This is a genomic window from Collinsella sp. LCP19S3_A7 (assembly GCF_052121995.1).
In the GTDB taxonomy this organism is placed as follows: domain Bacteria; phylum Actinomycetota; class Coriobacteriia; order Coriobacteriales; family Coriobacteriaceae; genus Collinsella.
Genome location: NZ_JBQKDE010000011.1, coordinates 1 through 57,671, shown reverse-complemented (window position 1 = coordinate 57,671; position 57,671 = coordinate 1). Strand labels below are relative to the sequence as shown.

General features: G+C 58.0%; 47 protein-coding genes, 5 tRNA genes, 1 rRNA gene and 2 pseudogenes. 34 read left to right on the top strand and 21 right to left on the bottom strand.

Annotated features, from left to right (window positions below; genetic code table 11):
* Positions 1 to 126 precede the first annotated feature (126 nt).
* The gene (locus ACTQV3_RS06385) at positions 127 to 1,272 is read left to right on the top strand and encodes a hypothetical protein (RefSeq protein ID WP_441068225.1); all 1,146 of its coding nucleotides are present in this window, start codon (positions 127 to 129) and stop codon (positions 1,270 to 1,272) included.
* A gap of 104 nt (positions 1,273 to 1,376) precedes the next feature.
* Here the strand turns inward: ACTQV3_RS06385 and typA are convergent, their stop codons facing one another.
* The 10 genes from typA to ACTQV3_RS06335 form a co-directional block, all read right to left on the bottom strand.
* Positions 1,377 to 3,215: a translational GTPase TypA gene (gene typA, locus ACTQV3_RS06380; protein WP_154516764.1), complete on the bottom strand. Its 1,839-nt coding sequence runs from the start codon at positions 3,213 to 3,215 to the stop codon at positions 1,377 to 1,379.
* Positions 3,216 to 3,333: 118 nt separating this feature from the next.
* Complete coding sequence (locus ACTQV3_RS06375) at positions 3,334 to 3,783, bottom strand: hypothetical protein (protein ID WP_154516767.1); 450 nt, start codon at positions 3,781 to 3,783, stop codon at positions 3,334 to 3,336.
* A gap of 30 nt (positions 3,784 to 3,813) precedes the next feature.
* Positions 3,814 to 4,170 carry a hypothetical protein gene (locus ACTQV3_RS06370; RefSeq protein ID WP_441568617.1) on the bottom strand — a complete coding sequence of 119 codons (357 nt, stop codon included), beginning with the start codon at positions 4,168 to 4,170 and terminating at the stop codon, positions 3,814 to 3,816.
* 33 nt (positions 4,171 to 4,203) lie between these two features.
* Entirely contained in the window at positions 4,204 to 4,704 is a 501-nt protein-coding gene (locus ACTQV3_RS06365) for a bifunctional nuclease family protein (RefSeq protein ID WP_441068222.1), read from the bottom strand.
* A 153-nt stretch (positions 4,705 to 4,857) separates the two neighbouring features.
* Positions 4,858 to 4,934: transfer RNA gene (locus ACTQV3_RS06360), tRNA-Ile, on the bottom strand.
* Positions 4,935 to 4,938: 4 nt separating this feature from the next.
* Positions 4,939 to 5,014, bottom strand: a tRNA-Ala gene (locus ACTQV3_RS06355).
* A 67-nt stretch (positions 5,015 to 5,081) separates the two neighbouring features.
* Positions 5,082 to 5,158: transfer RNA gene (locus tag ACTQV3_RS06350), tRNA-Ile, on the bottom strand.
* Positions 5,159 to 5,314: 156 nt separating this feature from the next.
* Positions 5,315 to 5,824 carry a hypothetical protein gene (locus tag ACTQV3_RS06345; protein ID WP_441068220.1) on the bottom strand — a complete coding sequence of 170 codons (510 nt, stop codon included), beginning with the start codon at positions 5,822 to 5,824 and terminating at the stop codon, positions 5,315 to 5,317.
* Positions 5,825 to 5,839: 15 nt separating this feature from the next.
* Positions 5,840 to 10,792 carry a MucBP domain-containing protein gene (locus tag ACTQV3_RS06340; RefSeq protein ID WP_441568615.1) on the bottom strand — a complete coding sequence of 1,651 codons (4,953 nt, stop codon included), beginning with the start codon at positions 10,790 to 10,792 and terminating at the stop codon, positions 5,840 to 5,842.
* 33 nt (positions 10,793 to 10,825) lie between these two features.
* Positions 10,826 to 11,974, bottom strand: a complete 1,149-nt coding sequence (locus ACTQV3_RS06335; protein ID WP_441568613.1) for a hypothetical protein — start codon at positions 11,972 to 11,974, stop codon at positions 10,826 to 10,828.
* 721 nt (positions 11,975 to 12,695) lie between these two features.
* Between ACTQV3_RS06335 and ACTQV3_RS06330 the strand changes: the two genes are divergently transcribed.
* The 9 genes and pseudogenes from ACTQV3_RS06330 (at position 12,696) to ACTQV3_RS06290 (ending at position 16,870) form a co-directional block, all read left to right on the top strand.
* A complete protein-coding gene (locus ACTQV3_RS06330) occupies positions 12,696 to 12,896 on the top strand; it encodes a hypothetical protein (RefSeq protein ID WP_441068216.1) in 201 nt (66 codons plus the stop codon).
* Between the two features lie 3 nt (positions 12,897 to 12,899).
* A pseudogene (locus tag ACTQV3_RS06325) lies at positions 12,900 to 13,100 on the top strand (transglutaminase-like domain-containing protein); the annotation flags it as partial.
* Positions 13,070 to 13,321 (top strand): annotated as a pseudogene (locus tag ACTQV3_RS06320) (type II secretion system F family protein); the annotation flags it as partial. The pseudogenes ACTQV3_RS06325 and ACTQV3_RS06320, both read left to right, overlap by 31 nt.
* Positions 13,322 to 13,390: 69 nt before the next feature.
* Positions 13,391 to 13,978, top strand: a complete 588-nt coding sequence (locus tag ACTQV3_RS06315; RefSeq protein ID WP_441068294.1) for a type II secretion system F family protein — start codon at positions 13,391 to 13,393, stop codon at positions 13,976 to 13,978.
* 21 nt (positions 13,979 to 13,999) lie between these two features.
* On the top strand, positions 14,000 to 14,326 hold the full coding sequence (locus ACTQV3_RS06310; protein WP_441068214.1) for a hypothetical protein: 327 nt from the start codon (positions 14,000 to 14,002) through the stop codon (positions 14,324 to 14,326).
* Complete coding sequence (locus tag ACTQV3_RS06305) at positions 14,323 to 14,862, top strand: DUF4860 domain-containing protein (protein WP_441068212.1); 540 nt, start codon at positions 14,323 to 14,325, stop codon at positions 14,860 to 14,862. The genes ACTQV3_RS06310 and ACTQV3_RS06305 overlap by 4 nt, the downstream gene beginning before the upstream one ends.
* Before the next feature lies 1 nt (position 14,863).
* Positions 14,864 to 15,259 carry a hypothetical protein gene (locus tag ACTQV3_RS06300; RefSeq protein WP_441068210.1) on the top strand — a complete coding sequence of 132 codons (396 nt, stop codon included), beginning with the start codon at positions 14,864 to 14,866 and terminating at the stop codon, positions 15,257 to 15,259.
* A 13-nt stretch (positions 15,260 to 15,272) separates the two neighbouring features.
* Positions 15,273 to 15,776 (top strand): hypothetical protein, encoded by a 504-nt coding sequence (locus ACTQV3_RS06295; RefSeq protein ID WP_441068208.1) that lies wholly within the window; start codon positions 15,273 to 15,275, stop codon positions 15,774 to 15,776.
* A 20-nt stretch (positions 15,777 to 15,796) separates the two neighbouring features.
* Positions 15,797 to 16,870, top strand: a complete 1,074-nt coding sequence (locus tag ACTQV3_RS06290; RefSeq protein ID WP_441068206.1) for a type IV pilus twitching motility protein PilT — start codon at positions 15,797 to 15,799, stop codon at positions 16,868 to 16,870.
* 158 nt (positions 16,871 to 17,028) lie between these two features.
* Here ACTQV3_RS06290 and gyrA read toward each other — a convergent pair whose 3' ends face one another.
* The 7 genes from gyrA to ACTQV3_RS06255 all read right to left on the bottom strand — a co-directional run bounded on the left by gyrA (position 17,029) and on the right by ACTQV3_RS06255 (position 28,152).
* The gene (gyrA, locus tag ACTQV3_RS06285; protein ID WP_441068292.1) at positions 17,029 to 19,728 is read right to left on the bottom strand and encodes a DNA gyrase subunit A; all 2,700 of its coding nucleotides are present in this window, start codon (positions 19,726 to 19,728) and stop codon (positions 17,029 to 17,031) included.
* 185 nt (positions 19,729 to 19,913) lie between these two features.
* Positions 19,914 to 21,944 carry a DNA topoisomerase (ATP-hydrolyzing) subunit B gene (gyrB, locus tag ACTQV3_RS06280; protein ID WP_441068204.1) on the bottom strand — a complete coding sequence of 677 codons (2,031 nt, stop codon included), beginning with the start codon at positions 21,942 to 21,944 and terminating at the stop codon, positions 19,914 to 19,916.
* A 104-nt stretch (positions 21,945 to 22,048) separates the two neighbouring features.
* Complete coding sequence (locus ACTQV3_RS06275; protein WP_441068202.1) at positions 22,049 to 22,612, bottom strand: DciA family protein; 564 nt, start codon at positions 22,610 to 22,612, stop codon at positions 22,049 to 22,051.
* A complete protein-coding gene (gene recF / locus ACTQV3_RS06270; RefSeq protein WP_441068200.1) occupies positions 22,599 to 23,705 on the bottom strand; it encodes a DNA replication/repair protein RecF in 1,107 nt (368 codons plus the stop codon). Before recF ends, ACTQV3_RS06275 begins: the two co-directional genes overlap by 14 nt.
* Positions 23,706 to 23,714: 9 nt before the next feature.
* Entirely contained in the window at positions 23,715 to 24,818 is a 1,104-nt protein-coding gene (dnaN, locus tag ACTQV3_RS06265) for a DNA polymerase III subunit beta (protein ID WP_427729028.1), read from the bottom strand.
* 238 nt (positions 24,819 to 25,056) lie between these two features.
* On the bottom strand, positions 25,057 to 26,760 hold the full coding sequence (locus ACTQV3_RS06260) for a DnaA ATPase domain-containing protein (RefSeq protein WP_441068198.1): 1,704 nt from the start codon (positions 26,758 to 26,760) through the stop codon (positions 25,057 to 25,059).
* Between the two features lie 15 nt (positions 26,761 to 26,775).
* Complete coding sequence (locus ACTQV3_RS06255; protein ID WP_441068196.1) at positions 26,776 to 28,152, bottom strand: ATP-binding protein; 1,377 nt, start codon at positions 28,150 to 28,152, stop codon at positions 26,776 to 26,778.
* Positions 28,153 to 28,497: 345 nt separating this feature from the next.
* Here ACTQV3_RS06255 and rpmH point away from each other — a divergent pair, with 345 nt between their 5' ends.
* From rpmH to ACTQV3_RS06210, 9 genes are all read left to right on the top strand, one after another.
* The gene (rpmH, locus tag ACTQV3_RS06250) at positions 28,498 to 28,632 is read left to right on the top strand and encodes a 50S ribosomal protein L34 (protein WP_019127408.1); all 135 of its coding nucleotides are present in this window, start codon (positions 28,498 to 28,500) and stop codon (positions 28,630 to 28,632) included.
* 20 nt (positions 28,633 to 28,652) lie between these two features.
* On the top strand, positions 28,653 to 28,991 hold the full coding sequence (gene rnpA / locus ACTQV3_RS06245; RefSeq protein ID WP_154516785.1) for a ribonuclease P protein component: 339 nt from the start codon (positions 28,653 to 28,655) through the stop codon (positions 28,989 to 28,991).
* Positions 28,988 to 29,212, top strand: coding sequence for a membrane protein insertion efficiency factor YidD (gene yidD / locus ACTQV3_RS06240; protein ID WP_441068194.1), 225 nt, complete (start codon positions 28,988 to 28,990; stop codon positions 29,210 to 29,212). The genes rnpA and yidD overlap by 4 nt, the downstream gene beginning before the upstream one ends.
* A gap of 29 nt (positions 29,213 to 29,241) precedes the next feature.
* Positions 29,242 to 30,012, top strand: coding sequence for a YidC/Oxa1 family membrane protein insertase (locus ACTQV3_RS06235; protein WP_441068192.1), 771 nt, complete (start codon positions 29,242 to 29,244; stop codon positions 30,010 to 30,012).
* A 44-nt stretch (positions 30,013 to 30,056) separates the two neighbouring features.
* Positions 30,057 to 30,626: a Jag family protein gene (locus tag ACTQV3_RS06230; RefSeq protein WP_154516793.1), complete on the top strand. Its 570-nt coding sequence runs from the start codon at positions 30,057 to 30,059 to the stop codon at positions 30,624 to 30,626.
* A gap of 96 nt (positions 30,627 to 30,722) precedes the next feature.
* A complete protein-coding gene (gene rsmG / locus ACTQV3_RS06225; protein ID WP_441068190.1) occupies positions 30,723 to 31,460 on the top strand; it encodes a 16S rRNA (guanine(527)-N(7))-methyltransferase RsmG in 738 nt (245 codons plus the stop codon).
* Between the two features lie 130 nt (positions 31,461 to 31,590).
* Positions 31,591 to 32,391, top strand: a complete 801-nt coding sequence (locus tag ACTQV3_RS06220) for a ParA family protein (RefSeq protein WP_441068188.1) — start codon at positions 31,591 to 31,593, stop codon at positions 32,389 to 32,391.
* Complete coding sequence (locus ACTQV3_RS06215) at positions 32,384 to 33,289, top strand: ParB/RepB/Spo0J family partition protein (protein WP_441068186.1); 906 nt, start codon at positions 32,384 to 32,386, stop codon at positions 33,287 to 33,289. Before ACTQV3_RS06220 ends, ACTQV3_RS06215 begins: the two co-directional genes overlap by 8 nt.
* Complete coding sequence (locus ACTQV3_RS06210) at positions 33,279 to 33,533, top strand: hypothetical protein (RefSeq protein ID WP_441068184.1); 255 nt, start codon at positions 33,279 to 33,281, stop codon at positions 33,531 to 33,533. Before ACTQV3_RS06215 ends, ACTQV3_RS06210 begins: the two co-directional genes overlap by 11 nt.
* A 191-nt stretch (positions 33,534 to 33,724) precedes the next feature.
* Here the strand turns inward: ACTQV3_RS06210 and rlmN are convergent, their stop codons facing one another.
* Positions 33,725 to 34,777: a 23S rRNA (adenine(2503)-C(2))-methyltransferase RlmN gene (rlmN, locus tag ACTQV3_RS06205; RefSeq protein WP_154516799.1), complete on the bottom strand. Its 1,053-nt coding sequence runs from the start codon at positions 34,775 to 34,777 to the stop codon at positions 33,725 to 33,727.
* Positions 34,778 to 34,862: 85 nt separating this feature from the next.
* Here rlmN and ACTQV3_RS06200 point away from each other — a divergent pair, with 85 nt between their 5' ends.
* On the top strand, positions 34,863 to 35,828 hold the full coding sequence (locus ACTQV3_RS06200) for a D-alanine--D-alanine ligase family protein (RefSeq protein ID WP_441068182.1): 966 nt from the start codon (positions 34,863 to 34,865) through the stop codon (positions 35,826 to 35,828).
* Positions 35,822 to 38,716, top strand: coding sequence for a helicase C-terminal domain-containing protein (locus ACTQV3_RS06195; protein ID WP_441068180.1), 2,895 nt, complete (start codon positions 35,822 to 35,824; stop codon positions 38,714 to 38,716). The genes ACTQV3_RS06200 and ACTQV3_RS06195 overlap by 7 nt, the downstream gene beginning before the upstream one ends.
* Here the strand turns inward: ACTQV3_RS06195 and ACTQV3_RS06190 are convergent.
* Both ACTQV3_RS06190 and ACTQV3_RS06185 read right to left on the bottom strand, forming a co-directional pair.
* Entirely contained in the window at positions 38,713 to 39,630 is a 918-nt protein-coding gene (locus tag ACTQV3_RS06190) for a helix-turn-helix transcriptional regulator (RefSeq protein ID WP_441068178.1), read from the bottom strand. The genes ACTQV3_RS06195 and ACTQV3_RS06190 overlap by 4 nt on opposite strands.
* On the bottom strand, positions 39,617 to 40,639 hold the full coding sequence (locus tag ACTQV3_RS06185; RefSeq protein WP_441536013.1) for a helix-turn-helix transcriptional regulator: 1,023 nt from the start codon (positions 40,637 to 40,639) through the stop codon (positions 39,617 to 39,619). The genes ACTQV3_RS06190 and ACTQV3_RS06185 overlap by 14 nt, the downstream gene beginning before the upstream one ends.
* A gap of 198 nt (positions 40,640 to 40,837) precedes the next feature.
* Here ACTQV3_RS06185 and ACTQV3_RS06180 point away from each other — a divergent pair, with 198 nt between their 5' ends.
* Together ACTQV3_RS06180 and ACTQV3_RS06175 are read left to right on the top strand one after the other, a co-directional pair.
* Entirely contained in the window at positions 40,838 to 43,948 is a 3,111-nt protein-coding gene (locus tag ACTQV3_RS06180; RefSeq protein ID WP_441068176.1) for a hypothetical protein, read from the top strand.
* 20 nt (positions 43,949 to 43,968) lie between these two features.
* A complete protein-coding gene (locus tag ACTQV3_RS06175) occupies positions 43,969 to 44,187 on the top strand; it encodes a hypothetical protein (protein ID WP_441068174.1) in 219 nt (72 codons plus the stop codon).
* A gap of 62 nt (positions 44,188 to 44,249) precedes the next feature.
* On the opposite strand, the gene ACTQV3_RS06170 is transcribed toward ACTQV3_RS06175, so the two are convergent.
* Positions 44,250 to 47,681 carry a SpaA isopeptide-forming pilin-related protein gene (locus ACTQV3_RS06170; RefSeq protein WP_441068172.1) on the bottom strand — a complete coding sequence of 1,144 codons (3,432 nt, stop codon included), beginning with the start codon at positions 47,679 to 47,681 and terminating at the stop codon, positions 44,250 to 44,252.
* Between the two features lie 298 nt (positions 47,682 to 47,979).
* Here ACTQV3_RS06170 and ACTQV3_RS06165 point away from each other — a divergent pair.
* From ACTQV3_RS06165 to ACTQV3_RS06115, 11 genes are all read left to right on the top strand, one after another.
* Positions 47,980 to 48,054, top strand: a tRNA-Gly gene (locus ACTQV3_RS06165).
* A gap of 191 nt (positions 48,055 to 48,245) precedes the next feature.
* On the top strand, positions 48,246 to 49,592 hold the full coding sequence (gene purB, locus ACTQV3_RS06160; RefSeq protein WP_154516820.1) for an adenylosuccinate lyase: 1,347 nt from the start codon (positions 48,246 to 48,248) through the stop codon (positions 49,590 to 49,592).
* Between the two features lie 129 nt (positions 49,593 to 49,721).
* Entirely contained in the window at positions 49,722 to 49,985 is a 264-nt protein-coding gene (locus ACTQV3_RS06155; RefSeq protein ID WP_441068170.1) for a TIGR03905 family TSCPD domain-containing protein, read from the top strand.
* A 47-nt stretch (positions 49,986 to 50,032) separates the two neighbouring features.
* Positions 50,033 to 51,196 carry a hypothetical protein gene (locus ACTQV3_RS06150; protein ID WP_441068290.1) on the top strand — a complete coding sequence of 388 codons (1,164 nt, stop codon included), beginning with the start codon at positions 50,033 to 50,035 and terminating at the stop codon, positions 51,194 to 51,196.
* 152 nt (positions 51,197 to 51,348) lie between these two features.
* A complete protein-coding gene (locus tag ACTQV3_RS06145; RefSeq protein ID WP_006236208.1) occupies positions 51,349 to 52,071 on the top strand; it encodes a response regulator transcription factor in 723 nt (240 codons plus the stop codon).
* Between the two features lie 11 nt (positions 52,072 to 52,082).
* Positions 52,083 to 53,648, top strand: coding sequence for a sensor histidine kinase (locus ACTQV3_RS06140; protein ID WP_154516828.1), 1,566 nt, complete (start codon positions 52,083 to 52,085; stop codon positions 53,646 to 53,648).
* A gap of 118 nt (positions 53,649 to 53,766) precedes the next feature.
* Complete coding sequence (locus tag ACTQV3_RS06135) at positions 53,767 to 54,645, top strand: phosphoribosylaminoimidazolesuccinocarboxamide synthase (protein WP_154516897.1); 879 nt, start codon at positions 53,767 to 53,769, stop codon at positions 54,643 to 54,645.
* Positions 54,646 to 55,221, top strand: a complete 576-nt coding sequence (locus ACTQV3_RS06130; RefSeq protein WP_441068168.1) for a hypothetical protein — start codon at positions 54,646 to 54,648, stop codon at positions 55,219 to 55,221. It begins immediately after the preceding gene.
* Positions 55,222 to 55,314: 93 nt separating this feature from the next.
* Positions 55,315 to 56,595, top strand: a complete 1,281-nt coding sequence (locus ACTQV3_RS06125) for an aminopeptidase (protein WP_441068166.1) — start codon at positions 55,315 to 55,317, stop codon at positions 56,593 to 56,595.
* A gap of 28 nt (positions 56,596 to 56,623) precedes the next feature.
* A tRNA-Lys gene (locus tag ACTQV3_RS06120) sits at positions 56,624 to 56,699 on the top strand.
* Positions 56,700 to 57,476: 777 nt separating this feature from the next.
* Positions 57,477 to 57,671, top strand: a 16S ribosomal RNA gene (locus ACTQV3_RS06115); the annotation flags it as partial.

Here is a 57,671-nt window from a genome sequence, read left to right as displayed (position 1 = left end):
ATATCCCGCGACGCCTTACGTAGGCAATTGCCCATGCAGAATACTGCAACCGCGAGTTTCTTTTAGAGCGAAGGCGTAATGGGTACCATATTGGGCGTATGCAAATCACCAAGCAAAGGATTCACCATGCCTCACAACCAACCCGCGGCGGCGCAACGTCACAACATGCGCGGACACCTCATTATGGCCTTCGCGCTTATCGCGCTGGCGTTTACCGCGCTGCCTTCCATGGCATTCGCCGGCACCGACACCGCGGGCAATGTTTTCGTGTCCGACGGGGATTCCAGTCCATCCGGCGTCGGGGGCGATCTGTACTGGGCCGGTCAAAGCCTTAGCCTGGACGACGCGTCCATCGACCGCGATATCATCGCCGCCGGCGAAAGCCTGTCGATTCGCGACTGCACCGTAGGCGGCGCCGTTCGCCTGGCGGCGCGCACCATCGATATCGCCAAGACCACCATTGATGGAAGCGTGACAGTTGCCGCTCAGCACGTCGTACTTAACTCCGGCAGTACCGCCAATTGCTTCTATGCCGCAGGTGAGACGGTTGCCCTGCGCGGCTCCGCCAAGTCGGCAGTGCTCGCGGGCAGTACGGTAACCATCGACGGCACTGTCGATGGCGATGTTGAGGTCTGGGCCGACAAGCTGGTGCTCGGCAAAAACGCCAACATCACCGGCACCGTAAACGCTCATGTCTCACAGGATCCCGAACGCGCCGACGGCGCCAAAGTGGGAGCCCTCAAGATCGACCGCACCGAGAACGAGGACACCTCCACCATCAACGACGTCATCGGCGGCATCGTTGCCGCAGCTCTTTCCACCTGCTTTGTCGCGATTCTCCTTGAGCTCGTCTTTCCGCGTGCAACAGCCAGCGCGGCCGGCATGCTTCACCAGCACCCCGTCCCGCTGTGGGTGAGCGGTCTTTTGGGCACGGTAGCCGCCGTTCCCGCCATCTTGCTGCTCATCATCTCTATTGCCGGCCTGTCGCTCGCCGGAGCCCTGATGTGCGGCGTCATCGGCATCGCCCTGGTCTCGGCGTCCTTTGCGGGCACCGCGGTCGCACGCATGGTCGGGCACAGCCAGAACCGCTACGCCATGGCCGCCGTGGGCGGCGCCATCGCCGGCGCCCTTACAGCACTTCCCCTTATGGGCAACTTTATCAGCGGCGTAGCCTTCGTCTTTACGCTGGGCTATCTCATTCAGATCATCTGGCGCAACGCCCACGTCAAGCCGCAACAGGCCCCCAACACCCCGGGCCTTCCCTCCGCCTAACCGCCAACCACCGCAAAGGTTTCCTTCCTCTTTGTGGTGGTACAAAAAGGGCGCCGGCCGCGATGGTCGACGCCCTTTCTTGTGAATGCTACAGAGCGCAGCGCTTATTTGTTGACCTGACCGGCGCGAACGGCAGCCTTCTTGCGATCGGTGGCGTTGAGCAGACGCTTGCGCAGACGGATGTTCTTGGGGGTGATCTCCACCAGTTCGTCATCGGCGATGTACTCCAGTGCCTCCTCCAGCGAGAAGGTGCGAGGCGGCACCAGCTGAACGGAGATATCGGAGGTCGAGGAACGCTGGTTGCCCAGGTTCTTGGTACGGGCGATGTTGACGACCATGTCGCCGGCCTTGCTGCGCTCGCCCACGATCATGCCCTCGTAGCACTCGACACCCGGCTCAACAAACAGCTGGCCGCGCTCCTGCAGCGTGCCCAGAGCGTAGGCAACGGCCTTCTCGGTGGTCATGGAGATCATGGCGCCGTTCTGACGGTTGCCGATCTCGCCGGCGTAAGGACCGTACTCCAGGAAGGTGTGATAGAACACGCCCTCGCCGTGAGTGACGTTCATGATGCGGTTCTTAAGGCCCATGATGCCGCGGGTCGGGATCTTAAACTCAAGGTGCGTCACGATGCCCGAGGTGTCCATGCTGGTCATAATGCCGCCAGAGGTGCCAAAGACCTCGACGACCTTGCCCGAGTACTCGTCCGGGCACTCGACGACGGCCTGCTCGACGGGCTCCATCTTGTTGCCGTTCTCATCCTTCTTAAACAGAACGCGGGGACGGCCGACCTGGAACTCAAAGCCCTCGCGACGCATGGACTCCATCAGGACGGACAGGTGCAGAATGCCGCGGCCCGAGACCTCGACGCCGCTCTTGTCCTCGAGCTCCTCAATCTTCATGGTCACATTGTTCTCGGCCTCATTGAATAGGCGCTCCTTGAGCTGACGGGCGCCCACAATGTCGCCATCGCGGCCGACGAGCGGAGAGGTCGAGGCCTCAAAGACGATGGACAGGGTCGGCGGATCGATCTCGATAGGCTCGAGCTCGACGGGGTTCTCGGGATCGGTGTAGACATCGCCGATGTCGGTGCGCTCGATACCCACGACGGCGGCAATGTCGCCGGCGCCGACTTCCTGGCACTCGGTGCGGCCCAGGTAGTCGAAGGTAAAGAGCTGCTTGACGGTAGCGGTGGCGCTGGAACCGTCGTTCTTGACGACCAGGATCTGATCGCCCTGGCGAATGGTGCCGGAGTACACGCGGCCAATGCCGATGCGGCCGACAAAGTTGGAGTGGTCGATGGTCACGCACTGCATAGCGAGCGGCGCGGTCTCGTCAACCTCGGGCGCGGGCATGTCGTCGATGATCATGTCGAGCAGCGGGTACATGTCCATGTTGCCGTCGTTGGGGTCGAGGCGGGCAAAGCCATTCATGGCGCTGGCATAGACCACGTGCTCCATGGCAAACTCGAGCTGGTCGTCGGTGGCGCCCAGGTCGGCCATAAGGTCCAGACAGTCGTTATAGGCCTTCTCGGGGTTGGCGCCCGGACGGTCGATCTTGTTGATGACGATCATGATCTTAAGGCCGGTGTCGATGGCGTGACGTAGGACAAAGCGGGTCTGGGGCATGGGGCCCTCAAAGGCGTCGACCAGCAGCAGGGCGCCGTCGGCCATGCGCAGCACGCGCTCGACCTCACCGCCAAAGTCGGCGTGGCCCGGGGTGTCGATGACGTTGATCTTAACGTCCTTGTACTCGATAGAGATGTTCTTGGCGAGAATCGTGATGCCGCGCTCGCGCTCCTGGTCGTTGGAGTCCAGGACGCGATCCTCGACCTGTTGGTTGGCACGGAAGGCGTCCGTGGCACGCAGGAGCTTATCGACCATCGTCGTCTTACCGTGGTCGACGTGGGCGATAATGGCGATGTTCCTCAGATTGTCTACGCGCATGTAGTTCCCCTATCTTCTATCTATATACAAACGGCACGCGTATGCGACCCGTCCAGCAACACAACGCTCGGCGGGAATATTGAGCCTTTTACCGAAAAACTCGTTTATTTTAGCGATTCTAGATGAGAGGGGTTTCCTCACCTGCAGGTTCAGGGTCGCTCCACATAAAACCATCGCCGGCGCCCATGCCCTCGTACAGCACATATGCCGAAAAACCGCTCTCGAGCGTGGTCTCGAAGAAGCTAACGAGCAAAGCGTCGTGATATCCGCCCTCGATCTCCACACAGCCGGTGTAGCCGATGGCATAGCGGGCGATGCGGCCCAGGCCTTCGTCCTTGAGACCCATCTTGTGCTCGGAGATAAAGTTGGTGGCAGCCTCCAGGCATGCCTCCTCACCGTCCTCGTCGAGAGCCGCAAGATAGCGGTTGGAGGCGGCATCCTCGATCGCCACGACAACGCCCGGGTTTTCACCGGCGGCAAGGTCGTCCAAAAACGCACCGATCAGATCGCACACCATGGCGTCGAGCTCGGCGGAGACGTTACCGGCGTCCTGCATATCCTGTGCCATCTTTTGACCTTCCCATCGCATTCGGCGTCGTTATAACTCCTGTGCCTCGGCCGCGATTCTGGCGGCAGCGTCACGGGCGCGAACCATATCCGCCGCGCGCTTGACGAGCACCTTGATCTGGTTGGTCAGCATTACCGCATCGACCACGCCCCAGATCACCAGGCCCGTCGAAATCGAAAACCCAAGCGCACCAACTGTACCACGAAGCCGCGACAAGATTACCGCGGCAAGCGCGGAGACAACAACCATCTTGATATAGGAGTCACGGCGCTCGCGAAGGGTGCGAGCCTGCGTCACATACGCAATGCGCGCGGCCTCAAATGCCTCGGCGCGCATATGGGCCTCACGCGCGATAGCGGCTGCTTCGGTCGACACATTGGTACCCATCAGCGCTCGCCGTGCATCGTGCTCAACCGACATTTAGAAATCATCGGGCGAGAGCGTGTGGACAAACTCGTCAAACTTCTCGAACTCACTCTCGTCGTCAACCTCGTCGGCAAGCGGGGAAACGGTGCCCAAGCGATTCATGATGTCGTCCTCCACAAACATGGGGGCATTGCTGCGCACGGCAAGGGCGATAGCGTCGCTCGGTCGTGCGTCAAGCATATGCTCGCCCCCATCGGTGTGCACGACGACTGTCGCGTAGAACACCGGCGGCTCGGCGCGCACGATCTCGATACGCTCGATCTTTGCTCCCACCACTTCGATGGTATCGAGCAAAAGATCGTGGGTGATGGGGCGATCGGTGCGGCCGGTATCGATACCGCGGCTGATGGCCGCTGCCTCGTAGGAACCGGTCTGGATGGAAAGAGAGCGCAGCGGCGCGGACGAATCCGACTTACGGCAACGCTCGCGCAAGACGATCAGCGATGGCACGGGACCGGCGGCCATGACGATGGTCTCTATGTCGACACGAACCATGGAACACCTCCGGTACGTTGTGATTGGCATGCGCGGCAGCTCCGCCGCATTGAATAGCTATACTACCCAAACTTTCGCACCGCACACAAAAACTTATTGGATAGGTAAGAAAAGAGCCCCGAGGCAATAGCTCGGGGCTCTTTACGTTTTAGATGGTGGACCTGACAAGATTCGAACTTGTGACCTCCCGGTTATCAGCCGGACGCTCTAACCAACTGAGCTACAGGTCCATCATGGTGGAGGTTAGGGGGATCGAACCCCTGACCTCAGGCTTGCAAAGCCCGCGCTCTCCCAGCTGAGCTAAACCCCCACGGAGACAGTAATAAACACCCCAGCGGCGACTCGGCTCTCGCTGGGGTGTTTATTGCGAAAGAAAGTGGTGGACCTGACAAGATTCGAACTTGTGACCTCCCGGTTATCAGCCGGACGCTCTAACCAACTGAGCTACAGGTCCATCGCGCAAGGGATATATTAGCCTAGTTGCAAGATGGGAGTCAACAATTATTTGAGAATTTTTTTCTGCCGTATTCTCGCAGGTCAAGCATCCTATTGACCCCAACGACAACAAAAAGGGCGAACCCGCTCTCGCAGGTTCGCCCCCATATCCCATCTACGCTAGGGCGGCAGAAAGCTGCTGGATTCCGTCAAACGCGGTCTCGATGTTCTCGCCCGCGCGATCGATCTTTACAACCGAGCCTTTCCAAGTGGGCTCGGAGTCCTTGTCCTGAGCAGGCTTGTACTCGTCGGTCTTTACCACGTAGGCAAAATCGACTTCGTCGCGGCTGGGAAGATCCTGGGTATCGAAGCCATACTCCAGACCCTCCAGAATCTCCCGCATGGCCTCGACGGTGTTCACGCCCGCCTGCAGCCTACGTACGCCCGTCTCGCTGTTGTACAGAACCGCGGGTGCCAGATACATCGTCCTGATGCGCTGCTGGCGCGTCTTCTCGAGCTTGTTGATCCAAACAACCAACACGGCGATCAGCACCCACCAAACGATGGAAATCACCAAGTCGAGCGGACCGTCGATCTTGTTGAACCCCAGCGAGTACCACAGGTACAGCAGGAAGATCGAAACCAAAGCCGAAACGGCAAGGATCAGATAGTTGCTCTTCTTCATGGCTCTAACCTCCCTTTATTCCTGAGTCTCGTCGTCGTTGCCAAGGACCTTGTCCAGGTCGTTTTGCAGGCGACGGCTGTGCTTATCGCGACGCAGGCCAACAAACAGGCCATATGCCGCAGTTGCGACTGCGCAGATGATCATGTACCAGTGGACCCAGCAGGTGTCCTTCTTGCCGTCAAACTTACCAAGCGGGTTCTTGGCGTCGATAATCTTCTCTTCCTTTTGCTCCTGATCATTGCCAGTCGCGGAGTCCTCACCCGTGGGCGCCGCGGTCGTCGTGGTGGAGCCGCCATCCGAGCTGTTAGGCGTCGGGTTGGGAACCGTCGGCGTCGTCGGGGTAACCGACGTCGTCGGGGTGCTTGGCCTTGCAGGCGCGGCGGTAACCGTCAGCGTACCGAGCTCATCGGTCAGCTCGTAGTTATCCGCGCTCGTCTGCATCCAATCGATGGTGTAGGTGTTCTGCGAACTACCGACGTTTGTCTGGCTACCAGTGACAGCGATGCCAATACGATCGCGCTTAGCCAGACCATCGATCGTGACCGTTTCGCTCGTAAGTGCCTTACCATCGTAGACCTTGGTGGCACTGCCCGTCACAACGTGCAGCGGGGCCTTGGTGATGCGATAGCTCTTGACAATCGTTCCGGTGTAGTTGCCCTTACCGGTGATGGTTACGTTGATCGTCGCGACATCGATAAAGTCATCGGTGTCGTAGGTGACCACGTACTCAGCACCCTCGACGAGCTTCTTGCCGTCGGCGTCCTTCACAACGGGCGTCCACTTGTGCTCGACGCCATCGTAGACGACATCCTTGGGATCATCGACCGTAACGCCCTTGTAGTTATCGCTCGGCGTGCCGGGTTCGGACGGAACAATGGACTGCTTGGTCACGGTAAGCGTGCCGAGGTTCTCGGAGACAACCTTGTAGTTCTTGGCCTTGGCCGTCTTGTCGAACGTCAGCTTGTAACCGTTGCTGGAAGAGCCCACCTGGGTCTGCTCGCCGGTTGCCTCAAGCGTTGCCTCTTCATCGCCCACCAGGCCGGTCACGGTGGCGCCGGCAGTCAGCGCCGTGCCGTCGTACACCTTGGTGGCAGAGTCGGTCGTCACCGTCAGCTCGGCAGGCAGAACCTTAATGGTTCCGTCGATCTTCTTAATGTTGAGCTTGGACGTCACGTCCTCGCCCTCGGCGTTGCGGATTACCAGATGGTCCACCGTAGCCTTGACGCCGTCGCCGTTCACATCCGTAGCGGTCGCGTCGGAGCTGGGCGTGCCGTCAACGGCGTAGCCCTCGGGCAGCTGCGAAACCGCAACCGTCGCGCCGTGCGCCTTGCCATCGTAGGTAAAGGTACCGCCCGTCGTGGTAACCACCACGGTGTCCTCGGACTCGGTCACCGTCAGCGTGCCGGTCTCGATGGAGTCAATGGTGTAGTTCGTCTCACGGGCCGTGCCGGTCCAAGCGAGCTTATAGGTGTTCGCCGAATGGCCGACCTTGGTCTGGCTGCCGGTGACACGGAAGTCGACCGTCTCGCCGTTGACGAGACCGGTGATAGCACCGCCGGCCGTCAGGGCCTTGCCGTTGTAAACGCGCGCGGCGCTCTCGGTCTTGATGGAGACCGGTGCCGGCTTAATGCAGTAGGTCCTCGATACCGTACCGGTGTAGTTGCCCTTGCCGGCAACCGTCACCGTAATGACGCCCGTGTTGGTAAAGTCATCGGTGTCGTAAGCGAGCGTGTAGTCCACGCCCTCATTGAGTGCGTTGCCGTTGAAGTCCTTCACCTCGGGCACCCACTTATGGGTCTGGCCGTCATAGGTCAGATCCGCAGGAGTGTTCACCTGGAGCTTGCGGTACGACGGGTCGTTCGGGTTCACGGACTGGGGCGTGACGATAAGCTTGCCGAGCGTATCGGAAGCAATCGTGTAGTTGCCTTCCTTGGCGGTACCCCAGGCGATGGTGTAGCCGTTGTCGCTGGAGCCGACGTTGGTCTGCGTACCGTTGGTCACGACATCGGCGCGCTCGCCAGAGACCAGACCGTGGATGGCGCCGTTCTTGTTCGTGAGCTCCTGGCCGTCATAGACCTTGGTAGCGCCCTCGGTCTCAACCGTGATCTCCTTCGGGCTAACCGTGAGCGTGCCGGGCTTGACGGTGACGTTCGCGAACATGTCGGTCACGTCGTCGCCCTTGGCGTCGAGGATCTTGTAGCTCTTGACCGTGTTCTTGGAAGAGCCGGCGTCGGTCTGAGCCCCGTCCATCTTGGCCTCGACCGTAAAGCCCTCGGGCAGGCCCTCGGCCTCGATCTCATCGCTCGTCAGGGCGTGGCCGCTGTAGACATGCGATGCAGAGCCGCTCGTAAGCGTCACGGCCTTGGTGGACGGCGTGACCTTGAGCTTACCGAGAACATCGGTCACCTTGTAGTTGGATTTCTTGGTGTCCCTCCAGCTGATCTCGTAGGTGTTGTTAGAGGAGCCAACCTTGGTGCGGCTGCCGGTGGTCTTGGCAGAGACGGAATCCTTGCCCTTGAGGCCCTCGACCTTGATGCCGCTGGCAGTCAGCGCCTTGCCGTCGTACTCCTTCTCGCCGCCGTCGGTCGTGACCGTCAGCGGGGCGGGGGTGATCTTGATCGTCGCGGTGCCGCGCTTGATGTTGAGCTTGGACGTGACGTCCTTGCCCTGCGCGTTCACGATGACGAGCTCGTCGACCGTAGCCTTGACCTCGCCGTCGGCAACATCGGTCGCCGTCGCCTTGGACTCGGCCTTCTTGACAGAGTAACCCTTGGGCAGGCCGGTAACCTGGACGGTGGTGCCATGAGCCTCGCCGTCGTAGGTCGTCTCGACATTCACCGGCGTGGCCGTGATCTGGTCGGCGGTCTCGCTCACCACGAGCTTGCCGATCGTCTCGGTCTTGATGGTGTAGTTGTCCTTCTGGGCAGAGCCGTCCCAAGTGATGGCATAGCCGTTGTCGCTCTCGCCGACCTCGGTCTGGGAGCCCGTGGCGTGGATCGTCGCGGTCTCATTGTTCTTGAGGCCCTCGATGGTGGCGACGTCGTGGGTCAGCGCCTCGCCGTCGTAGGTCTTCGAAGCGCCCTCAGTCGTAACTGTGACGGGCGCCTTGCCGATGACGAGGGAGCCGTTCTCGGTCGTGACCTCGAACTGGCCCGTGACGTCGTTGCCCTCGGCGTCCTTCACCACGGCGGTGCCGGTGATGTTGTTGGTGTAGGTGCCGGCGTCAGTCTTGGTCGGGTCCTCGGTGGTGAGGCCGGAGACGGTGTACTTGTTGCCCTCGACCGTGAACTCGTCCTGCTTGAGGCCCTTGGCGGAGTGCGGCTCGCCGTTGTAGGTGGCCGTATTCGACTTGGCCTTGACCGCGATCTTGTACTTGGCCTCGCGGTTGGTCACGGTCAGCGTGCCCTCGGCCTTGGTGATCTTGTAGTTGCCGGCCTTGGTGTTGGGCTTCAGCGTGTAGCTGAAGGCGTTGGCGCTGGAGCCGACGACCGTCTGGGAGCCGGTGAAGTCGTAGGTCGCGCCCTCGCCCTCGGCGAAGCCGGACTCGGTCTCGAGCTTGGCCCCGCCGTTGGTGAGCGGCGTGCCGTCGTACTGCTTGGAGAGGTCGGCGGACTTGAGCGTAAGTACGCGCTTGGCAATTTTTACCGTCGTCTCGGCGGTCAGTTGCTTGGTGTCGCCATCGACCGTCACGTTAGCGCGCACGGAAACGGGATATTCGCCAGCGTCAACGAATGAGGGTGCCGTGGCGGTCCAGTCCTTGTCGCCGTACTTATACTCCACGCTATCCAGAGTTACATGCTCTTTTGCCTGCTGCTTATACTCATCCAACAGGTTACTGCCATCGTTGATGGCAGCATCAACTTTCACGCCGTGCGGTTTACCATCATACGTAACATTTTCACCCGTGGCGGAAAGGCTCGCCCACAGGGCATCGAGGCAGTAGGTCTGACTTCCGCTATAGATATAAGTGATTTGATCGCCCGCATGGCGAATAGCGGAAGGCTGCTCGTCACGAGCCTTATCAAGCCAGCCGATAAACACCTTACCGCTCGCAACGGGAACGGCAGACGTCACGTTAAACGTGTCGCCCTTTGCGAAGCCATAGTTGTACTTATATTTCAGGTTGTTACCATCCCACGGGGAAACCAGGTCAGAAGGCTTGCCATCGGACCATGTTGCGCCAGCGACAGACAGGTAATAACCAGCCGTGCCTTTCTTCGCGTTGTAGTAGAACACGATTTTGGAATCCGTGCCAGCAATGGCAGTTTTGGGATTCTTGGAGCCCTCGTCGACCTCGTATCCCTTGATAGTCTTGGGATCCTTGGTAACCTCTTGCCCCTTTACCAATCCGGTCACGATCTCGGAGTCAAGCACATTGTCCGTATCCTTGTCAACGTATTCCACGGTGACAGTCTGATCTTGCGCAACGTACTTGGCGTAGTACCTAACATTCCTCGAGGCAGTTGCCGGGAAGCTCACCGGCTCGTCCGAAATGCTCGGGTTGTCGTACCAGCTATACAGCTTGTACGTGACGCCGTTATATTCTTCTGTCTCCTTAAGTGTTTGCGTGGTCACGCGCACCGACACGCTATCTCCATCAAGGCGATAAATATGCGTATCGACATTGGTGTAGCCCGTGTCGCCCGGATACCACACGTAGAAGTCGGCAGTGACGGTAGATTTAGCGACAACCTCAACCGTGCAGTCGAGGTGATAGCTACCCGGTTTGGAAATCTTATACGGATGCAGGATGATGTCCTTCACGTCATCCTTATTTGTGATACCTGTTTCTTCCTTATAGGCCTCAAACAACGTATCCCAATATCCGCTACTGCGCGAGAGTACCAATCCGTCGGCAGACGGCGTACCCAAGCCTTCCGGCCACGACACCACACGGTTCGCAACGTTATCGTATGAGTTGCCTGTTGAGCCATCGGTCTTCATATCGGTAATATTAATGCTGCCCATATTCGCCTGCGTTTCGGCGCCAGCAGCCGGATACTAGTCGGCGGCCTCATTGGACGAAGGCAGGGAGCCCGGCCTCACAAAATAGAAGTATGCGTTCTCGACGCCCTTGTCAGAGACCTCTACGGTAAAGGTCTCCTCGTCTGGCATGTGGTCACGATCCTCTTTATGCTCCTTCGTGCAGTATTTATGCTCGATTGTGTAGGTACCAACACTTCTAAACAAGACCGTCGCATTATTCCCATTGCGGGTAATTATTAAATCATTCTTGTTCCCGCGGATCACTTCCCACTTATGGGAGTAGCCACAATCATACCATTTAAAGAACCGCTTCTCACCTTTGTTCCTCGTTCCGTTCAGGGTCACTGTATCGTCGACTTTGGCGTTAACGGTCTGTCCGGGCTCGCAGCTCACATCGCTCGCAGCAGAGACCTTTTTCTCATTGGCCGCAGCCGCGACATCGTTCGACGCAATATCGTTCGACTCGCCATCGACGTCCTCGGCGTCCTCGATCGGCGTCGCTTCCTTTGCCGGCTCGGCGGTCTTTTCCTGCTCAGTCTGGAGCGTGACGCGCGGAGACTGTGCCACGTCGGCTGCGTCTACGGTGTACAAGCCGTTGGCGTCGGCCTTGAGTTCGCGGTCGGTGCCGCTAACCGTGAGGGCAACCTTGCTCAGCTTGTAGCCGTTGTCCGGCTGAACGGTGAACTGGAAGCTGTCGCTCGTAGGCGCCGTCACCTTTTGGACCGGCTGCGCAACAACCTGACCCTTGTACGTAATGGAGGCGTTGTTGAGCGTGAGGGCGATATCGGCCGTTGCCGTCTGCTGGGAGGGTTGAGCAAACGGGGCAGGCTGGGCCGACGGGGAGTCATTCTGCGCAACGGCAGCATTGTCCTGCGGGCTGGGCTGAGCCGCTTGCTCGGACGTCGCCTGAGACTGCTCCTGCGTATTCGACTGATCGGTCGCCGGCTCCTGGCTCTGCGTCTCTGACTGGTCAGCTGCCTGCTGCCCACCGCTCGACGCACCCTGGTCCGTCGAATCTTGCGCGGCAATAACGCCTGCCTCTTGCAGGCCCTCGGCAATCACCCTTGTCGGCACGCCCGAGACCAGCATTGCTGCCGTCACGACCACCGTCATAGTCTTGATGCCAAAGGCCTTTGCCCGGCGTGCGGCACCGGCAACGTTCAATTCCTGCTCGAATCGATCGTTCTTGCGTATAACTCCTCACCCCAATAGGTCCTCCGTGCCCTCACACGGGATAGCGTCACCCGGCAAGTCACCGCACCCTCACGCGGATCATGCCGCCCAAGCAGGTCACCGCGCCCTCACGCGGGCCCTGCCAACGACCAAAATGAACGCGCCGTCTAACAGAGCGACGCAAATCAATAAAAACGATCATTATCAGTTTACTACAGTAGACAAAATTTGGACGTTAGACATCATTGCTGGGCCAGCATTTAGATAACGTTGCGCAACGCACCTTTTGCCATGGGCCCCAATATGGCAGCCATCCATGACGCATAAGCGTCTATACTCAACGGAATGAGCGTTTCTTTTACACATAGGGCACGTCCCGGGACACGCATCGTCTGTACGGTGCTGCTGGCGCTTGTCGCGCTAACGCTCGCCGCTTGCGAGGGCTCGTCAGGCGAAACCTCTGGGGTGGACTTCTCGGCACCCAAGCATATCACCCCGTCGGCTTTCATGCCGATGCGGCACAATCATCCAACGGCGCCTCTATCGACACCTCATGCGTAAACGACGGCTACGCTGGAGCCGGCCACCAACCAGCAACGGCTTAAGTTTCTCGTTACCAGTGGACAGGCAACTTACAGCTACGACCTGCCGCAGGACGGCACGGCCATCATTTGCCCCCCTTACGCTTGGCGACGGCACTTATCAGTTCCGCGTGATGCAAAACACCTCGGGCGACAACTATGTCGAGCTGCTCAGCGCAACTGTCTCGGTAACGTTGAACAGCGAGCGAGCGCCCTTTACCATGCCCAACGTGTATTGCAACTACACCGATACCAGCGTATGCGTTAAAAAGGCGTGCGAACTGACCAAAGACGCCCAAAACCAGGGCGATGCCGTAAAAGACATCTGCTAGTGGATGGTGGATAACGTTTCCTACGACAACGACAAGACATACAACCTTAAGCAGGCCACGGGCTATGTCCCCAATCCCGACAAAACCCTTACAAGCAAAAAGGGCATCTGCTTTGATTACGCCAGCCTGGGAGCCGCCATGCTTCGTAGCGTGGGCATCCCCACAAAGTATGCGACGGCGTATATGCCAAGCTCATCGATGGTGCCGGACTCGCAACCGCCATGGAAAGCACGGGTGCTTTTCCAGAATACGCCGTCGAGATGGTGCATATTGGCGAGGCATCCGGACGCATTGAGCGCACCCTGCGCAGCCTGGGACGCCACTACGACAGCGAAGATCGTATCTTTAATAAATTGCGCAACGCTGTGGTCTATCCGGCTGCGCTCCTGTGCATTATGAGCTGCATCCTCATATTTACCGTAGCCTTCATTTTGCCGACGTTCATCGACGCCTATTCCAATATCTCCGGCTCTCTCACGTCTGGCTCGTTCTCCATGATCGGCGCATCCGCCGTGATTGGCTTGATCGCGCTTGTCGTGGTGCTTGTGGCCACGACCGCCGCGCCCGCTGTGGCCGTACTCGCGCGCACCGAAGCCGGCCGTATCCGCGTTATCAAGATGTTCGAAAAGTTTCCGTTCACCAAAAACGCCATGTATCAGCTGGTTGTCTCGCGCTTTGCCAGCGCGCTTTCGGCCTTTGTCGCCTCAGGCGTACAGGACGGCATTGCCGTGGAGCGCGCAGCGGCGGCGGTCAATCACGATGAGCTGAGCGCCAAGCTACAGCGGGCGCATCAGAGCATGGTCAGCTTGGACAACCCACGCAGCCTGGGCCAGGCAATCAACGAAAACGACGTGTTTGAGCCCATCTACGGCCGCATACTCACCGTGGGCATCCACTCCGGTTCCGCCGACGAGGTGCTCGGGCAGCTGGCCGGCATCTTCTTTGACGATGCCATCTCGCAACTCGGCGCCGGGGTCGATAACGTCGAGCCGGTGCTTGCCGGGTTTTTGACCGTCGCCGTGGGAGCTACGCTCATCGCCGTCATGCTGCCGCTCATCGACATCATGGGCTCCATCGCCTAGCTGTAGAAAAGACGTTTTCGCATGTTTCACGAGATAACCGACAAAGAGCTGCGGGCACGCAAGCGGCGGTGCATTATAGCCGCCGCGGTGACTGTGCTTCTTGTTGTCGCTATCGCCGGCGGGGCGTTCTTTATCCGCCGCGCGCGGCGCGAACAGGGAGCCGTGGCGCTTCGCAATTCCATTCTTAACTCCGCACGGCAATGCTGCGCCATAGAGGGTGGCTACCCCAAGACAGTCGAGCACCTCGAAGAGCACTACGGCCTCATCATCGACCATGACGACTACGTTGTGAGCTACGAGCACCTCGCGGACAACATCGTGCCCAGCGTGGTGGTGATGCCGCAATGAGCCGTATCGACGAAATCGCAGGCGGCAACTGCATCACCGCACTGTCCAAGCTATCCGAAGTCTCTGCAAGGAGCAATACCGAGCGCAAGCACCGCAAACTCTTTCCGTTGCTGCTGTTCTGCGTGTTCTTTATCGCACTGCTGCTGGCACTGATCGCCGGAGTCACCGTGCATCGGCACGTCTCCGACGTACAGGTCGCTAACGTTTCTCGTCGCGAGGGTATCGAGCTTATCTGCAACATCGTGCGCGCCAACGACGCCAAGGGCGCCATCGCCGCCGGAGACGGTCCCGAGGGCAAATTGCTTGTGATTGTCCAGAACCTCGATTCGGGCACCTACGAAACGCGCCTGTATCTTTACAAGGGCAGCATCGTGCAGGAATACAGACTGACGGGAACGAAATACACCCCCTCCAAGGCAAGCAAGGTTACCGAGTCATCGAGCTTTGCCTTTACGTACGACAACGGCCTTTTGACCGTTTCGACCGATCAGGGCACCTGCGAAGTCGCCCTCCGCCACCTGCAGGGAGGCGAGTGACATGTCCTTGGCAAACGCACACAACGATTCTCGACGCATTAAATCGACTACGGCATTTGTAGTCGAGACACTCATCCTGCTGGTTGCCCTTGTTTCGTCCATGGGCGTCCTGACGCAGCTATTCTCCCAATCCATCGCGGCATCTCAACAGTCCGAACGCCTGTGCCAGGCGGTCAGCGTGGCGGAAAACGCCGCCGAGGAGTTCGCCGCCGATCCCACTGGCGGCGCCGCGGGTAAAAAGGTGAGACGCGGCGTTGCCTTAACGGGATGCGACGGCTACAAGGTCTCCTGCGAGACCGCGCAGATTGAGCGAAGCGCGGGCACGCTATGGCGCGCACATCACCGTGTCCGACAACCAGGGCAAGGTTTACCCCCTCGATACGTCCCGTTATGTTAGCGAGGTGAGGTAGATGTCCCATCAGCCCAACGAAGGCATACGCATTGGGCCCATCAGCCTGCTCACACTCGTCTCTGTGCTCTTGCTCGCTGTGCTTGCCACGCTCTGTGCAACCACGTCCAATGCGGCACTGGCGATGTCAAAGCGCCAAGCAGCCACCTCCACGAGCTCCTACAGCATCGAATCGTGCGGTCAGGCCATGCTTGCAGCTCTGGACGACGCCGCCCACGCAAACGGGACGGACGCGACCTCGGCTGTTTCCGGCATCGGCGCGCAGCTCGATGCCATCGAACAGGACGCAAAGGCCAACGCCGATACCACGGATTTGGACATCGACACCTCCGTTGACAGAACGTCCGTCCTGTTTACCATCCGCGCTCGCAACGGGCGAAAGCTCGACGCCCGCGTAACATTTGCCGACGACCTTTCCTATTCCATCGACGAATGGAAGGTCACCACGACCCAAAACGATCAAGCCGACTCCAATACCCTGTGGACTGGCTCCGCCGCCAACTGATACCGATAAGGAGAACTCTCATGCAACTCAAGGAATTGCTTCAACAGATGATCGATGCAAAGGCATCGGATGTCTTTATCATTGCGGGGCTTCCCCTGTCCTATCAAAAAAGCGGCATTCAGGTTAGAACCGACAGCGCACCGCTCATGCCGGGCGATACCGAGGAATACATCGCCGGTATTTACGAACTCGCCAATCGCGATATCGAGCTGTTCCGCGGCAACGACAACCACGATGACGACTTTAGCTTTGCCGTGCCGGGCGTCGGCCGCTTTCGCGCAAACATCTTCCGCCAGCGTGGGTCCTTTGGCGCGGTTATCCGCGTGATTCCGTTTGGCCTTCCCAATGCTCAGGAGGTGCATATTCCCGAGCAGGTGCTGCGCCTGGGCGACTTTACGCGCGGCCTGGTACTGGTCACCGGACCGGCTGGCAGCGGCAAGTCCACCACCCTCGCCTGCATTCTCGACCGCATGAACCACACCCGCCAGGGGCATATCATCACCATGGAAGACCCCATCGAGTATGTACACCGCCACGGCAGCTGCATCATTACGCAGCGCGAGATTCCCACAGACGTCGCCACGTATGCCGAGGCGCTGCGCTCGGCCATGTGCGAGAGCCCCAATGTGATCTTGCTGGGCGAGATGCGCGATACCGAAACCATCAGTACCGCCGTCTCCGCAGCCGAGATGGCGCAGCTGGTCCTGTCCACGCTGCACACCACCAGCGCCGCCGATACCGTCGAGCTCATCCTGGACGCCTTCCCGCCCAACCAGCAACGCCAGATCCGCATCCAGCTCTCGATGGTGCTGCAGGCCACGGTCGCCCAGCGTCTGGTGCCCACAGTCGACGGTGGAACCACCCCGGTGTTTGAGGTCATGGTCATGAACACGGCCATCCGCAACCTTATCCGCGAGGAAAAGTCCCATCAGATCGATTCCGTCATTGCCGCCGGCGGCGCGCTCGGCATGCAGACCATGGACCAAGGCCTATTCAAGGCCGTAAAGGATGGCATCGTGGCCAAAGATGTCGCCCTGCAGCACGCCAACCACCCAGAGGCCCTTGCCCGCCATTTCGAAGCCGAGGGCATGTAGGAATTTATAAGGCACCAGAGCCGCAGGTAGCAGGCCCGCCCCCGATAACCCGGGGACGGGCTTTTTTCTTAAGCACGGCACAAAAAGGGACCGGACACAGCCCACACGAGCTGCATCCGGTCCCAGCTTGGGCTCATATGTCCAAGGCAGAGGCTCGTTTATGCCTCGTCTGCAACCTCGGGCGTAGCCTCGGAAACGGCCTCGCCAGCGTTCTCCGCGGGTTCCCCCGCGTCTTCGCCGTCGAGTTCCTTCTTGTCGCTCTCCATGCGGGCGACGGCGCACACGCGGTCGTCATCGCTTACGGTCATCATCTTGACACCCTGCGTGGTTCGACCGGTCTGGCTGATCTCGTCGGTCTTGACGCGAATGACCGTCGCGCCCTCCGTCACGATAAACAGCTCATGCTGCGGGCCGACCGCCTTCATGGCCGCAAGGTTGCCTTTGCGCTCGGTCATTTGGATGGTGTAGACACCCTGGCCGCCGCGGTTTTGCTCCGGATAATCCGAGACCGGCGTGCGCTTGCCGTAGCCGCACTCGGTAATGACAAACAGGTCGCCCTCGCCGTTGGTGACCTCCATGCCCAGGACACTCACGCCGTCCTTCATGCCAATGCCGCGGACACCGCTGGTGTCGCGGCCGGTAGCGCGAACCTGGTCCTCGGGGAACATGATCGCCTTGCCCGCAGTGGTGGCCATGATGATCTTGTCGCCCTCGCGCACGCGGCGCACGGCGAGCAGCGCGTCGTCGTCCCTCAGGTTGATGGCGATGAGGCCATCGCGGCGGCTGCGATCATAGGCGCTCATCACGGTCTTCTTGACCATGCCGTTCTTGGTGGCAAACATCAGATACTCATCGGCGGGGAACTCGCGGCAGCTAATGACGCTCGCGATCTTCTCGCCCTCCTCAAAGGGAAGCAGGTTGACGATCGCGGTGCCGCGCGCCTGGCGCGTACCAACCGGCAGCTCGTGCACCTTCAGACGGTAGACCTTGCCCTTGCTCGAGAAGAACAGCACATACTCGTGGGTGGACGCGATAAACATCTCGTCGATAACGTCGTCCTCTTTAAGGTTGACGCCCGACACGCCCTTGCCGCCGCGCTTCTGGGCGCGGTAGGCGGCCACCGGGATACGCTTCACATAGCCGGTGTGGGTGATGGTCACGACCATGTCCTCGTCGGCGATGAGGTCCTCGACGTCCAAATCCTTCTCGACCTGGCTGATCTCGGTACGGCGCTTGTCGCCAAACTTCTTGGAGATCTCGCGCATCTCTTCCTTGATGACGCCCAGAATCTTCTCCTCGTGCGTCAGCAGGTCCTCGTAGTAGGCGATAGCACGGCGCAGGCCGTCCAGCTCTTCCTGGATCTTGTCGCGCTCCAGGCCGGTCAGGCGACGCAGCTTCATCTCGAGGATGGCCGTGGTCTGCTCGGGCGTAAAGCCAAAACGCTCGATCAGGCGGCTGCTGGCCTCGGCATCGGTCTGCGAGGAGCGGATGATGCTAATGACCTCGTCGATATGGTCGAGAGCCATAAGGTAGCCCTCAAGGATATGTGCACGGGCCTGGGCCTTTTTAAGGTCAAAGTGGGTGCGGCGGGTGACTACGTCGACCTGGTGGTCGATGTAGTGCTGCAGCATCTCGCGCAGGTTCAGGCATTTAGGAACGCCATTGACGAGCGCCAGATTGTTGGCACCAAAGGTGGTCTGCAGCGAGGTGTACTTATACAGGTTGTTAAGTACGACCTGCGGGATAACGCCCTTCTTGAGCTCAATGACCAGACGGATGCCCTTTTGGTTGGACTCGTCGCGCATGTCCGAGATGCCCTCGATGCGCTTGTCGTTTACGAGCTGGGCGATTTTCTCCTGCAGGGTACCCTTGTTGACCATGTAGGGAATCTCGGTAAAGACCAGGCGGCTGCGGCCGGTCTTGGTGGACTCCACATGGGCCTTGGCGCGCACGGTGATGGAACCGCGGCCGGTCTCGTAGCTCTGCCTAATGCCGGCGCTACCCATGATGATGGCACCGGTGGGAAAGTCCGGGCCGGGCATAATCTGCATGAGCTCGTCGACGGTGGCGTCGGGGTTGTCGATCAGGTAGCAGGTGGCCTCGATCGCCTCGGTGAGGTTATGCGGGGCGATATTGGTGGCCATGCCTACAGCGATGCCTTGGCTGCCGTTAACCAGCAGGTTGGGGAAGCGTGCGGGCAGTACCACGGGCTCGGCGAGCGACTCGTCGTAGTTGGGCTGCCAGTCGACGGTATCCTTCTGCAGGTCGCGGAGCAGCTCCATGGCGGGCTTTGCCAGACGGCTCTCGGTGTAACGCATGGCTGCGGCACCGTCGCCGTCGATGTTGCCAAAGTTGCCGTGGCCGTCGATAAGCGGCGTGCGCATGGAGAACCACTGCGCTAGACGAACCATGGTCTCATAGACCGCGGAGTCGCCGTGGGGGTGGTACTTACCGATAACTTCGCCGACCGTCCAGGCCGACTTCTTGTGCGGGCGGTTGGGGTAGATGCCGCTCTCGTTCATGGCGTACAGGATGCGGCGGTGCACCGGCTTTAAGCCGTCGCGCACGTCCGGCAGGGCGCGTGCCGTAATGACCGACATCGAGTACTCGATAAACGACTGCTTCATCTCGCGGCCAAACTCCGAAATCTGGAGCTGGCCGCCGTTGATGTCCTCGCCGGCCGAGGCGCCGCGATCGACCGCGCCAAAGCTCTCCTCGAGCTCGGCGTCGTCATCCTCTTCCTCTTCATCCTCGACATCGGGGTTGTAGGAATCCGGATCGCCGTCCTCGCCCTGCTCGGCGCGGGCGAGCAGGCGCTTCAGATCATCGGGCATACCGGCGTCGCCGGCCTCGTCCATACCCTCGTTGTTGTTGATATCGTCTGCCACGTTACCTCCTCATGGTTTGCGTGGTCCATTAGTTCCCTACCACGGAGACGGCTTTTCCAGGTGCCGCAGATTCGCCCGAAAGAGGAGGGAAGCGTACTTGGGTACGCAACCGACGATTGAGGGCGAAGGTGCGGTGGCTGGGAAAGCCGAACAGGTTAGGCATCTAAGAAGCGTGCATCATGCGCGTGTTTTTCAATGTACTCGCGGCGATAGCCCACCTCGGAACCCATGAGCTCGCGTACGGCACGGTCCGCCACCACGGCATCCTCGATCGTCACGCGCTGCAAAATGCGGGTCTTGGGGTCCATCGTCGTCGAGGCAAGCTGCTTGGGGTCCATCTCACCCAGGCCCTTGTAGCGCTGGACGGTATAGCCCTTGCGCTTCTTGGTGATCTTGCCATCCTTGGCCTTGCCGTCCTCGGCGGTGTCGTCGGGGTTCAGGCCCAGGCTCTGAATGGTGTCGCGCAGAATCTCGTCTTCGGGCTGTCGGCCGTTGGGATACACGTAGTGAATCTTGTTGCGCACCTTAATGCCAAAGATGGGCGGGCAGGCAACATAGACATAGCCGGCATCGATCAGCGGACGCATGTACTTGTAGAAGAACGTCAGCAGCAGGATGCGGATATGCGCACCGTCGACATCTGCATCGGTCATGATGATGATCTTGTGGTAGCGCGCCTTGGTGATATCGAAGTCGCCGCCGTCGCCGGCGCTCGTCGTGACGCCGCAACCGATCGCGGTGATCAGCGACTGGATGGTGTCGCTCGAGAACGCACGATGGTCACCCACGCGCTCGACGTTCAGAATCTTGCCGCGCAGGGGCAGAATCGCCTGGATGTCTCGGCGGCGGCCGTCCTTGGCCGAACCGCCTGCCGAGTCACCCTCTACGATGAAGAGCTCGGTCAGCTCGGCATCGCGCACCGAGCAGTCGGCGAGTTTGCCGGGCAGCGACGCCGTCTCGAGCAGGCTCTTGCGACGGGTCGCCTCGCGCGCCTTGCGGGCGGCGTTGCGGGCCTTGCAGGCCTGCTGCGCCTTCTTGACGATCTCGCGGGCGGGCTTGGGGTGCTCCTCGAGGTAGTCGGCAAGACCGTCGGTCACGATCTTGAGCGTAAGCGTGCGCATGTAGGAACTACCGAGCTTGGCCTTGGTCTGGCCCTCAAACTGCGGATCGGGCAGCTTGACCGAGATGACGGCCGAGAGACCCTCGCGCACGTCGTCACCGCTCAGGTTGGCCTCTTTCTCCTTAAGCAGGTTCTGCTTGCGGGCGTAATCGTTAATCACGCGGGTGAGGGCGGTGCGGAAGCCCTCGAGGTGCATGCCGCCCTCGGGGGTGTAGATGTCGTTGGCAAACGACATGACGTTCTCGCCATAACCGGCGTTCCACTGCAGGGACACCTCGACCTCGCCCATCTTGGCCACGGGCGCATCCGGGTCCGATTTACCCTCAATGTAGATGGGCTCCTTAAAGGCCTCGGGGACGTCCTTGCCGTCGTTGAGGAACTTGACGAAGTCGATGATGCCGCCCTCGTAGCAAAACTCCTCCACGCGGGGAGCCGCCTCACGCTCGTCAGTCAGCACGATCTTGAGGTTCTTGTTGAGAAACGCCGTCTCTTGCAGACGATTGTGCAGTGTATCGAAATCGTAGACGCAGGTCTCGAAGATCTCGTCGTCGGGCCAGAAGGAGACGGTGGTGCCCGTCGAATCCGAGGTGCCCACGACCTCCATCTTCTTGACGGTCTTGCCGCGCGAGAATTCCATCTCGTAGATATTGCCGTCGCGGCGCACCTGCACGACCACGCGCTTGGACAGGGCGTTGACAACGGAGATGCCCACGCCGTGCAGGCCGCCGGAAACCTTATAGGCCGAGTTATCGAACTTACCGCCGGCGTGAAGGATCGTCATGACGACCTCGAGCGTCGGAATCTTTTTGACAGGGTGCTCGTCGACGGGGATGCCGCGCCCGTTATCGACGACCGTAATGGAGTTGTCGGCGTGGACCGTCACCTGAATCTCGGTGCAAAAACCGGCCATGGCCTCGTCGACGGAGTTGTCAACGATCTCCCACACCAGGTGGTGCAGACCGCTGGCGCTCGTCGAGCCGATATACATGCCCGGGCGCTTACGGACGGCTTCGAGACCCTCGAGGATCTTAATTTCGCCGCCATCGTAATCGTTTTCGTTTGCCACACGTCCTCCTTCGGTTAAGAAAATCTGTATAGCCTTACTATTTTATCGTAAAAAATACCCTCGGGGACGAGGGTATTTGCCTATACAAGGCCACCAGATGCGATTTAAGACTCTTTTTTGCTTTGCACGCCCTTGGCCCACTCGGCACTGGCCCTCATGGCGTTCTGGAGGGCCTCACGCAGTTTTTGGTCTTCGATGGGCGACACCTGGCGCTCGATCTCGGCGCGCTCGGCTTCATTCAGGTCGGCATGCGGCGCGGGCGGGCGCGGGGGCGCGACCGGGCGCAGGCGCTCCTTTGCCGCGGGCGGCGTGTGGCCGGGGCGGGTCGTCTTAAATACCAGGCCATCCACATGCGCGCCGGCACGCTCCATGCGCGCGCGGATTATCTCGCGCAAAAGTGTCATCTCCTGTGTCCACGAGGGCGAATCGAGATACACCAGCAGCTCGTTGGACTCGGGAAGATAACGCAGCCCCGTCACATGCCGGCCCTCGCGCGTGCCCGAGCACACCGCGTTCCAAGCACGGTAGACCGTACGCGATTCCTCGGCGGCCTCCATTTGCGCACGACGCTCGGGCGTAGCCGACGCCAAGATGCGCTGGCGCTCGGCACCCAAAAAGTCACTGAAGGCAGCCGTGCCGTTCTCACGCTCGTAATTAGCACGCCTCACCCATGCTCACCACCTTGGCTCGATCAAGCAACTCATCGGTAAAGTATCCCAAATTGGTGGTGGTTATGACTGTCTGGATGTCGTCGCCGATCAGCTGCAAAAAAGCGGCGCGGCGATCGCCGTCGAGCTCGCTCATCACGTCATCCAAAAGCAGCAGCGGGGCGGTACCCAGAATATCGCGGGCTACGGCCACCTCGGCCACCTTCCAAGCCAGGACCAACGTACGTTGCTGACCCTGACTGGCAAACGAGCGAGCCGAGCGGCCGGCGACCGAAAACTCAATCTCGTCGCGGTGCGGACCCACGAGTGTCACGCCGCGGCGGATTTCCTCGTCGGCGCGCTCGTCGAGCGCCGCGAGCATGCGCTCGTATGCCCAGCCCCTCAGCTCCTCGCGGTCATCGGTCTGGGGCAGCTCTCCCAACGTGGACGCATAGGCCACATCGGCCTCCTCCCCGGACGCAACCAGCCCGTAGGCATTGCGCACGTGGGCGGCCAAGCGATCGAGCAGGGCCAAGCGGTGCACCAGCAGGGCCGATCCGGCGCGGGCAATCGACTCATTCCACGCACCGAGCATCTCACGGCAGCACCATGTCTCTTTGAGCAGGGCGTTGCGCTGCGTCACGCAGCGGCCGTAGGCGCTTGCCAGATCGGCATAGCGGGCGCTCAGCTGCACACCAAAGTCGTCGAGCGCGGCGCGACGCACGCTGGCACCGCGCTTAACCATATCCAGATGATCGGGGCAGAACAAAACACTCGGCAGCACGCCGCGCACACCAGAGGCGGCACATCGCTTGCCGTTGCGGCTAAACGAACGCTTACCGTCCTCCACGCATAGGCCCATGTCCAGCACGCGGCCATCGCCCTCGAGCCTAAGCTCGGCCTTGCACAAACCCGTGCCGTCGTGCACAAGCTCGACGGCAGTGGAATGCCTAAACGAGGCGCCGCTCGTTAGCAGCTGCAGCGCCTCTATGAGGTTGGTCTTTCCCGCCGCGTTGGGCCCCGCGAGCACCGTCACGCCATCGCTCAGTTCCAGGCGATAGCTATCGAAGCTGCGGTAGCGCACGACGGAAAGATCGCGGGCGAACATGGCCATAGGGCGCCGCTAGATGCGCACCGGCATGACCAGGTACAGATAGTTGATCTTGTCGTAGGACTTAAAGATGCCGGCCTGCGAGTAGCTCTTGAGCTCCAGCGTGATCTCCTTCTCCTTGGACAGGGCGTTGAGACAGCCAAAGATGTAGTGGTAGTTAAAGGCAATGGTGCCCGACTCGCCCTCGGCCTCGACGTCGATCGTCTCCTGCGCCAGATCCTGGTCATTGGAGATGGAGGACAGGCCCATCTGGCCGTTCTCGACATCGATCTCAAACTTGACGGCGGGGTTGGCGCTCGCGATGACCGCCACTCGCTTGAGGGCGGCATTAAAAGCCGCCACGTCGATCTTGACGCTCGTTACGCACGAATCGGGGATGAGCTGCTTGTAGTTGGGATACATACCCTCTATGCGGCGCGACACGTAGGTGGTGTTGCCGGCTTCAAAGACAACCTGTGTGTCGGTGGCACCGATCATAATGGTCGCCTGGCTCGCCATGATGCTCAGGGCGTCGTTGAAGGCATCGGCCGGCACGTTGAGCTCAAAGGAGCCCTCGAGCGTCGAGGTCTCCACCTGCGTATCGCACACGGCCAGACGGAAGGAGTCGGTCGCCACCAGGCGCACGGTGTTGTTTTCGACTCTCATATGCACACCGCCCAGGATGGGGCGGGCCTTGTCGGTCGAGGTGACGCGCCACACGCGGCTGACCATCTCGGACAGAATGTCGGTCGGGAGCTCAACGGCGCTCTCGATGGCATAGGCCGGGAACTCGGGGAAATCGTTGGCATCGAGCGTATTCAGGCGGAAGGAACTCTTCTCGCAACCGATCAGCACCTGGCGCTCCGAAAGCTCAAAGGTAACTGGGGCATCGGGAAGGGTCTTGGTGATGTTGGAGAGCATCTTGCAGGGGATCACCATCTCACCTTCCTCTTCCACATGTGCCGCGATGCGGTGACGAATCGAGATAGTGTAGTTAGAGGTCTGGAATTCCAAGATGCCGTCTTGTGCCTTGATGAGCACGCCCGACAGAATAGGGAGGGTGGATGCCGAAGCGACACCCTTCATGACGACGCCGATTGCTTGCGTAAGCGAGCTCTGGCTGACGGTGAACTTCATCTTTTAATACCTTTCTATAGATATAAATATCTTAATAATAGTAATAGTACTGACGAAACTGTTGATTACTCCCAAACATGCAGGTCAAACCCAAAAAGAGAATCGACAGTTCCCTGTGTGCAACAGGGGTCGTTTTCCACGTTCAAAACCTGCGCAAAACTTTTCATCGGAGCGGGCTGGGTTTTAGACACCTTATGCCCGCGGTTTCGACAAGTTTTCAACAGGTGTGCCTATTTCCCTACGAGCGCAGTGTAATTTTGTCTCGTAGCGATTTGAGGTCCTCGGTCACGGTCCGGTCTTCCTGAATCATCTTCTGGACTTTTTTGTAGCTCGTGCTGACGGTCGAGTGGTTGCGGTTGCCAAACTCCGCACCCACGGCGGTGGTTGTCATCTCGCACATCTCGATCGCTAGGTAGATGGCGATATGGCGCGCCTTGGCGATATTGGCATTGCGGCGCGGACCAATGAGCTCCTCATGCGTCACGCCATACTGCTCCTCGATAACAGACTGAACTGTCTGCACGTTGATCTTTTTGGCCGACGTGTCGAAGTACTGGCTGGCGATGGCATCGATATCGTCGAAGCTCAGCTCGCTACCCTCGCGCTCGCGGTCGCCCGCCTCCCCGGCGCAGCGCTCGCAGAAGCTCTCGAGCTCACGGATGTTGGTGCCCGATACCTCCGCCATATGTTTAAAGTGCTCGTCGGTCAGATGTCCGCTGTCGCCACCGTAGGCCGCCAGCAGCGAGTCGTCGCCCGCCTCGGGCGCCGCCGCGATCGTGTTCTCGTAATAGCGCTGCAGAATCTTGTACTTCATCTCGTAGCTGGGCTCTGCTACCAAGCAGAGCATGCCGGCGTTAAAGCGGCTGGTCAGGCGCTCGTCCATGTTCAGGTCCTTGGGCGCACGGTCTGCGGCAATCACGACCTTCTTGTTGTTGCGGATAAACTCGTCCATGAGCTGGAAAAAGTAATCCACGCTCGCGCGCTTGCCGATGATGTTTTGGATGTCATCGATGATGAGCACGTCCACGCCGTGGTATGCCTGCATGATGGGGGCGTTACTCTTCTTTTGGCGGTCGAATTCTGTCATCAGATCATCGATGTATGCCTGTGAGTTGGCGTATTTCACTTTGATCTCGGGCGACTTCTCGGCGAGCTCGTTTTTGATAGCGAGCAGCAGGTGGGTCTTGCCTAATCCCGATTTGCCATAGATGAACAGGGATGTGCAAGTACCGCGTTCGTCTGCGAGTGCGGCGAATTTAAGCGCCGAACGATAGGCGTGGCTGTTTTCGGGGCCGTAGACAAAGTTTTCGAAGGTGAATTTTGAGTTGGCCACGAGGGGTGCGCCATCGGCGTTCTGCTCGCCCGGCGCCGCAGCCGCAGGCACGCTCACAGGCGATGTCGAGACTGGTTTTGCGTTCTTGGCGGGTGCCACGCCCTTCATCTGATTCATCATGCGGCGGAAATCGTCGGCCGACAGCGTGTTTTTGATCGCGACGCCCGGTTCTTCGCCCGGCGTCGCGTCGTGCGCGACGGGCATGTGTGAAACGCTGGGCGCGGTTGCTACCGGCACGGCTGTTGCGTGGGGCATGGTTTCACGGGAAACATCGCTCGCATTGGTCTCCGGAGCCGCCACGGGGGCGACGGTCGTCAAAGGGGGAGTGACGGGTGCCGTCCCTGTGGCGCCTGTCGTGGGACCCTGCGGGGCCACGATGTTGAGCGCGATCGGCGCAAAGGCAATCTCTTCTAGGTAGTGCTCGATAGTCGGCTGGTGCTTTTTGAGCTGCGCAATGGCAAAGCGCGACGGTGCCTCGATGGTCAAGGTGTCCTCGGTCAGGCTCACGGCACGCGATTGCCCCAACATGTTGATGAGGCGTGCATCTTGGCCGTCGCGCTGGCAAAAGGCGATGGCATCCTCCAGGATGATGCTTGCTTCCTCGTCCACTGTCTCTCCCGTTCCTTAACTTTGGGCACGCACGCGAGCGCTGCCGAGTTCGGTCAGATGGTATTTCTGACCGTGTTTGATTACCAAGCCGGCCTGCGCCAAGTCATTGAGTGTGCGTGACCACGTGGGCGCGGAGTTTCCAAATGCTCGCGCCAGGTCGGTGGCGCCGCACTCTTGGTTTTGAGACAGATATCCCAGCGCCGCGTTGCCGCGCTCGCTCACAAACACGTCCGGTTGCGGCTGTGCGTATTGATTCGCCGCATTAGGATACATCATTTGAGCTGCTGGTTGTTGAGAACTCTGCATGGTTGGCATCGGCTGTTGAAAACTTTGCGGCCACTGTTGGTATGGCTGCGGCGGCATCTGCTGGGCCCAGGGATGGTACGGCTGCGGCATCTGCTGATACGGCTGCTGATAGCCCTGGGGATACTGCTGCATATATTGCTGGGAGTATCCCTGCTGCGGCATATATTGTCCCGGATATGCCTGCGGGTACGGTTGGAAGCCCATCTGCCGAGCTCCTTGCATGCCCGTCACCTGCTGCATCGCGGCTGCATCCAAATCGGCCGGGACCATGGACTCTGCCGAGCCTTGAGTTGTCGTCTGTCCCGCGGGCTGGGGGTCCTGCATGGGCGGCATGCTGGGTTGATGCATCTGCTGCGAAGCCATGGGCCGTTGCAGTGGGGACGCGGCCATGGTTTGCTGCGGAGTCATCATTGCTTGCTGTGGAAATGCTCCCGGCAGTGGGTATTCCGACCCCTGGGCCTCGGGGCGCACGGCTGCCCCGCGCCCTCCCGCGCGCTCAATTTCCTGCACGCGCTTGGGGTCGAGGCTCACCGTGACGACGGTGCCGTTGCCCATGTTATCTTCGATGGAGACTGCCCCGCCGGCGTTTTCCAGGTATTCCTGCACCATGGGAAAACCTGCCCCGGTGCCGCGTATATACCGCTTCATCTTGCTGTTTGCGCTGGTGACGCCAAAGTCGAAGGCGCGCTCTTTGTCGTCGATGCCCGGACCTTGGTCGGCAAAGCGGATAGTTTCCCCGCCGTCCAGGATCGAGATAATGGGCTCGGCAAAGTGGGCGTGGATAAAGTTTTCGACAATCTCGCGGATAACCATGAGCGAGATGTGTCCGCCTTGCTCTTTCATGCACTGGTAGACGGTGTTAGTCGTCTCTTCCAGATACGTGCGGATGTCTTGCGGCTCGATGACGATCACGCGCGGGGTCGAAAGCATGTCGTCATAGACGGCGACGCGCGCCGCATACATGGTTTTCGGTGTCTGTTTTGATGTCTGCTCGCCCTCTTCGCGCTCTTCGCGTACGCCGTTGATGTGCTCGTTGTCGGGTGCCGGGTCACCGGAATCGACCATGGTGTAAAAGTCGTCAGACATGCCGCTCGCAATCTTTCAAAAGGTTTCGGATAAATAGTAGCTCACCGCGCAATGTTTCTCATCTTTCGACAAGTTTTCAAAACATGTTGAAAACTTTGGAAAATGGGCGAAAAGTTCTCAACATTGCCAACATGACCTGTCGAAAACTCGGTGAAATATCGTGAAAAGTTGGAGTCATACTCAAAAACTCATCCGGCTTATGGCGGAACCGTGTGAACTGCGCAACCTTTTACCTTTGATTTCTTGACATTTGAACATTGATTTCCCTACAATCTTCAAGCTCACGTGTCTATATCTGCGTCCGCGCCCTCGCGGACACTCGAAATGCAGCAGGAGGAACTTAAGATGAAGCGTACGTATCAGCCTAATAAGCGTAAGCGTGCCAAGACCCATGGCTTCCGTGCCCGTATGGCCACCAAGGGTGGTCGTGCCGTGCTCGCCCGTCGCCGCGCCAAGGGCCGCAAGCGTCTCACTGTCTAGCAGCGATACACACATCTCGCATGAAGACTATTAAGTCTCGGCAAGATTTCGAGCATGTGTTCAGTCAGGGGCGTCGTTTCAATCATCCTCTGATTCGAATGACCATATGTGAATCGGTTGGCGAAGGCGACTCTGGAAGGGTCGCCTTCGTTGGTGCTAAACGACTCGGTTGCGCAGTTGTGCGCAACCGTTCTAAGCGTGTGATGCGCGAGGCCGCCCGCAGCTGCGGATTTCCCGTTGCGGGTTATGATATCATCTTGTTCGCGACCCCCAAGACGAGGATCTCGTCGCCGGAGGAAATGAACGAGGCATTGCGTTCGCTTGTGATACGCGCCGGCGTTGCCGGGGAGGAGCGATGAGCAATCACGTTTTGCGACGTGTTGCCATCGCTCCTATTCGCATATATCAACAGGTTATTTCGCCCTTATTGCCTGACGCCTGCATTTTTTATCCAACGTGTTCTCATTACGCCGTCCAGGCTATCGAGAAATACGGTGTTTGTAGAGGCTGCTGGCTTGCCGTGAGGCGCATCGCTCGCTGCAATCCCCTGCACGTCGGCGGTTATGACCCTGTGCCCTAGCGGGCACTCGCTATCGGAGGAAAAATTACATGTGGGATTGGATTGTTAACATCCTTTTCGAGCTGCTCAAGCTCATCCAGACCTTTGCGGTCGACTGGGGCCTGTCCATCATTATCCTGGTGGTCATCGTCCGTCTGCTGCTGACGCCGCTCATGCTCAAGTCGACCAAGTCGACGGCCCGTATGCAGGTGCTGCAGCCCAAGATGCTCGAGATCCAGGAGCGCTACGCCGACGATCCCCAACGTCAGGCCGAGGAGATGCAGAAGTTCTACAGCGAGAACAAGTTCAATCCGCTGTCCGGCTGCCTGCCGCTTCTGATTCAGATGCCTATCCTCATTGCCCTGTTTACGCTTCTGCGCAACCTGCCGCATTACTTTAACGAGGGCACCTTCTCGTTCTTCAACATTCTGCCCGATCTGACTACCACGCCGAGTGCCTCTTTTGCCGATGGCTTTATGGTCGCACTGCCTGCGCTGGTTTGCCTGATTCTGTTTGCTGTCCTGACCCTGATTCCGCAGCTGTACATGTCGCGCAATCAGACTGGTCAGCAGGCCCAGAGCATGCGCATGATGGCCGTCGTCATGACCGTCATGATGCTCTGGATGGGTTGGAGCCTGCCCGTTGGTGTTCTTTTGTACTACGACGTGTCTTCTGCCTGGCAGGTCATCCAGCAGATCTTTGTGACGCAGAAGGTTATCGATAAGGCTAAGGCCGAAGAGGAGGAGCGTCTTAAGAACGCCCCGCTGCAGGTTGAGGTCACGCGTCGCGAGAAGAAGCCGCGCCCGCACAAGAAGAAGTAGCGGTATAGTAATCTTATTTAGGTACCTAACTTTTGGAGTACGTTATGTCTGAAGAGATCGTCGAGGATATGCTTGAGGAGGTTGCCCCGCAGGCCGCGGGCGATTATCTCGAGATTGCACAGCGCTACAAGGCTGGTGAAGAGCTTACGGATGAAGAGCTCGACACCATTGCCGATGTTGCGATTTCTATTCTTCGTTCCATCCTTTCGCATTTCGACGCCGCCAACTCTCCTATCGATGAGTATGAGGGCGACGAGGGCGAACTGATTCTTGATGTAACGGCTCCCGACCTTGCCGTCCTAATTGGTCGTCATGGTCGCACCCTTGATGCCCTTCAGGTTATGTTCTCGCTGTTGGTGAGCCGCAAGCTCGGCTTTAGGTATCCGGTTGTCGTCGACGTCGAGGGATATAAGAGCCGCCGCCAGGACAAGGTTGCCTCTATGGCTCAGTCTGCTGCCGAGCGGGCAGTTCGCACTCACAAAAGCGTTTCGCTTCCTCCCATGAATGCCTACGAGCGCCGTCTGGTTCATATTGCTCTTCGCGGCAACGACGCCGTCGACACGCATTCTGAGGGTTCTGACCCCGATCGTCATGTTGTGATTGTTGCTCGATGACCTAAACGAGCTTATCTTAAGGGGGCGTGGTTTCCACGTCCCCTTTTTTTGTCAAAAGTTCTTGATACACTGATTTTTGTCAGATAGGAGTTTGTCTTGTTTGTACTAACCGATGAGCAGACAAGCCAGATGCTTAGTCGTCTAATTTCGTATTGCGAAGACTATTCTTTGAAGGTCTCCAATGATGCCCTTCGCTCCTGTATTGAGCATTTAGATCTTGTTTTGGAGGCTAATAAGACCACCAATCTTACGCGCATCCTAAATATCGAAGATGCGGCTGTTCTTCATATTCTTGATTCGCTTGTGTTGCTTCCCTATATAGACATAGCTCCAGAAGGCGCTTTGTTAGACATGGGTACTGGTGCTGGGTTTCCTGGTATCCCTTTGACAATTGCTAGCGGACGTAAGGCTACCTATATCGATTCGGTTGGCAAGAAGGTTGATGCCGTTAACTCATTTGTTGAGGCTCTCGGTCTCAAGCATGCTCACGCGGTTCATGATCGTCTTGAAGAATATGCCCGAAGCCATAAGAAACAGTTTGCTGTTGTTACTGCTCGTGCACTTGCACCGTTACCAGTTCTCGTCGAGTACGCTTCACCATTTCTAATAGATAGTGGTCTCTTTGTTATTACTAAGGGAAACCCGTCAGACGTCGAACTTCAGTCTGGTCTAACTGCCGCTAGCATATGCGGGTTCACCACACTTATGACAGATGATTTAGATTTGCCAAATGGCTTGGGTCATCGCGAGTTTATCATTCTAAAAAAATCTCGTCCGGCAGCTATTTCGCTTCCACGTGCTAATGGCATGGCGAAGAAGAATCCGCTTGCCTAGATGTTTCACGTGAAACATAATGGATAGTAAGTACTTGTTATGTTTCACGTGAAACATAACAGATGATGAATCGGAATGTTTCACGTGAAACATCCTCCGTTTAACAGCTTAAAATACACCAGGAGGGACCGTGGGATTTCGCGACGTTAAGCGTTCAAAGAGCGCAAAAGACACGCGTATCATTGCAATCATCAATCAAAAGGGTGGTGTGGGTAAGTCCACCACAGCAGTAAACCTTGCAGCAGCACTGGGTGAACAGGGTCGAAAGACGCTGATTGTCGATTTTGATCCACAGGGTAATAGCACGAGCGGCTTTGGAATCGAAAAAGAAGAACTCGATAACTGCATCTATGATGCATTGCTGAATGATATTCCGGCAGAATCGCTTGTTCTGGATACAAATTGCAGTAAGGTATTTGTAATTCCGGCTACTATCCAGCTTGCAGGTGCCGAAATTGAGCTTGTAAGCGCAATTGCACGAGAAACGCGCTTGAAGGATCTGCTTGAGCCTGTTAAGGATGAGTTTGACTTCATATTTATCGACTGTCCGCCTTCACTTGGCTTGTTGACCATTAATGCGTTGACGGCGGCGGACAGTGTTCTGATTCCGATTCAGTGCGAGTATTACGCACTCGAAGGTGTTACGAAGCTGCTTGAGTCGATGAAGATGGTCAAAACACGCTTAAATAAGAGCCTTGATACCTATGGCGTGCTTATGACGATGTATGATTCGCGCACATCGCTCTCAAATCAGGTCGTCGAAGAAGTGCAGTCGTACTTTGGCGATAAGGCATTTAAAACCTTGATTCCGCGTACAGTTAAAATATCAGAAGCACCATCGTTCGGTGAGCCGGTGATTACATATGCGCCGCAAAATAAGGGTGCAAAGGCGTATATGAACCTTGCCAAAGAGGTGATCAAACGTGCCTAGTCCTAAGAAGCGTGGCGGTTTAGGTCGCGGACTCAATGCGCTGGTCTCCGAAGCAGAATATGAGACCGGTGGATCTGCGACGTCCGCATCCAATGCTGCTTCGAAAACTAAACTTCCAATCGAAGATATCGTTCCAAACCCCAACCAACCCCGAATTCATTTTAATGAGACTGAGCTTAGAGAGTTGAGTGAGTCGATTCAGGAGCATGGCGTTCTTCAGCCGCTTCTTGTACGCAAGCACGGTAATGGTTATGAGATTATCGCGGGTGAGCGCCGTTATCAGGCTTCTAAGCTTGCTGGACTTGAGGAAGTTCCTGTCATCATAAAAAATGTTGATGATGAACAGATGCTTGCGCTTGCATTGATTGAAAATCTGCAACGCTCTGACCTCAATCCCGTCGAAGAGGCTAAGGGGTATCGACAGCTCATCGATGCGAGTGGTATGACTCAAGAGGCCTTGTCAAAGGCTGTTAGCAAGTCTCGCTCTGCAATCACCAATTCGCTGCGCCTACTTGATCTTCCAGAGGTTGTTCAGCAGATGATCTTTGAAGGTAAGCTGACTGCTGGCCATGCTCGTGCAATTCTTGCGGTTCCATATGAAGATGCACGAATTAAGTTAGCTGAGAAGGTCATTGCAGAAGGATTGTCCGTCCGCGCGACAGAAAATCTTGCTCCGTTGTTTTCTGCCGGAGAGACACCAAAAACGCCTCGAACCGCAACGCCTCAGTCTTTTAAAAAGGCGGCACGCGTTCTGCGTCAGGTGTTTAACACGAACGTTCGCGTAAAGAGCTCGCGCGGCAAGAATAAGATCGAGATTGAATTTAAGGATGAAGAGGAGCTCTCTCGCATTCTGGGCGAAATCATTCAATTTGATCAAGGAGGTCAGGATGAGGAATAAAGTTCTGACTGCTGTCGCTTTGGCTGCTACTGTTGCAGTTGGCGCTTTTGCCGGTTATAAGATTGCGACAGATGACGAATTACGTGGTCGTTTACTTCGCGGAGCGCAGGATATCGTCGAAACATCTAAAAAGAAAATGGATGTTATGACTGAGGATGTTGCCATGCGTACAGCTCAGATGACTAAGAATCCCAAGATCAACCAGGATTGGGTAAATCATCAGTGGGAAAATGTAGGCTTTTAGGTACCTAACAATTAATCGCTTATTCTGAGGGGCCATTGTCTGATCACTAGAACAGGGATCCCTAATTTCGTCCTAAAAAATGCTGGACAATCGTATGATGCAGATAATCGATGAATATGAAACAGCCCCGGTTGCAATTAAGCAACCGGGGCTTTCTGATGTTTCACATGAAACGTTTAGGCTGGTCTCCCCTAGGCGTTCTTCTGAACTTTGAAACGCTGCTTGAGTTGGCCACAAGCGGCATCGATATCGTTGCCACGAGAGTTGCGGATCGTGGTCTCGATACCACGGGACTCAAGACGGCGTTGAAGGTCTTCTACCTTATGGATCGGTGACGGCTTGAGCGGGCTGCCCTCAATATCGTTGAGCTGAATCAGGTTGACGTGGCATAGCGTGCCCTCACAGAAGTCGCAGAGCGCCTGCATTTCGGGGTTAGTGTCGTTGACGCCCTCGATCATGGCATATTCGTACGTCGGACGGCGGCCGGTCTTCTCGGTGTAGAGCTGCAGTGCCTCGTGTAGGCGCAGGAGTGTGTATTTCTTGACACCGGGCATGAGCTTATTGCGTGTGGACTGGATAGCGGAGTGCAGCGAGACAGCTAGGGTGAACTGCTCGGGAATGTCGGCAAACTTACGGATGCCAGGAATAACACCGCTGGTAGACACGGTGAGATGGCGCGCTCCAATGCCGATACCGTCGGGGTCATTAAGGATGCGCAGCGCCTTAAGAACCTCATCGTAGTTGGCAAAAGGCTCGCCCTGGCCCATGAACACTACGCTTGTCGCGCGCTCGCCAAAATCATTGGAAACGTGAAGTACCTGGTCGACGATTTCCTGGGCGGTCAGCGAGCGCCTGAGGCCGTTGAGACCGGTAGCGCAAAAAGCACAGCCCATTCCGCAGCCGGCCTGGGTGGATACGCAGACAGAGAGCTTGTTACGACGGGGCATGCCGACGGTCTCGACAGAAATGCCATCGTGGTACTCGAGTAGGTATTTACGAGAGCCGTCCTTGGACACCTGCTTGGTGAGCTCGGTCGGCGTGTCGAAGGCAAATGCCTCCTTTAACTGCTCGCGGAAAGCCTTGGGAAGGTTGGTCATATCGTCAAACGAACAAACGTTCTTCTCAAAAACCCATTCAATGAGCTGCTTCGCGCGGAAAGCGGGCTGGCCGAGTTCGGCCACGAGCTCGCGAATATCGTTTTGGCTCAAGTCGCGAATGTCCTGAGATTTAGTCCTGGGATTCATGGAAGCCTTTCGATTTTGGGGAAACGTAGGGGGTATCGCTACAATATGGTATCAGCTGCAGAAATCATAGAGGAGGAGTCTGCCCATGCCGGGTAAAAGCCTAGAGAACATGCACGTAGCGGTCTTGGCGGGCGGCCATTCCGCCGAGCGCGAGATTTCGCTCAATTCGGGAAAGAACGTCGTGGTGGCCCTAAAGGAGGCTGGCTACACTTCGGTGGAGCTGCTCGATACGGCTGCCGATGATTTTATGGTGACTATGGCAACTGGCGATTTTGACGTGGCGTTTATCGCCATGCACGGCGCCGGCGGCGAGGATGGCGCCATGCAGGGGGCCATGGAGACGCTGGGTATCCCCTATACGGCGTCGGGTGTGCTCGCCAGCGCGTGTGGCGCCGATAAAGAGGTTTCAAAGCTTCTGTATGCCAAGGCGGGCATCCCCATTGCCCCCGGTTTGGCGCTTGAGGCGGGCGACGAGGTTGATATCGATCGCATCGTTGAGATTTGCGGCGATCGTTGCTTTGTAAAGCCCGCCGTCAACGGCTCCAGCTACGGCATCTCCCTGGTACACGAGCCCTCTGAGCTGCCTGCCGCCATCGCCAAGGCCTTTGAGTACGGCGATAAGGTGCTGGTCGAAAAGTGCATCGAGGGAACCGAGATTACCGTAGGCGTCTACGGCGAGGATAACGTGCGCGCCCTGCCGATCGTCGAGATTCGCAAGCCTGAGGACTGCGAGTTCTATGACCTGGATGTGAAGTACGTCGATCCCACGGATATCCACCGTATTCCGGCGCAGATTTCGCCCGAAAACTATGCTCGTGCCCAGGAACTTGCCTGTGCGGCCCACAAAGCCCTCGGCTGTTTGGGCATTTCGCGCAGCGATTTTATCGTGAGCGAGGACGGCCCCGTCATCCTCGAGACCAATACGATTCCCGGTATGACCGATACGTCGCTGTATCCGGACGAGATTCGTCATACCAAAGACATGACCTTCCCGCAGGTCTGTGACAGTCTGATTCGCATGGGTCTCCGTCGAGCGGGCATTGCATGCTAATCGAGGACGCTGTATCTCCTGGAACGCCGCAGTTTGTCATTGATTCCTATGCAACGCTCGCCGAGCGTGCCCGCACACAATCGTTTGGCCTTATCGAGGAGGATGTTATCGTCCTCGATACCGAGACCACGGGTCTTTCGGTCCAGGACAACGAGCTTATCGAGATTTCCGCGGCCCGTCTTTCGGGCCGCGAGGTCGTTGACCGCTTTGATACGTTTGTGCATCCCAAGCAGCTGATCCCTGCCGAAATCACTGAGCTCACAAGCATCACAAACGCCGATGTGGCCGATGCCCCCTCGGCTGTAGAGGCCGTGGCTGCGCTCGCCGATTTTGTGGGCGGGTGCCCGGTTATCGCGCACAATGCCACGTTTGACCGATCGTTCATCGAATCGGTCAAGGGCGGTGTCAACGTCAGCGACATCTGGATCGATTCGCTGGCGCTGTCCCGTATCGCGCTGCCGCGCCTGGCATCGCACAAGTTGTCCTTTATGGCCGATCTGTTTGGCTGCGACTCCGTGTCGCACCGCGCAAACGCCGATGTCGATGCCCTGTGTGGGGTGTGGCGCGTGCTGCTGGTTGCCCTTACGGACTTGCCGCAGGGCCTTATGGCGCGTCTGGCGGATATGCACGCGGATGTTCCTTGGTCCTATCGTCCCATTTTCTCGTTTTTGGCAGGTCAAAACCCCGGCTCGATTTTCTCGCTTGCTGCCGCCCGCGCCGACGTGCTCAAGGCCGATCGCGCCGATGATCGCGTGGATGCCGACGAGCTGCCGGTTCTTAACATGCCGAGCCGCGAAGAGATTGAGGCGGATTATGCCCCCGGTGGCCTGGTCAATCGCATGTATCCCACTTATGAGCCGCGCGACGAGCAGATTGCCATGGCGCTCGAGGTACGCGACGCGTTGGTTACGGATACGCATCGCGTGATAGAGGCCGGTACGGGCGTCGGTAAATCGATGGCGTATCTCGTGCCCTTTGCCGAGGCCGCCCGCCGAAACAACATTACCGTTGGCATTGCGACCAAATCGAATAATCTTGCCGATCAGCTTATGTACCACGAGCTGCCAAAACTCGCCGAACAGCTGGACGGAGGCTTGTCATTCTGTGCGCTCAAGGGATATGACCACTATCCGTGCCTGCGCAAACTTGAGCGCATGAGCCGAAGTCAGACCGAGATTACCACCAAGCGCGATCCTGCCGACACGCTCACAGCGGTTGCGGTGATCATGGCGTATGTGTGCCAATCTGCCGATGGTGACCTCGATTCGCTCGGCATTCGCTGGCGCAGCGTCAACCGTCCCGACTTTACGACGGCCTCGCGCGAATGCGCTCGCCGCCTGTGTCCGTTCTTCCCCGATAAATGCCTCGTCCACGGTGCCCGTCGTCGCGCGGCGCATGCCGATGTCGTGGTCACAAATCATTCCCTGCTGTTTCGCAACGTTGCGGCCGAAGGGAGAATTTTGCCTCCCATCCGCCACTGGGTAATCGACGAGGCCCATTCCATCGAGCGCGAGGCGCGCCGCCAGTGGGCGCGCGTGGTCTCGGCAGACGAATCTCGCGTGCTATTTGAGCGCCTTGGCGGGTCGAGCTCCGGTGCATTGAGCCAGGTATCTCGTGATTTGGCGACATCCGAAGGCTCCACGCTTTATCTGGGGCTCACCGCGAAGGCGACGTCTACGGTCGCACGCGCGAGCATGGCACTCGCCGAGGTGTTTGACGGCGTGCGTGAGCTCGGCCGTCGCGCCCACGGTGGCTACGACAGCGCAAATCTGTGGATTGGCCCCGAGTTGCGCGAGTCGGATGACTGGCATGACTTCTTGCAGTCTGCCACCGCTGCTATCGATGCCCTGGAGCAGGCGGATAAAAATGTTGCCGCGCTGGTGCAGGCTGTCGCTGCCGATAAACCCGAGGTCGTCGTCGACCTGGGCGATATTTCGCGCCGTCTGCACGAGCTGGCCGAGAACCTCAAGCTCATCATTGACGGCACCGACGAGCATTATGTGTACTCGCTGCAGGTCAACCGCCGCCTACGTGCAGGCGGAGAATCCATGACCGCCGAGCGCATCGACATCGGCGAGGCCCTGGCGAACGAGTGGCTGCCCGAGGTGCATACGGCCATCTTTGCCTCGGCAACCATGACGGTGTCCAAGAGCTTTGAGCACTTTAACCATGCCGTAGGCCTCGATCGCATTGGCGCTTCGGCGTCCTCGTCACTACATCTGGATTCGAGCTATGACTTCGATTCAAACATGGCCGTAGTCGTGGCGGGGGACATTCCCGACCCTCGCGACCGCGAGGGCTATCTGTCCGCGCTCGAGCGCGTGCTGGTCGATGCCCATCTTGCCATGGGCGGGTCGGTGCTCACGCTGTTCACCAATCGCCGCGATATGGAAGACCTGTACGCTCGGGTTGAGCCCAAGCTGGCGCGTGCCGGCCTGGAACTCAATTGCCAGCAGCGCAATTCGTCCCCCCGTCGCTTGCGCGATCGCTTTATCAACGAGTCGACCTCGTCGCTCTTTGCTCTCAAGGCATTTTGGGAGGGCTTCGATGCCAGCGGCGAGACGCTGAGATGCGTCATTATCCCCAAGCTGCCATTCTCGAGCCCCACCGATCCTCTCTCGTGCGAGCGCAATCTGCGCGAGGACCGCGCCTGGGTACGCTACTCGCTGCCCGAGGCGGTTCTCGAGGTCAAGCAGGCGGCCGGTCGCCTGATTCGCTCATCGACCGATTGCGGCGTGTTGATTTTGGCCGACCCGCGTCTGGTGACGAAGGGTTACGGCAAGAAATTTCTGACATCGCTGCCTACCAGCTCGTATCAGCGCATCGAAACGGCGCAGATCGGCCACTATCTTCAGTTATGGCGCCAAGCGCACGAACGCCATCGCTAAGAACGGAAGGCCATTGCCTCGGCGGCATCACATAGACGCTTTGAAAGGGCGGGGTCGTCTGCGATGCGGATGGCTCCGCCCGCTGCGATAATCTGGCTAAACAGCCAGTTTTCGGAGCTATAGCAAACGGTCACGCTTGCCGTACCCTCCCCATCGGCTTTAATTGACCTGATACCTGCCCACCTCACGCGTTTTGCCATATCGAGCGGCATCAGGAGCTTAACGCTCTGGCTTGCCTGTGCAAGGGAATCGTGCAGGGACGTGGTTTCGGTCGTGTGACGCACGACGGAGTCCTCCGTCAGCAGAAGCTCCTCGATCTTGTCCATACGGTAGGAGCGCTGCCCGTCTGCCTCGACATCCCAGGCAATCAGGTACGTTTGGTCGCCATTGGTCGTGATCTTTAGGGGGTCGATCAATCGCCTGCGTGGATGCTGGTCGTCCAGGGAGCGGTAGGTGACGAGGCATCGCACGCCATCCTGGATTGCACAGCAGAGTTGCTGCCAATAAGATCCGCGGGCGACGGTATCGACAACGCGTTGGTTGTATCCGAGTTCCGCCGGAAGGAGTGCGCGCCGGATGCGCGCCGCCGCGCACTCTTCGATTCCGAGCGACTCCAATTCATGGTTGAGTACGGCGCCCTCGGCGGCACTCAGGCGAAGCGGCAGCACACGGCCCGCATCGCCGATGAGAACCATACGTTCATCGCGGCATTCGCAAATGATGCGCGCGCCCGATTCGCGGTCTGCGAGCGTCGAGATGATGCCGATGATCTCGTCGAGCGAAGCTCCGGAGATATCGAAGCGACTGCAGATTTCGTCTCGCGTCATGCCCGCCTCGCCGGCGGCATAGAGTGCCTCCATAATGTCGATGGAGCGCGAGAGCCTTTGTTCGCTGGTGAGCTTACGCACGGCCATGAGCGCTCACTGTCCTTTCGATGAGGCGGTTCCACGCCTGCTTGAGTTCGTTGGGCGCTACGGGCCTCATACCGTCAACACTGTGTTCCATGCAAAATGACGCCGCCGCATTCAGGTCGCGAACGTCAACGGTCCAGGTCCAGCCTTCTTTGGCGTGCTCGAGCCTTCCTCGCCCACGTGTGAGGCCGTGGACCATGTCGGATTGAGCCTGCGGAGCAAACGAGAAAGTTGCCGTGACGGGCTGGCAATCGGAGAAATCGAATTCAAAGAAGAGGTAATCGTTGAGATTGAAGTCCGCGGGAATGGCGTAGGCCCGCGATGGACGCCACGCACGAACGATGCGATTGCAGCGAAAGGTTCTGATTTTGCCGGTGGCGTCATCTAGGCCGCAAAAGTAGGCTGTTCCTTCGCGCTCGAACATGCCGTAGACGCAAACAGTGCGTTGTCGTTGCTCACCCCGTCCGTTTTGATACAAAAAACGCAGCGCGCATCGGTCGGCAAACGCGCTCCATACCGCATCGACCGTCGGCGAGTGAACAACGGGGGGCTCGGCCGTATTCGTCTCGCCGGTAAGATAGGCAATTTTGGAGCGTATGTCGGCGAGCGGGGTCGCAAAGGCCGAAGAGCCCGTGGTGAGGGTCTGATCGATAGCGTTTAGCAGAATGTCGGCATCGTCTGCGGTGATCAAGCCGCCCGCGGCAAACGTATGCTCACGGTCGATTGTCCAGGCGCTCTCCTCGGTCTCCTGGGCACCCGCGGCGCGAACTTCCTTGATCACAATGCCCCGCTCGAGCAGCTTGTCGCGGTCGCGGCGAAACTTTCGCTTATCCGAGTCGACGTTGCCCGATCCGTAGCCTAGGTCAGAATCCAGCACGATCTGCTCGGTAGTTAAGGGCTCGGGGGAACTGTTGAGGACAAAGAAAAGGTTGAGGATACGCTGGGCGGTTTTGTCGAAACCGGGTTCTGGCGCATTTGTTTTGTTTGTCGCGGTCATATCGCTTACCGTCATAGAATCCTCGCATGGGAAGGTTATTTGATGCCATGATTTTAATCCGATATGGAGATTAGGCTATATCCTTGTCCGCTCAGTGCGTTAAGATGCCCAGATTTCGGCCGATTGCGTTCGCTCGGGGTATACTTTCGACTATATACGGTTCTAATGTGCAAGCATTGGGCCTATTTGTCGGATTATGGATGTGGAGCGCACATGGCGAACACCCAGAACTATATCAATCATCTGCTACAGGGCACGGGCATCACGCCGGCGTGCAGCGAAGAAGAGCGTTTGGCTGCCGAGGATATCGCCCAGATCTTCCGCAATCATGGCTTTGATCCCGAAGTCCAGGAATTTAACGCTCCTGCACCCAGCAGGCTGGCATTTGCCGTCACAGGCATTCTGTCTTTTGCCGGTGCCCTGCTTATGGGTATTGGCGGCAGCATCGGCTTAATCGGTGTTCTGCTGGCCATCGCCGGTGCCGTGTTGTATGTACTCGAGCGTACCGGTCGCCCTGTTATCTCTCGCCTGGGCAAGACGGGCGTGAGTCAAAATGTCATTGCCTATCACAAGGCCACAGGTCCGCTTGCATCTCCGCGCAACCGTCCGGTGGTTGTTGTCGCCCATTACGATTCTCCGCGTGCCGAGCTCCTCGCTCGCGAACCGTACGCGCCGTATCGCGCGCTCATCGCCAAGATGCTGCCGGTCGCCACGATTGTCCCCGCCGCCGTCGCCATTCTGCGTATTCTGCCGCTCCCCGGCGCTCTGAAGGTTCTGCTTTGGATCGTTGCGATCCTCGCCTCTCTTGTGGCGCTCGCCAACGCGGCCAATATCATTGCCAACCGTTTTGTTCTCCCCTATACGTCCGGTGCGGTCTGCAATAAGTCTTCTGTAGCCGCGATGCTCGGTGTCATGGATAACGTTGCCCCTTACCAGGGAGAAAACGAGTTCCCCAACGACATTCCGTTTGATGACTATTTTGATGAGCAAAAGCGTCGTGCCGAGGAGATGGCGCGCGCGGCGGCTGAGTATGCCGCTGCCCAGCAGCAAAACGACTACGGCAACACGATCGAGTACGAAGAGCCCTCCTACACCGAGGACGAGTTTGGCCAGCCGATCGCTCCCGAATCCGAGCAGGGCGAAGTTTTTGACGAGCAGATCGATGGCTTTGAGGGTGCCTCAGCTGACGAAACCCTGATTGGTGTCATTGCTCCCGAGGCTCTGGCTGAAGCCGAGGTTGCTGCCGAGCCGGTCGCGGATGAGGATGTCGTCGAGTCGATTGGGGCGCCCGCTGTCGCTGAGCCGAGCGAGCCCGAGCCCAAGCTGTATCGCAATGCTGCCGGTAATATTCGCTTTGGTTCTGATGCCATTCGTGCCTTGGGGATGCTTCCCGAGTCGTGCACGCTTGATTACGAAGAGGGCGAGGAGCCGACGATCGATCCCGAGCCTGCTTCGGTTGAACCTGTCGCCGCGCCTGCCGACGAGCCCGTCGTCGATACCGAGCCCGAGACGGAGCCCGAGCCCAGCCCTGCACCCGAGCCGGACACCGCTGCACCCGCTCCGGTGGTTCAGGATGTGTACGACGATTCCGCCAGCGATTACGATGAGTATCCGCAGCGCGTTTCCTATGAGAGCGATACCGATTTTTCGGCCGATCTACCGGTCGCGACGCCCCATGCCGATATAGCATCTGCGTTCTCTTCGATTGGAGCCAGCGCTTCAAGCTTCTTTAAGGGCGCACTCGCTAAGGGTAAAAAACTTGTCGACGACCTTGAGGAAAAGCGTGCCGCTGCGCGCGAGGTGGCAGAGCAGGAGGCTATTGCCCACCAGCAGGCTGCCGAGGCCGAGCGTGAGCGTGCGGCGCGGGAATTTGAACAGCATGAGGCTGAGCAGCCTGCCGCGACGGAGGTCGCCGAGGCTACGACGTCCTTTGAGGCCCAGCAGCCAATCGACGCCACCGAGACGCTCGATGCCGCGAAGTTCGATGCCACGATAACGTTCGAGAAGCAGGGTACTGCCATCGCCGAGCCCCTTTCTGTTTCCGATGAGTCCCAGGATGCTGCAGATGAGATCGAGGCGCCCGAAGCCGAGCCGGCTGAGAGTGTCGATGCCGAGCAGGTTGAGAACGTTGACGCCGAGACGAACACCGCCGACGAGATTGAAGCCGACGCGACGGTCGTCGTTGAGCAAGAAGAGACCCCGGTGGTTTCTAACGCCGATGAGTCCAGGCCGTACTCTACGCAGATCTTTACCATGCCTGCCCCGAGCGATCCCGGCTCCACGGTTGCCAACCCCGCATCGGCGCAGGTCGAGACGGTTGATTCGCTCATGGCACAGATTTCGTCCAAGGCCGCACCGCGTCCGCAGATGAATATCCCCGATCCCGCTTCTGTTCCGGTGCCCACACCTTCTTCTTCGCCGCTTGCCTCGGTTCCCGATCCGTCGCTGCCCTCGATGCAGCAGGCCAACGTCGCATCCCGCACATCTCTCTTCGATCTCCCCGACCCCTCGGCTCAGGCCGACGATCCTTTCGCGACGGCTCAGGGGCCCGAGCCCACGTCGGCACCGGTTGCCCCCTCCATGCCCGTTTCTTCGGGCGCTCAGCCCATCGAAACCATCTCGGCTCCCGTCGTCAAGGAGGCAAAGCCTCAGAAGCGCGGTCTGGGCGGCTTGTTCGGACGCAAAAAGAAGAATGAGCAGAACAGCATGAGCGACTGGCTGGGTGTCGAGGATGACTACGATGCTAAGAAGTCTGGCCGCGGTATCGGCTCTTGGGATAACTTTGAGGACGATGATAACGGCTGGAAGGGCGGTGCCACCTCTTCTGACGGCGCTTCTGCCGAGGACATGCTTTCGGCTGTTGCCTCCATGGGTGATGACGAGCTGCTTGGTCACGATATCTGGTTTGTGGCAACGGGTGCCTCGGATTGTGACGGCGCCGGTATGAAGGCGTTCCTCGAAGCCCATCGCGATAAGCTGCGTGGTGTGTTCTTTATCAATCTTGAGTCCATTGGAGCCGGTAGGCTTTCGGTCGTGACGGTCGAAGGCGAGCAACAGTTGCTCAAGGGTGATCGCCGCATCATGAATCTGGTCAGCAAGGTGTGCAAGTCGTTCCACGTTGATTGTGGCGCGTTTGAGATGCCCTATGCCAAGACCGATGCCTATGCCGCGCTCGAGGCGAGCCGTCGCGCCCTCACAATTGCCGGTGTCGATGGCCCGCGTCTTGCCTGTGCGCGCACCGAAGACGATTTGCCGTACAACGTCAACCCGACGAACATCGCTACGGTGTCCGAGGTTGTTACCGAGGTCATCCGCCGTTCGTAGCGGACCTCTAAGGAGTTAGCGTGTTTTCATACATCAAACGCCATTGGCCCGTCTATGTGGTTCTGTTTTTGATCGCCATCGCTATGGGTCTGGGGGCCGCATATATCGTGGGCGCTAAGGGGTCGACGCCCAGGTCTACGATGAGCGAAGAGGTGGAGCAAGAGCAGAGTTTGGGTGCCGACGGCATTTCGGATGGCGATCTGGAACTTGTTGACGGCGGGTCTGCGTATACGGAATAGCCTTTGGTTACATACGCCAGATAACGGGCGAGCCGGCATATCGGCTCGCCCGTTATTTCTACCTACTCCTCCTTTGATGCCGAGCTTAGCCAAGTGAGCCAAATTGCTGTGCCACCGGCGGTCAATAGTGCGGTGAGAAAAGAGATGATGGGTGCATTGCCCGTATTTGGAAGATCCTGCGGAATGGCGCATTTTTGAACAACACGATCTTTATCGTGCGACTCGAGTTTTTCGCCTCCTCCGTTGCGGCAAAGGTCAACACGGGCACTGTTGGCGAGTGCGGTTTGGGGCGTATAGGACGAGGTTGCACACATCCGGATGATTGCTCCGTGTAAATCCGATTTGAGGGATGCCGTCGCGTCGTCAAGGTCGTCATGCTCGTCTTTAAGCCCATTGCGACTCCAAGAATCGTTGTCGCGCCGGGTCGTAAAGTCTGCGGAAACCGAGCCATACTCAAAGCGAATCCCCGTGATAACAGTGTCGTCCGAAAGCGTAAGGTCCTTTACTTCGAGGGTGGAAGACTCCGTGGTCGAGACATCGGCTTTCCAAAGGCTCCAGCCATCGTAATCGACAATCCGCACATCCTCGCCCAGCCGCTCTTTGACCTCGGCTGTCTCGAGCCACGGGTTGGTGTGTTTATCGTCAAGTGTGGCGTTGGCCTTTTCCTTAATGCCCAACTTGTCTGCCGGTGACGTTCGATACCAAACATTGCAGAGCCCGTTTAAGTCGCCGACGGCGATCGGGGTTTTAATGGCGACAAGTTTGGCCGTGCCGTCTTTGGCACATTCGAGATCGTCGGTGACGGTGAACTCGTCGACCCAGGTGCTCGATTCGTTTTGAGCGTCGATGGTGTAGGAATAGGAGCCCTTTCTGTCGGGTTGCGTCGCCGCCCGGTTTTTACCGTCGCCGTTCGCCATTGTTCCCTTTGCGGTTGGCCGCGCGATTTCTTGTCGCTTGTCGACGCTCCCCTTAATCTCAATCGGTGCATCCGTCATGGTTACGGCTTGGATCTTCCCCGTATCCTCGACTTCAAAGGATACGTCTTCAGCGAGGTCATAGGAGCGCGGGGACATTGTTTCGCGTAGGGTATAAGAACCGGGTTCAAGGTGCTCCACGCGATGGGGCTGCTCGGATGATATCCAAGAATCAATTTCTGTTCCATCGGCGTCGCATAAGACCAGTCGGGCGCCTTTAACTTCATACTTGCCTGTCATATCGACCTTGGAGAAATCGACCTTGGTGTAATCATTAGGCAATTCGATCTGCGACTCGACCACGGGGACCTTCTGGTCGATATAAGTAAGCTCAACGATATGTGCTGTCCGATCAAGTAGATAGCCGTCGGGAGACTGGGTTTCAACGACTTCGTATCGTGCCGTTCCGCAACCCAGCGAAAGGTTGTCTACGCGAGCTTTACCCTGTTCATCAGTTGTGACGGCGGCAACGGCTTCACCGGCAAGGGCGGCAATGTGGCCATCGGGGCAAACGATATCGTCGGCAGCGCGAATTTCAAACTTGGCACCAGATAGGGCACTGCCGTCTACTGCGTCAGCCTTCGCGATCTCGATGCTTCCGGTTGCCGCGCTGTTGAAATACGAGACGGCGGCGATAGGTGTGAGATCTGCATCGGCAGGAATCGTCACCTTCAGTTCGTCGCCCACAAGGTAGGGCGCTTTGGCTGCGACTTCTCGTACGTAATATGTGCCCGGCTTGAGCGATTCTGGCAACGTGACGGTGCCGGTCGCATTGGTGGTAAAGGTGTTCATAACGTTGTGCGTCGGATACCAGCATGTTTGAGAGATGGGTTCACGGTTGCTGTTGAGCAGCTGAAAACTAAAGCCGGCAAGGGGGACGGAAGCTCCCGTCTGGGCATCGCGTTTGATGATTTGGAGATGTGTCGAAAGGGTGTGATTGTCCACTATGTACTGAAGCTTGGCTCCGTCGGCGATTTGCTCGGGCGCGATGGTCCAATCCTCTGCCCGCTTGAAGCCTGCGGGAACAGTTTCCGGGACCTCGCGAACGATATACCCCTCACGATCGTAGGGGATGGCTCCATGGACGCCGTCCGGTCGTGTGCCCGCGCCAAACCAGGCCTTGGACTGGTCTTTGGTGGATGCGAAGCCATAGATATTTGTCGTCAATGTGCCTACGACCTGCTTAGAGCTGTTGCTGACGATTTCAAAGACGACGCCTTCCGCTGGCTGTTCTAATCCCGATTGCTCGCCGTTCCCGTAATCCTTGAACTTGGAAATCTCGATATCAAACGCAATATGAGTATTGGGGACGCGGCGTTCGAGCTCAACGACGCCCATGTCGTTTAGTTGATTGGGACCGACCGTATAGGTCCAGCTGTCATGGGGGAGCAGGTAGCCCTCTGGTGCTTTCGATTCGTAGAGGGTAAAGGTTCCCAGGGGAATGCCGCTTAAGGTCGCCTGGCCATCGCCTTCGGTCGTGAAGGTGCGCGTCCACCCAGGGGTAGATTGCGAGACACAGGTAAATTCGGCTTTGGCGAGCGAGGTTCCCGCCTGCGCTCCGGCATTCGTGGCGGCATCGGTTTTGACGACACGCAGCGTGATAGAACCTGGCTGCTCGTCGATTGTGACATGTCCGCCGCTTTTTCCGGTGGTAAAGTCAATGCGATCGCGTCGGGACAGATAGCCTGTCGGCGCTTTGGTTTCGATTAGGTAGTATGCCGTGTTGGGCAAAAGCGTTGCCCGTGCACGACCGTTGCCGTCCATTTTGATGCTGCCGACGTGTTTGTCCGTGTTTTTCTCAAAGATGTTAAACGTCGCCCCACCTAACTGATACGTATCGTTCCCGCTGGTAATGACAGTGTTTGCAGATCTTTTTTCAAAGGATACGTTGATGGTGGGCAAAACGTAGAGCATATCCTGGTGCCGGCCTTCGTTAGAGACGGGTCCGTGATAGCGTCTGGCGCGATGCGGGTCGGCCTTAATATTTCCGGCTTTTGCGTTGTCGTAGAGCCAGCGCGCCGCCGCGACAACCTCGGCGTCTTGATCGAACTTGCCGCTTTTGGCAACGCCGGCGTTGTTTGTATACGCAAAAGAGCCATCGGGGCGCGTGGTTCCTTTGAGCATCCACACGGCAATCTGGGTTGCGGCGCGGGCGCGTTCGGCCGTTAGGTTATGGCCGCCAAATGATGTGGCGGAAGGGTATCCATGGCAGATGACGGCGGCAAACTCGTTGTCGAGCCATGTCCAACCCTGATTGTAGGTCCGCCAGGGTCCTCCCGGGCTGCTGGGGCCGGGGCAGTCTTGGTTCATGCAGTAAGAAATCGAGGCGTCTTGTGCCTCGTACTTGCCAATGCCAAACGGTCCGCACATATCGCTGATGGTGCGAAAACTAAGCGTATCGTTTCCATCGACGGCGCAGGCGGTACCAGGCGTGGCGCAGGCTAGAAACAACAAGAGGAATAGGAGCAGCGGTGCTGTTGCGATTGCGCTGTGGACAGAGTGCGTGGGTGCATTGGACATGGCTGCTCCTTATCCTTTGTGCGCCGCGCTGGGAGATTGCGGCGCGTGGGATGAGATTAGCGCCGGGGGTCATACGGGTAAGTACCGCGAGCTGACCAAGAACTTGCCAAGTTCCCAACAGATGGAGACCGGTTTTAGATAATCAAACAAAAAAGCAGGTAGAAGACGGTGTAAAACAGGTTACTCAAGTCCCTGTTTTCGCAATTTGAGTAACAAGAAGATGTTTTTCCATGCGTAAAACATGAGTTAGCGCCCTTGTATCAAACAAGACAACCGCGTTATACTATCCCCCACATATGCGGGCATCGCCAAGTGGTAAGGCATCAGCTTCCCAAGCTGACACTCGCGGGTTCGAGTCCCGTTGCCCGCTCCAAAAAATAAAAGCACGGCACCGCTGCGGTGTCGTGCTTTTTTCAATAAAGCGCCGGGACTCGAACCCGACAGGGTGTGAACGTTAGGCAAATGGCAAAATGTTAGGTTAATACCTGCTGCCTATACTTGCACCTGCGCACGGTACAATGGTTGGGTTACGACCAACGTGCCAATAACCAAAAAGGAGCCGCTATGATCGATCGCTATACCCGCCCGGAGATGGGACACATCTTCTCCCTCGAGAACAAGTACGCCATTTGGCAGGAGATTGAGGTTCTGGCCTGCGAGGCCCAGGCGGAGCTCGGCAAGATCGGTATTTCTAAAGAAGAAGCTCAGTGGATCCGCGACCACGCCAACTTTGAGAAGGCGAAGGTCGACGAGATCGAAGAAGTCACGCGCCATGACGTCATTGCCTTCCTGACCAATATGAAGGAGTATATCGACGCCGATGTTCCCGAGGGCGAGCCTAAGCCCAGCCGTTGGGTTCACTATGGCATGACCAGCTCTGACTTGGGCGATACGGCCCTGTGCTATCAGCTCACCCAGGCCTGCGACCTAATTATCGAGGACGTCAAGAAACTCGGCGAGATCTGCAAACGTCGCGCTTTCGAGGAGCGTAACACGCTCTGCGCCGGTCGCACTCACGGCATCCACGCCGAGCCTATGACCTTTGGTATGAAGTTTGGCTCTTGGGCCTGGGAGCTCAAGCGCGATCTGGATCGCCTTGAGGACGCTCGCAAGAACGTCGCCTTCGGTGCCATCTCGGGTGCCGTTGGCACCTACAGCTCCATCGAGCCGTTTGTCGAGGAGTATGTCTGCGAGCACCTGGGTTTGGTTCACGACCCGCTGTCCACGCAGGTTATCAGCCGCGACCATCATGCCTACCTCGCTGGCGTCCTCGCCACCACGGCGGCCACCTGCGAGCGTATCGCTACCGAGGTTCGCAATCTGCAGAAGACCGATACGCTCGAGGCCGAGGAGCCGTTCCGCAAGGGTCAAAAGGGCAGCTCCGCCATGCCGCACAAGCGTAACCCCATCACCATGGAGAAGGTCTGCGGCCTGTCGCGCGTCGTGAAGTCCAACGCCCAGGTCGCCTTCGACAACGTCGCCCTGTGGCATGAGCGTGACATTTCGCACTCTTCTGCCGAGCGCGTCGCCCAGGCCGATAGCTTTATCGCGCTTGACCACATGTTCCAGTGCCTTATCCGCGTTATCGATGGCCTCCAGCTGTATCCGGCTCGCATGATGGCCAACCTCAACAAGACCCGCGGTCTCATCTTCTCCTCCAAGGTTCTGTTGGCCCTCGTCGATACGGGCATTACCCGTGAGGACGCCTACGCAATCGTGCAGGAAAACGCCATGGCGACCTGGCATGAGGTGCAGGACTGCGTTTCCGGCCCCACCTTCAAGGAGCGCCTCGAGGCCGATCCGCGCTGCACCGTCAGCCAGGAGAAGCTCGACGAGATCTTTGATCCGTGGGACTTCCTCACCCGCATCGATACGGTCTTCGATCGTCTGGAGCAGCTGAGCTTCGAGTAGGTTCGGGCATAACGTTAGCTATTTAGGGCGCTTTGCTGGTAATGTGTGTTGCCGGTAAAGCGCCTCGTTGCATTTATGGAAAGACGGGGATAATAGTCGTCTCGAATGACATTCTGAGAAGGAGATCGCATGATTTCGTTTGATTACAAGCCCCAGGGCGTGTGTACTCGCAATATTCACCTCAATCTTTCCGATGACGGCAGCAAAGTGCTGGGCGTTGAGTTTACCGGCGGCTGCAACGGCAACCTCAAGGCCATCTCTAAATTGGTCGAAGGTGCTTCTTCCGATCGTGTGATTGAGGTGTTGGCCGGCAATACGTGCGGCATGAAAAAGACCTCCTGTGCCGACCAACTTACGCGTGCCATCGAGGCCGCGCGTGCCGAGATTGCCTAATGAGTATTTTTGATCGCGTTAAGAATGGGGTAACGCGCCGAGGATTTGTGTTGGGTGGTGCTGCCGCGAGTGCTGCCACGCTGCTTGCGGGGTGCTCGAAAAAAACGGGCACCAGCGATGATGCTGCCGGTGAGCCGCAGGTTATCAAAGATGATTCCAAGATCGTCTCGATTACCGAAGAGTATGAGGCCGTCGACATCGATCTTAAGCCGACGGCGTCGTGGACGTTGCCATTGGGGACGCTGCTGTACTACTGCGATGGCGGTTACGCTGCGGCGATGATGGCGCCCGCATCTGCGCTGCATGCCAACACGCTTGGCATGTTCAACATGGGGGACGGCTCACTCACCACGTTGATTGACGATCCTGTCGAGGGTTCCGGTTATGCGTTTTACGACGTTCGCGCCACCGATAGCGTGTTTGCGTGGGTTGAGATGAACTACGCGAATTCGTCGTGGAAGCTCTATGCGCAAACCCTGTCGGGCGCGGCGCTTACTGGTAATGCCGTTGAGCTTGATCGCGGCGGTGAGGATTACGACCCTCCGCTGTTTACCGCCTTTGACTCGTCGGTCATCTGGTACAAGATGCCTTCGACCGGTGGCAATAAGACCGGCAGCGATTCATATTGCTACCGCCGTTCGCTCGATGAATCTAAAGCGGAGGCAATCTGGAAGTCGACAGGCCGCTTTGCGTCTGCACCGCGCGTGAGCGATGGCATCCTGACTATCTCACCCCGCGTGCGCAATGACGAGGGCGTCTATTACGGCATGACGGCGATCGACCTGACGGACGGCAACAACACCAAGAGGGCTCAGCTGGTCCTTCCTTCGTCGGTGTCACCTTTCGAGGCCGTATATATGGGCGATACGTTTGTGTTCTCCATTGAGGCGACCTATGCCGGCGTGGGCGGCCTGGGCAATATGGGTACCTACATTGGTAACGAGGGCGGACCGTATCAATTTCTATCGCGCGAACCGCTTGCGTGCGCCGCCGGCAGGAAGGGCAAATATCTGGTTAAGGTTCAGGCATCGCATTTTCTGATCGATACCTCCGCTAAAACCTATGGTTCGCTGCTGTCGCCCGACCGCGCTCTCGAATATGGCGATTATCCAGCTACGGCGGGAAAATCGAATACGTTTTTAACCTATGCCACGGTGCGTAATAGCCAAGGAATTCCCGAGACGGTTACCGCTCGCCTGTTCTCTCTTTAGCGCCGAGGGGTTAAAAAGGCGCCAACGGGGGAATAAGCCCATTGTAACCGTGAGTACCGCCCGCCGAGCTGTCGCGCCCATGCGATGCCCGGTGGGCTCAGGTGCGTTAAAATGGGCTTGTTCTTAGCTAATTGAGACAGGGGGGCCGTGTTATGGCTTCAGATGCAAAAAAGATTCTGCTGGTCGAGGACGAGAAGGCGATCCGTGACGCTGTCGCTGCCTATCTCGAGCGCGAGGGCTACTGGGTTGTTGGCGTTGGCGATGGCCAGTCTGCGATCGAGGAGTTCGAGAAGCACCAGTTCGACCTGGTTGTGCTCGACCTTATGCTCCCCAAGATCCCCGGCGAGCGCGTTTGCCGCACTATCCGCGATACCTCGGATGTGCCCATCATCATGCTTACCGCCAAGGGCGAGATCGAGGATCGCATCATCGGCCTCGAGCTTGGTGCCGACGACTACCTGATCAAGCCGTTCTCGCCGCGCGAGCTCGTCGCCCGCGTTCGAGCCCTATTCCGTCGTGCTCACCAGGCAGACGAGCCCGCCGTTGAGGTACTCGACTTTGGCGATCTGGTCATCGATATCTCGGGCCACAAGATCTTGGTCGAGGGCAAGGAAGTTGATTTGACCGCTTCCGAGTTTAAGCTGCTTACCACGCTTGCTCGCCATCCCGGTCGCGTCTATAACCGTATGGAGCTGGTCGAGAAGGTGCTCGGCTACGACTTTGAGGGCTACGAGCGCACCATCGACAGCCACGTGAAGAACCTTCGCGCCAAGCTGGGCGACGACCCCAAGAAGCCTAAGTGGCTCTATACCGTTCACGGCGTCGGTTATCGCTTCGAGGCTCCGGCCAAGACCGATAAGTCGGACGAGAAATAGGTAAATCACATATGACACCTGCGCGCTTTGAAATCGGACAAAAGCACAAGCAGGAGAACGAGGCGGGTTCCAAGGCAAGTTGGAACACGCCTCGTTCCGATTCACGGCCGGCGATGAGCTATCCCTCGCGTATGGCTTTGGCTTTTGCCCTGACATCGCTCATGACGGTATTGGTGCTGGTGGGCGTTGTCTCCGTTGTGTGGGGCACCGTCTTTTCGGATTACACGCGCTCCAATATCGTCGAGATCGCCAATTCTGCTGCCGAAAAGCTTGCGACGTCGTATGAGGAAAACGGCAATTGGACTGCGGGCGAGCTGCGCACGGTCGCGACATCGAGCTTGGTGTCCGACGACCTGGGTATGCAGGTCGTCAACAAAAAGGGCGTTGTCGTTTATGACGACTCATGGCCTTCGGCAAGTGCGACCGCCGATGTGCGCGAGAGCGAATTGCCGTCGAGCAGCTCGAGCGGTAAAAAGGCCTCGCATAGCCCGGTCTCGTCAGCGCCCACCGACTCCGATAGCGTTGCCAACGTCGAAATCGTTACGTCCTCTGGCGAGCATGTCGGACAGGTAAAGCTATGGGCTATCGGCTCCGACGCTCTGCTCACTAAGGCAGATTCTGCGTTTAGGGAGAAGACCTTTAACGCCATGGCTCTTGCCGCGGTTGTTGCAATCTGCATCTCGGTCGTTATCGGATCGCTCGTGTCGCGCATGCTTACCAAGCCGATTCATCGTATTACGAGCACAGCCAAGCAAATTCGCGACGGCGATCTGTCTGCTCGTACGGGCTTGCGCGGCGATGACGAAATCGATCAGCTGGGTGAGACCTTTGACGAGATGGCCACCTCACTCGAGAAAGATATGAAGCACGAAAAGCGCCTGACCTCGGATGTCGCACACGAGCTTCGTACACCGCTCATGGCCATGCTTGCAACGGTCGAGGCCATGCAAGACGGCGTGTACCCCACCGACGACGAGCATCTGGAGACGGTCGCTTCCGAGACGCGTCGCCTCGCTCGTTTGGTGCAGCAGATGCTCGACCTATCGCGTATGGAAAACAGCACGGCTCCGCTCAATCTCGAACCGGTGGACATGGTTCCGTTCGTGCGATCGATTGTGAACGGCCAGGAGCGTCTGTTTGCCGACCGTGACCTTCGCCTTCGCTTTGCAGATGAAACCCAGGGGCACGACGATGTCGTCGAGGCCGATCCCGACATGATCACGCAATGCGTCATCAACCTCATGAGCAACGCCATGCGCTACACCCCCGAGGGCGGTTGGGTCGTAGTGTCGGTGCTCAGTGACCGCAAGCATGTCAGTATTGCCGTTTCGGATACCGGTATCGGTATTGCCAAGGACGATCTGTCGCGTATCTTCGGACGATTTTGGCGCGCCGATGCCAGCCGCGCCCGCGAAGCTGGCGGCCTGGGCGTCGGCCTCGCCGTAACTAAACAGATCGTCGAGCGTCACCATGGCTACATATCCGTGGAGTCGGAGCTTGGAAAGGGTACGACTTTTACGATTCATCTGCCCCGCGAGCACACGGCGGACGCGGCATCTACTACAATGGAGCACTAGCTTTTCGCTATTCGGTGAAGGAGGGACCGCGTCCCTGCCGCTCCGAGTTTGCGAAAACGTGCGGTAAAGAACCCGCATTTCTGTCGTATTTAGGTAAGGAGTGACTCACGTGACAACGATGGAGCGTCGTCCGGATTCCCGTGGCAAGGTTCGTGATATCTACGATGCCGGCGAAAACCTGTTGATGGTCGCCACCGATCGCATTTCTGCGTTCGACTTTATTCTTCCCGACGAAATTCCGTTTAAGGGAGAGGTGCTCAACCGTATCTCGGCGTTCTGGTTCGACAAGTTTGCCGATATCGTCCCCAATCACCTCGTCTCCATCGATCCGGCGGATTTCCCCAAGGAGTTTGCCGAGTATCGTGACTATCTCGCAGGCCGCGCCATGCTGGTTAAGAAGGCCCAGACGATTCCTATCGAGTGCATCGTCCGCGGCTATCTGACCGGTTCGGGCAAGAAGACCTACGACGAGAACGGCACCGTCTGCGGCATCCAGCTGCCTGAGGGCCTGACCGAGGCCTCCAAGCTCCCCGAGCCGCTGTTCACCCCGTCCACGAAGGCCGAGATCGGTGATCACGACGAGAATATCTCGTTTGAGCGTTGCTGCGAGATCGTTGGCGAGGACATCGCCACGCAGATCCGCGATCTATCTCTTAAGATCTACAAGGCTGCCGCCGAGTATGCAGCGACCCGTGGCATCATCATTGCCGACACCAAGTTTGAGTTTGGTGTCATCGATGGCAAGGTCACGCTGATCGACGAGTGCCTCACGCCCGACTCCAGCCGTTTCTGGCCTGCCGCCAGCTACGAGGAGGGTAAGATTCAGCCTAGCTACGACAAGCAATTCGTCCGCAATTGGCTCAAGGCCAACTGGGATATGACGGGGGAGACCCCGCATCTGCCCGCCGAGGTCATCGATGGCACGTCCGAGCGCTATCGCGAGGCCTTCCAGATCATCACGGGCTCCCAGTTTACAAGCATGAAGGAGAACGCGTAAGTGAGTACCCGCAGCGCCACGAACAAGCGCACGCAATCCCACGAGGTTACCGGGGTTGCGCGCAAGTCCGCCGCATCCGCCAAGCCCGCTCGTCAGGCAGCGAGTTCTGTTCACGTCGTGCCGGCATCATCCAGGGCACGCCGCAAGGAGCTCGAGAAGGGCGAGAGCCTCGAGGGCCTCTCTAAAGAGGAGAAGCGCGCACGCAAGGCTAAGCAGCGTGCCAAGGAGGACCGCATCTACACGGTGTCGAATATCCTCCTCCAGCAGGATGAGGACTACACCAAGCGCCGTCGCATCTGGTGGGCCGTGCTCACTATCGGCATGGTGCTCGTCGTGGCCATTTGGGCTTCGCTGTACTTCGCTCCCGCCGGTATGGTGTCCGGCCCCGTCCAGATGGTCGGCATCGTTTTGTCCTACATCGTCATTCTGGGTGACTTCATCTACGACTTCGTGCGCATCCGTCCCTTGCGTAATATGTATCGCGCGCAGGCCGAGGGCATGTCCGATAACAAGCTCAACGCTATTATCGAGCGCTCGGCTGCCAAAGAGGACAAGAAGGCCTCCAAGAAGAAGTAGTAGCGTTACAACCTATAGATATCGCTAAGATATAAGGCGCGTCGTTTTTTGCGGCGCGCCTTTTTACTGTCCTACAGATAGATGGAGTGGCACATGATCCGAGCTGCCCTAACGGTCGAGGAAGCTCTTGAGGGCATGAAGACCCTTGAGCCCAAGATTAAAAACTATGCGCGTCTCGTTGTTCGCAAAGGCGTAAACGTTAAGCCCGGTCAGGAGGTCGTCGTTCAGTCTCCCGTCGAGTGCGCGTCATTTGCGCGCGTAGTGGTTGAGGAGGCTTATGACGCCGGTGCCGGCCACGTGACGGTCATCTGGGCTGACGATGCCGTGACGAGGCTTACCTACGAGCATGTCGAGAAAAGCTATTTTGAGCAGACTCCCGAGTGGAAGCGCATGCAGCTGGATTCGTTGGCTCAGGACGGTGCCTGCTTTATCTTTATTGAGGGCACGGACCCTGCTGCCCTCAAGGGTATCGATCCCGCTAAGCCTGCCGCAGCTTCTAAGGCGAGGAACATGCAGTGCAAGGTCTTCCGCCGTGGACTGGACTACAACATTAACCCGTGGTGCATCGCCGGCGTTCCGGTCGCTGCTTGGGCGCGCGAGGTATTCCCGGGAGACGCCGATGAGGTTGCAGTCTATAAGCTGTGGAATGCGATTCTGCACACCGCTCGTGCTGATGGCCAGGACCCGGAGAGCGACTGGGAGCTCCATGACGCCACATTCGAAAAGAACCTGCGCTTCCTAAACGATAATCAATTTGATTGCCTGCACTACACCGCTTCGAATGGAACTGATCTGACGATTGGAATGACGAAAGGCCATGAGTGGGCCGGCGGCAAGGGAAGAACTCCCGACGGTCACCCTTTCTTCCCCAACATTCCCACCGAGGAGGTCTTCACCTCGCCCGATCGTATGCGCGCCGACGGCATCGTGTACTCGGCCATGCCGCTCATTCACCACGGCAATAAGGTTGACGATTTTTGGATTAAGTTCGAGAACGGCCGCGTAGTGGACTATGACGCTCGCGTGGGTAAGGCAACGCTTGCGAGCATTATTGAAACCGATGAAGGTGCTGCTCATCTGGGCGAGGTCGCGCTTATTTCCAAGAACACACCAATTCGTGAAAGCGGCATTCTGTTCTACGACACACTCTATGACGAGAACGCCAGCTGTCACCTTGCGTTGGGTGTCGGTTTTCCCGAGTGCATCGAAAGCGGGTATGACATGTCCAAAGAGGAACTTCTGGAGCATGGCGTCAACGTTTCGAGCACGCACGTTGACTTTATGATTGGCACGGACGACATCGATATTACGGGCATTACACCTGATGGACGTGAAATTGTGATTTTCCAGAACGGCCAATGGAGTTGGGAATAGTCTCAGACCGTGGTACAATGCCATCCGCGGGCCGTTAGCTCAGCTGGCAGAGCAGGGGACTTTTAATCCCAAGGTCCAGGGTTCGAACCCCTGACGGCCCACCATAGAATAGAAAAGCGACTGGCGGATGCCGGCCGCTTTTTTGTTGCCGGTGCACGGGTTCGAACCCGAAAGGGCGCGGAGCTGAGGAAACGCGTCAGCGTTTGCCGGCGCAGCGCGCGAGGCGCGGAGGCGCCGAAGCGGCCGCCCGCGCAGCGGGCCCGAACCCCTGACGGCCCACCATAGAATAGAAAAGCGACTGGCGGATGCCGGCCGCTTTTTTTGTTGCCGGTGCACGGGTTCGAACCCGATCTTCTCTATATATAAGGACGCCTGGCGGCCAAAACCAGCCTTTTACCGACAGGAAACCAAAACCAGATGCCGTTAGAGTAAAGTAGCGCACCAGAGATGACCGATACCTCAACACCTATAAACCAGCTGGTCATCGCCAATACCGGAAGCCGATGCTTCAGATATGACTTCAGTGGAACAGCTGAAGGATCAATTTATTTGTGAACAAAATATGGAGTGCGGGATTCCCGCCCCGCTGGCCCCTCCGGTCTGGCAATATATCTCCTTGCCGCGCGGCCCGGTCGAACCGGGAACCGGCGCAGGCGTGCACCTTGAGAACCGGATACTGCGAGGATGGACACACCAGATGTGTCGCATCCGGGCAGACATCGAACCATTTGAAATGGTCTGACTTGGATTCGTTTTTCGCAAGGCCGCCGAGAGGCGGCCCCGAGAAATTCCTTTTCCTATCAAACAGAACCATATGAATCGAACGGAACCGATCAGCGAATGACTGAGAGGACCGGACGGGCTCGAGGCCCAAACATATTTGGACGGAGAGTTCGATCCTGGCTCAGGATGAACGCTGGCGGCGCGCCTAACACATGCAAGTCGAACGGCACCCACCTCCGGGTGGAAGCGAGTGGCGAACGGCTGAGTAACACGTGGAGAACCTGCCCCCTCCCCCGGGATAGCCGCCCGAAAGGACGGGTAATACCGGATACCCCCGGGTGCCGCATGGCGCC

Coding starts and splice junctions, on each gene's coding strand:
- dnaN (WP_427729028.1), bottom strand. CDS start 24,818: ATGAAGTTCACCGTCAGCCAGAGCTCGCTTACGCAAGCAATCGGCGTC.
- recF (WP_441068200.1), bottom strand. CDS start 23,705: ATGGCCATGTTCGCCCGCGATCTTTCCGTCGTGCGCTACCGCAGCTTC.
- ACTQV3_RS06135 (WP_154516897.1), top strand. CDS start 53,767: ATGGAGCGTCGTCCGGATTCCCGTGGCAAGGTTCGTGATATCTACGAT.
- ACTQV3_RS06235 (WP_441068192.1), top strand. CDS start 29,242: ATGTGGGATTGGATTGTTAACATCCTTTTCGAGCTGCTCAAGCTCATC.
- ACTQV3_RS06200 (WP_441068182.1), top strand. CDS start 34,863: ATGCCGGGTAAAAGCCTAGAGAACATGCACGTAGCGGTCTTGGCGGGC.
- gyrA (WP_441068292.1), bottom strand. CDS start 19,728: ATGGACGAGGCCGGCGACGCCGGTATGCCCGATGATCTGAAGCGCCTG.
- ACTQV3_RS06170 (WP_441068172.1), bottom strand. CDS start 47,681: ATGTCCAATGCACCCACGCACTCTGTCCACAGCGCAATCGCAACAGCA.
- ACTQV3_RS06180 (WP_441068176.1), top strand. CDS start 40,838: ATGGCGAACACCCAGAACTATATCAATCATCTGCTACAGGGCACGGGC.
- ACTQV3_RS06190 (WP_441068178.1), bottom strand. CDS start 39,630: ATGGCCGTGCGTAAGCTCACCAGCGAACAAAGGCTCTCGCGCTCCATC.
- ACTQV3_RS06305 (WP_441068212.1), top strand. CDS start 14,323: ATGAGCCGTATCGACGAAATCGCAGGCGGCAACTGCATCACCGCACTG.
- purB (WP_154516820.1), top strand. CDS start 48,246: ATGATCGATCGCTATACCCGCCCGGAGATGGGACACATCTTCTCCCTC.
- yidD (WP_441068194.1), top strand. CDS start 28,988: ATGAGCAATCACGTTTTGCGACGTGTTGCCATCGCTCCTATTCGCATA.
- ACTQV3_RS06310 (WP_441068214.1), top strand. CDS start 14,000: ATGTTTCACGAGATAACCGACAAAGAGCTGCGGGCACGCAAGCGGCGG.
- typA (WP_154516764.1), bottom strand. CDS start 3,215: ATGCGCGTAGACAATCTGAGGAACATCGCCATTATCGCCCACGTCGAC.
- ACTQV3_RS06300 (WP_441068210.1), top strand. CDS start 14,864: ATGTCCTTGGCAAACGCACACAACGATTCTCGACGCATTAAATCGACT.
- ACTQV3_RS06185 (WP_441536013.1), bottom strand. CDS start 40,639: ATGACGGTAAGCGATATGACCGCGACAAACAAAACAAATGCGCCAGAA.
- ACTQV3_RS06255 (WP_441068196.1), bottom strand. CDS start 28,152: ATGTCTGACGACTTTTACACCATGGTCGATTCCGGTGACCCGGCACCC.
- ACTQV3_RS06125 (WP_441068166.1), top strand. CDS start 55,315: ATGATCCGAGCTGCCCTAACGGTCGAGGAAGCTCTTGAGGGCATGAAG.
- ACTQV3_RS06195 (WP_441068180.1), top strand. CDS start 35,822: ATGCTAATCGAGGACGCTGTATCTCCTGGAACGCCGCAGTTTGTCATT.
- rnpA (WP_154516785.1), top strand. CDS start 28,653: ATGAAGACTATTAAGTCTCGGCAAGATTTCGAGCATGTGTTCAGTCAG.
- ACTQV3_RS06155 (WP_441068170.1), top strand. CDS start 49,722: ATGATTTCGTTTGATTACAAGCCCCAGGGCGTGTGTACTCGCAATATT.
- rlmN (WP_154516799.1), bottom strand. CDS start 34,777: ATGAATCCCAGGACTAAATCTCAGGACATTCGCGACTTGAGCCAAAAC.
- rpmH (WP_019127408.1), top strand. CDS start 28,498: ATGAAGCGTACGTATCAGCCTAATAAGCGTAAGCGTGCCAAGACCCAT.
- ACTQV3_RS06340 (WP_441568615.1), bottom strand. CDS start 10,792: ATGGGCAGCATTAATATTACCGATATGAAGACCGATGGCTCAACAGGC.
- ACTQV3_RS06385 (WP_441068225.1), top strand. CDS start 127: ATGCCTCACAACCAACCCGCGGCGGCGCAACGTCACAACATGCGCGGA.
- ACTQV3_RS06295 (WP_441068208.1), top strand. CDS start 15,273: ATGTCCCATCAGCCCAACGAAGGCATACGCATTGGGCCCATCAGCCTG.
- ACTQV3_RS06315 (WP_441068294.1), top strand. CDS start 13,391: ATGATCGGCGCATCCGCCGTGATTGGCTTGATCGCGCTTGTCGTGGTG.
- ACTQV3_RS06365 (WP_441068222.1), bottom strand. CDS start 4,704: ATGGTTCGTGTCGACATAGAGACCATCGTCATGGCCGCCGGTCCCGTG.
- ACTQV3_RS06140 (WP_154516828.1), top strand. CDS start 52,083: ATGACACCTGCGCGCTTTGAAATCGGACAAAAGCACAAGCAGGAGAAC.
- ACTQV3_RS06370 (WP_441568617.1), bottom strand. CDS start 4,170: ATGGGTACCAATGTGTCGACCGAAGCAGCCGCTATCGCGCGTGAGGCC.
- ACTQV3_RS06230 (WP_154516793.1), top strand. CDS start 30,057: ATGTCTGAAGAGATCGTCGAGGATATGCTTGAGGAGGTTGCCCCGCAG.
- ACTQV3_RS06345 (WP_441068220.1), bottom strand. CDS start 5,824: ATGAAGAAGAGCAACTATCTGATCCTTGCCGTTTCGGCTTTGGTTTCG.
- ACTQV3_RS06375 (WP_154516767.1), bottom strand. CDS start 3,783: ATGGCACAGGATATGCAGGACGCCGGTAACGTCTCCGCCGAGCTCGAC.
- ACTQV3_RS06210 (WP_441068184.1), top strand. CDS start 33,279: ATGAGGAATAAAGTTCTGACTGCTGTCGCTTTGGCTGCTACTGTTGCA.
- ACTQV3_RS06290 (WP_441068206.1), top strand. CDS start 15,797: ATGCAACTCAAGGAATTGCTTCAACAGATGATCGATGCAAAGGCATCG.
- ACTQV3_RS06145 (WP_006236208.1), top strand. CDS start 51,349: ATGGCTTCAGATGCAAAAAAGATTCTGCTGGTCGAGGACGAGAAGGCG.